46 protein-coding genes and 1 tRNA gene (1 of these 47 running past the window's edge) are annotated in these 57,671 nt (G+C 65.7%); 24 read left to right on the top strand and 23 right to left on the bottom strand.

Annotated features, from left to right (window positions below; all coding sequences use genetic code 11):
* The 8 genes from AC1DOQ_RS13560 to AC1DOQ_RS13525 all read left to right on the top strand — a co-directional run.
* Window positions 1-226, top strand: the end of a protein-coding gene (locus AC1DOQ_RS13560) for a helix-turn-helix domain-containing protein (protein WP_477364678.1). 374 nt of this gene lie to the left of the window's left edge; 226 of the gene's 600 nt are visible here — the last part of the coding sequence; its start codon lies off the left edge, out of view; it ends in the stop codon at window positions 224-226.
* 256 nt (window positions 227-482) lie between these two features.
* Window positions 483-1,709: a lysophospholipid transporter LplT gene (gene lplT, locus AC1DOQ_RS13555; protein WP_477364675.1), complete on the top strand. Its 1,227-nt coding sequence runs from the start codon at window positions 483-485 to the stop codon at window positions 1,707-1,709.
* A gap of 195 nt (window positions 1,710-1,904) precedes the next feature.
* On the top strand, window positions 1,905-4,274 hold the full coding sequence (locus AC1DOQ_RS13550) for a M1 family metallopeptidase (protein WP_477364672.1): 2,370 nt from the start codon (window positions 1,905-1,907) through the stop codon (window positions 4,272-4,274).
* A 119-nt stretch (window positions 4,275-4,393) separates the two neighbouring features.
* A complete protein-coding gene (locus AC1DOQ_RS13545; RefSeq protein WP_477364669.1) occupies window positions 4,394-6,787 on the top strand; it encodes a M1 family metallopeptidase in 2,394 nt (797 codons plus the stop codon).
* Window positions 6,788-6,854: 67 nt separating this feature from the next.
* Window positions 6,855-9,299, top strand: coding sequence for a M1 family metallopeptidase (locus AC1DOQ_RS13540; RefSeq protein WP_477364666.1), 2,445 nt, complete (start codon window positions 6,855-6,857; stop codon window positions 9,297-9,299).
* Window positions 9,296-9,796, top strand: a complete 501-nt coding sequence (locus AC1DOQ_RS13535) for a DUF6702 family protein (RefSeq protein WP_477364663.1) — start codon at window positions 9,296-9,298, stop codon at window positions 9,794-9,796. Before AC1DOQ_RS13540 ends, AC1DOQ_RS13535 begins: the two co-directional genes overlap by 4 nt.
* Window positions 9,797-9,807: 11 nt before the next feature.
* The gene (locus AC1DOQ_RS13530) at window positions 9,808-11,871 is read left to right on the top strand and encodes a TonB-dependent receptor (protein WP_477364660.1); all 2,064 of its coding nucleotides are present in this window, start codon (window positions 9,808-9,810) and stop codon (window positions 11,869-11,871) included.
* A 46-nt stretch (window positions 11,872-11,917) separates the two neighbouring features.
* On the top strand, window positions 11,918-12,670 hold the full coding sequence (locus tag AC1DOQ_RS13525) for a 2OG-Fe dioxygenase family protein (protein WP_477364658.1): 753 nt from the start codon (window positions 11,918-11,920) through the stop codon (window positions 12,668-12,670).
* A gap of 300 nt (window positions 12,671-12,970) precedes the next feature.
* Here the strand turns inward: AC1DOQ_RS13525 and AC1DOQ_RS13520 are convergent, their stop codons facing one another.
* From AC1DOQ_RS13520 to pepN, 6 genes are all read right to left on the bottom strand, one after another.
* Window positions 12,971-14,218 carry a DUF1501 domain-containing protein gene (locus tag AC1DOQ_RS13520; RefSeq protein WP_477364655.1) on the bottom strand — a complete coding sequence of 416 codons (1,248 nt, stop codon included), beginning with the start codon at window positions 14,216-14,218 and terminating at the stop codon, window positions 12,971-12,973.
* Between the two features lie 22 nt (window positions 14,219-14,240).
* Window positions 14,241-15,809, bottom strand: coding sequence for a DUF1800 domain-containing protein (locus AC1DOQ_RS13515; RefSeq protein WP_477364652.1), 1,569 nt, complete (start codon window positions 15,807-15,809; stop codon window positions 14,241-14,243).
* A 318-nt stretch (window positions 15,810-16,127) separates the two neighbouring features.
* Window positions 16,128-16,928 carry an ElaB/YgaM/YqjD family protein gene (locus tag AC1DOQ_RS13510; protein WP_477364649.1) on the bottom strand — a complete coding sequence of 267 codons (801 nt, stop codon included), beginning with the start codon at window positions 16,926-16,928 and terminating at the stop codon, window positions 16,128-16,130.
* 290 nt (window positions 16,929-17,218) lie between these two features.
* Window positions 17,219-17,294: transfer RNA gene (locus AC1DOQ_RS13505), tRNA-Thr, on the bottom strand.
* 64 nt (window positions 17,295-17,358) lie between these two features.
* Window positions 17,359-18,360 carry a class 1 fructose-bisphosphatase gene (locus AC1DOQ_RS13500; RefSeq protein WP_477364646.1) on the bottom strand — a complete coding sequence of 334 codons (1,002 nt, stop codon included), beginning with the start codon at window positions 18,358-18,360 and terminating at the stop codon, window positions 17,359-17,361.
* 63 nt (window positions 18,361-18,423) lie between these two features.
* Window positions 18,424-21,078 carry an aminopeptidase N gene (gene pepN, locus AC1DOQ_RS13495; RefSeq protein ID WP_477364643.1) on the bottom strand — a complete coding sequence of 885 codons (2,655 nt, stop codon included), beginning with the start codon at window positions 21,076-21,078 and terminating at the stop codon, window positions 18,424-18,426.
* A 211-nt stretch (window positions 21,079-21,289) separates the two neighbouring features.
* Between pepN and AC1DOQ_RS13490 the strand changes: the two genes are divergently transcribed.
* Window positions 21,290-21,931 (top strand): DUF4136 domain-containing protein, encoded by a 642-nt coding sequence (locus AC1DOQ_RS13490; RefSeq protein ID WP_477364640.1) that lies wholly within the window; start codon window positions 21,290-21,292, stop codon window positions 21,929-21,931.
* A gap of 63 nt (window positions 21,932-21,994) precedes the next feature.
* Here AC1DOQ_RS13490 and AC1DOQ_RS13485 read toward each other — a convergent pair whose 3' ends face one another.
* From AC1DOQ_RS13485 to AC1DOQ_RS13470, 4 genes are read right to left on the bottom strand one after another with little or no spacing between them, the layout of a single operon-like run.
* Window positions 21,995-22,141: a hypothetical protein gene (locus AC1DOQ_RS13485; protein WP_441934824.1), complete on the bottom strand. Its 147-nt coding sequence runs from the start codon at window positions 22,139-22,141 to the stop codon at window positions 21,995-21,997.
* A gap of 5 nt (window positions 22,142-22,146) precedes the next feature.
* Window positions 22,147-23,121 (bottom strand): quinone oxidoreductase family protein, encoded by a 975-nt coding sequence (locus tag AC1DOQ_RS13480; RefSeq protein ID WP_477364988.1) that lies wholly within the window; start codon window positions 23,119-23,121, stop codon window positions 22,147-22,149.
* A 21-nt stretch (window positions 23,122-23,142) separates the two neighbouring features.
* A complete protein-coding gene (locus AC1DOQ_RS13475) occupies window positions 23,143-23,526 on the bottom strand; it encodes a methylglyoxal synthase (protein WP_477364638.1) in 384 nt (127 codons plus the stop codon).
* Window positions 23,527-23,535: 9 nt separating this feature from the next.
* Entirely contained in the window at window positions 23,536-24,459 is a 924-nt protein-coding gene (locus AC1DOQ_RS13470; RefSeq protein WP_477364635.1) for a DMT family transporter, read from the bottom strand.
* A 108-nt stretch (window positions 24,460-24,567) separates the two neighbouring features.
* Between AC1DOQ_RS13470 and AC1DOQ_RS13465 the strand changes: the two genes are divergently transcribed.
* The 3 genes from AC1DOQ_RS13465 to purD all read left to right on the top strand — a co-directional run bounded on the left by AC1DOQ_RS13465 (window position 24,568) and on the right by purD (window position 27,428).
* Window positions 24,568-25,338, top strand: a complete 771-nt coding sequence (locus AC1DOQ_RS13465; protein WP_477364632.1) for a DUF2182 domain-containing protein — start codon at window positions 24,568-24,570, stop codon at window positions 25,336-25,338.
* Window positions 25,339-25,411: 73 nt separating this feature from the next.
* A complete protein-coding gene (locus tag AC1DOQ_RS13460) occupies window positions 25,412-26,137 on the top strand; it encodes a YebC/PmpR family DNA-binding transcriptional regulator (RefSeq protein ID WP_477364629.1) in 726 nt (241 codons plus the stop codon).
* A 22-nt stretch (window positions 26,138-26,159) separates the two neighbouring features.
* Complete coding sequence (purD, locus tag AC1DOQ_RS13455; protein WP_477364626.1) at window positions 26,160-27,428, top strand: phosphoribosylamine--glycine ligase; 1,269 nt, start codon at window positions 26,160-26,162, stop codon at window positions 27,426-27,428.
* Between the two features lie 105 nt (window positions 27,429-27,533).
* On the opposite strand, the gene AC1DOQ_RS13450 is transcribed toward purD, so the two are convergent.
* Window positions 27,534-27,842 (bottom strand): GIY-YIG nuclease family protein, encoded by a 309-nt coding sequence (locus AC1DOQ_RS13450; protein ID WP_477364623.1) that lies wholly within the window; start codon window positions 27,840-27,842, stop codon window positions 27,534-27,536.
* Window positions 27,843-28,011: 169 nt separating this feature from the next.
* On the opposite strand from AC1DOQ_RS13450, the gene hemF reads away from it, so the two are divergent.
* The 7 genes from hemF to AC1DOQ_RS13415 all read left to right on the top strand — a co-directional run bounded on the left by hemF (window position 28,012) and on the right by AC1DOQ_RS13415 (window position 34,492).
* Window positions 28,012-28,923 (top strand): oxygen-dependent coproporphyrinogen oxidase, encoded by a 912-nt coding sequence (gene hemF, locus AC1DOQ_RS13445; RefSeq protein WP_477364620.1) that lies wholly within the window; start codon window positions 28,012-28,014, stop codon window positions 28,921-28,923.
* Window positions 28,920-29,579, top strand: coding sequence for a nicotinate-nucleotide adenylyltransferase (locus AC1DOQ_RS13440; RefSeq protein ID WP_477364617.1), 660 nt, complete (start codon window positions 28,920-28,922; stop codon window positions 29,577-29,579). The genes hemF and AC1DOQ_RS13440 overlap by 4 nt, the downstream gene beginning before the upstream one ends.
* On the top strand, window positions 29,579-30,316 hold the full coding sequence (gene rsfS, locus AC1DOQ_RS13435; RefSeq protein ID WP_477364614.1) for a ribosome silencing factor: 738 nt from the start codon (window positions 29,579-29,581) through the stop codon (window positions 30,314-30,316). Before AC1DOQ_RS13440 ends, rsfS begins: the two co-directional genes overlap by 1 nt.
* Before the next feature lie 22 nt (window positions 30,317-30,338).
* Window positions 30,339-30,809 (top strand): 23S rRNA (pseudouridine(1915)-N(3))-methyltransferase RlmH, encoded by a 471-nt coding sequence (gene rlmH / locus AC1DOQ_RS13430; RefSeq protein ID WP_477364611.1) that lies wholly within the window; start codon window positions 30,339-30,341, stop codon window positions 30,807-30,809.
* A gap of 23 nt (window positions 30,810-30,832) precedes the next feature.
* The gene (locus AC1DOQ_RS13425) at window positions 30,833-31,453 is read left to right on the top strand and encodes a Maf family protein (RefSeq protein ID WP_477364609.1); all 621 of its coding nucleotides are present in this window, start codon (window positions 30,833-30,835) and stop codon (window positions 31,451-31,453) included.
* Between the two features lie 148 nt (window positions 31,454-31,601).
* Window positions 31,602-33,080, top strand: coding sequence for a ribonuclease G (rng, locus tag AC1DOQ_RS13420; protein WP_477364606.1), 1,479 nt, complete (start codon window positions 31,602-31,604; stop codon window positions 33,078-33,080).
* 308 nt (window positions 33,081-33,388) lie between these two features.
* On the top strand, window positions 33,389-34,492 hold the full coding sequence (locus AC1DOQ_RS13415; protein ID WP_477364603.1) for a glycosyltransferase family 9 protein: 1,104 nt from the start codon (window positions 33,389-33,391) through the stop codon (window positions 34,490-34,492).
* Between the two features lie 52 nt (window positions 34,493-34,544).
* Here AC1DOQ_RS13415 and AC1DOQ_RS13410 read toward each other — a convergent pair whose 3' ends face one another.
* The 7 genes from AC1DOQ_RS13410 to AC1DOQ_RS13380 form a co-directional block, all read right to left on the bottom strand.
* Window positions 34,545-35,366 (bottom strand): ABC transporter substrate-binding protein, encoded by an 822-nt coding sequence (locus tag AC1DOQ_RS13410; protein ID WP_477364600.1) that lies wholly within the window; start codon window positions 35,364-35,366, stop codon window positions 34,545-34,547.
* A 16-nt stretch (window positions 35,367-35,382) separates the two neighbouring features.
* Window positions 35,383-36,075, bottom strand: a complete 693-nt coding sequence (locus AC1DOQ_RS13405) for an energy-coupling factor ABC transporter ATP-binding protein (RefSeq protein WP_477364985.1) — start codon at window positions 36,073-36,075, stop codon at window positions 35,383-35,385.
* Window positions 36,076-36,098: 23 nt separating this feature from the next.
* Window positions 36,099-36,806, bottom strand: coding sequence for an ABC transporter permease (locus AC1DOQ_RS13400; RefSeq protein ID WP_477364597.1), 708 nt, complete (start codon window positions 36,804-36,806; stop codon window positions 36,099-36,101).
* Between the two features lie 143 nt (window positions 36,807-36,949).
* Window positions 36,950-37,819, bottom strand: coding sequence for a formate dehydrogenase accessory sulfurtransferase FdhD (locus AC1DOQ_RS13395; protein ID WP_477364594.1), 870 nt, complete (start codon window positions 37,817-37,819; stop codon window positions 36,950-36,952).
* A gap of 4 nt (window positions 37,820-37,823) precedes the next feature.
* Window positions 37,824-40,628: a formate dehydrogenase subunit alpha gene (fdhF, locus tag AC1DOQ_RS13390; protein ID WP_477364591.1), complete on the bottom strand. Its 2,805-nt coding sequence runs from the start codon at window positions 40,626-40,628 to the stop codon at window positions 37,824-37,826.
* On the bottom strand, window positions 40,625-42,349 hold the full coding sequence (locus AC1DOQ_RS13385) for an NAD(P)H-dependent oxidoreductase subunit E (protein WP_477364588.1): 1,725 nt from the start codon (window positions 42,347-42,349) through the stop codon (window positions 40,625-40,627). The genes fdhF and AC1DOQ_RS13385 overlap by 4 nt, the downstream gene beginning before the upstream one ends.
* Window positions 42,350-42,484: 135 nt before the next feature.
* Complete coding sequence (locus AC1DOQ_RS13380) at window positions 42,485-44,179, bottom strand: OFA family MFS transporter (RefSeq protein ID WP_477364585.1); 1,695 nt, start codon at window positions 44,177-44,179, stop codon at window positions 42,485-42,487.
* A gap of 130 nt (window positions 44,180-44,309) precedes the next feature.
* Between AC1DOQ_RS13380 and AC1DOQ_RS13375 the strand changes: the two genes are divergently transcribed.
* Window positions 44,310-45,422 (top strand): substrate-binding domain-containing protein, encoded by a 1,113-nt coding sequence (locus AC1DOQ_RS13375; protein ID WP_477364583.1) that lies wholly within the window; start codon window positions 44,310-44,312, stop codon window positions 45,420-45,422.
* The gene (locus AC1DOQ_RS13370; protein ID WP_477364580.1) at window positions 45,419-46,933 is read left to right on the top strand and encodes a class I adenylate-forming enzyme family protein; all 1,515 of its coding nucleotides are present in this window, start codon (window positions 45,419-45,421) and stop codon (window positions 46,931-46,933) included. The genes AC1DOQ_RS13375 and AC1DOQ_RS13370 overlap by 4 nt, the downstream gene beginning before the upstream one ends.
* Here AC1DOQ_RS13370 and AC1DOQ_RS13365 read toward each other — a convergent pair.
* Entirely contained in the window at window positions 46,930-47,166 is a 237-nt protein-coding gene (locus AC1DOQ_RS13365; protein WP_477364577.1) for a hypothetical protein, read from the bottom strand. The genes AC1DOQ_RS13370 and AC1DOQ_RS13365 overlap by 4 nt on opposite strands.
* 191 nt (window positions 47,167-47,357) lie before the next feature.
* On the opposite strand from AC1DOQ_RS13365, the gene AC1DOQ_RS13360 reads away from it, so the two are divergent.
* Together AC1DOQ_RS13360 and AC1DOQ_RS13355 are read left to right on the top strand one after the other, a co-directional pair.
* Entirely contained in the window at window positions 47,358-49,610 is a 2,253-nt protein-coding gene (locus tag AC1DOQ_RS13360) for a family 1 glycosylhydrolase (protein ID WP_477364574.1), read from the top strand.
* Window positions 49,611-49,822: 212 nt separating this feature from the next.
* On the top strand, window positions 49,823-50,767 hold the full coding sequence (locus tag AC1DOQ_RS13355; RefSeq protein WP_477364571.1) for a VirK/YbjX family protein: 945 nt from the start codon (window positions 49,823-49,825) through the stop codon (window positions 50,765-50,767).
* Between the two features lie 226 nt (window positions 50,768-50,993).
* Here the strand turns inward: AC1DOQ_RS13355 and waaF are convergent, their stop codons facing one another.
* The 3 genes from waaF to AC1DOQ_RS13340 form a co-directional block, all read right to left on the bottom strand.
* A complete protein-coding gene (gene waaF / locus AC1DOQ_RS13350; RefSeq protein ID WP_477364568.1) occupies window positions 50,994-52,031 on the bottom strand; it encodes a lipopolysaccharide heptosyltransferase II in 1,038 nt (345 codons plus the stop codon).
* Window positions 52,028-53,677, bottom strand: a complete 1,650-nt coding sequence (gene msbA / locus AC1DOQ_RS13345) for a lipid A export permease/ATP-binding protein MsbA (protein ID WP_477364982.1) — start codon at window positions 53,675-53,677, stop codon at window positions 52,028-52,030. The genes waaF and msbA overlap by 4 nt, the downstream gene beginning before the upstream one ends.
* Window positions 53,678-53,750: 73 nt before the next feature.
* Window positions 53,751-54,992: an O-antigen ligase family protein gene (locus AC1DOQ_RS13340; protein WP_477364565.1), complete on the bottom strand. Its 1,242-nt coding sequence runs from the start codon at window positions 54,990-54,992 to the stop codon at window positions 53,751-53,753.
* Between the two features lie 55 nt (window positions 54,993-55,047).
* Here AC1DOQ_RS13340 and AC1DOQ_RS13335 point away from each other — a divergent pair, with 55 nt between their 5' ends.
* The gene (locus tag AC1DOQ_RS13335; RefSeq protein ID WP_477364562.1) at window positions 55,048-55,872 is read left to right on the top strand and encodes a glycosyltransferase family 2 protein; all 825 of its coding nucleotides are present in this window, start codon (window positions 55,048-55,050) and stop codon (window positions 55,870-55,872) included.
* An 85-nt stretch (window positions 55,873-55,957) separates the two neighbouring features.
* Here AC1DOQ_RS13335 and AC1DOQ_RS13330 read toward each other — a convergent pair whose 3' ends face one another.
* The gene (locus AC1DOQ_RS13330) at window positions 55,958-57,508 is read right to left on the bottom strand and encodes a methyl-accepting chemotaxis protein (RefSeq protein WP_477364559.1); all 1,551 of its coding nucleotides are present in this window, start codon (window positions 57,506-57,508) and stop codon (window positions 55,958-55,960) included.
* Between the last annotated feature and the right edge of the window lie 163 nt (window positions 57,509-57,671).

Here is a 57,671-nt window from a genome sequence, read left to right as displayed (position 1 = left end):
GGCGCACGCCGTGATGCTCAAAGAAGTCCAGCTGAAGAGCCCTACTGAAATTATTCGGAATATCGAGGAAGCTCGGGAAGATATCTGGCGCCGCATATCCACAGCAATCGAAGCACTGCAAGAGGTGTATCTTCCTTCTCCGCACGAGCCAGCGCCAGACAAGACATCAGCGATTTCCCCCGCGGGCATACGCGCGCCAAGAAAGAAAAGGTCGCCGCCAAGCTAAACTCTTTGCCCGACGGGCTGTCGGTTGTCCGAATCCTTCAAACGTCTCAAGCACCGGCCGGCCGCCGCCAGCAAGCCGCTCGCTCATCCCACACCCACCCTATGCACACTGACGCGGTCGCGGCCATTGCGCCTGGCGTGATCTACGAACTATGTGGAAATGTTTGCAACAGGTTCGGATGCCGCCCGTGATCCAAGCGAAAACGGAGCCCAGCAAGGCTGTGATATACAAGGCACTTCACTACCGGCCGATTGTCATGAAACCAGCCTTCTTCGCCATCGTCGGGGCCCAATTCTTTTCCTCGCTGGCCGACAGCGCCTTGTTCATCCTGTGCGTGTCGCTGGTCACGACGCTCGCGTTTCCGGAATGGATGACGCCGATGCTGAAGATGGGTTTCGTGCTCTCCTATATCGTGCTGGCGCCGTTTGCCGGCGCCTTCGCCGACATGTTTCCGAAAGGCCGGGTGATACTGGTGACGAACACGATCAAGATGTTCGGCTGCTCGCTGATCCTGGCCAAGGCCAATCCCCTGCTCGCCTACGGCATCGTCGGCTTCGGCGCCTCGGCCTATTCGCCGGCCAAGTACGGCATCCTGGCCGAAGTCCTGCCGGCGCCGCGCTTGGTGGCGGCAAACGGCTGGATCGAAGGGAGCACCGTGGTCTCGATGATTCTCGGCACCATCCTGGGCGGCCTGATCTCCGCCAACGAGCACACCATCGCCTGGCTGCTGCGGCTGGCGCCCGCCCACGGCCGCATCGCCGATACGCCGGTGAGCGCGGCGGTGTTCGTGATCGTGCTGACCTATTTCGTGGCCGGCGTGCTGAACCTGTGCGTCGTGAACACCGGTACGCGCTATGCCAGGCTGCGCCGCTCGATTCCTTCGCTGTTGCTCGATTTCTACCGCTGCAATTCGACGCTGTGGCGCGACCGCGAGGGCCGGGTCTCGCTGGGCGTGACCTCGCTGTTCTGGGGCGCCGGCATGGTGCTGCAGATCCTGCTGCTGGCCTGGGCCCGGTCGGCCCTCGGCCTCGGGCTGGACAAGGCCGCCGCGCTGCAGGGTGTGTTCGCCTTCGGCGTCGTGATCGGCGCCGCGATCGCCGGCAAGACGGTGCCGCTGGTGCGTTCGATGTCGGTGATGCCGGTCGGGATCGTGATGGGTGTCGGCCTGTGCGCGATGGTGTTCGTGCATACGCTGCAGGTCGCGCTGCCCATGCTGCTGGGGATCGGCGTACTGGCCGGGCTGTTCGTGGTGCCGATGAACGCCATCCTGCAGCACCGCGGCCACAGCCTGATGAGCGCCGGGCAATCGATCGCGGTGCAGAACTTCAACGAAAACCTGGCCATCCTGGCGATGACGGCCAGCTATGCCTTCGCGCTGCAGGCCAAGCTGGGGATGGATACGGTGCTGGTACTGCTGGGCATCCTGATCGCACTGGCCACCGTCTACTTACGGACGGTGGCGAATGCGGCACGGGGCGCATAAACATATGCATATATAGAGCAACAAAAGTATCCAAAACGCCACATTTTGGCGTTTTATTGCTTTGTAACAAGCTTGTTACAAATCAAGCGATCCCTTGTTCTAGAGGTAAGACTAGAATATTTTCTTCTTTTCAACCTCTATCGCAGGGTAAATATGATACGTTTGCCGATCAGCTTGGCGGCGCTATGCCTCACCATGTCCGCAATCGCGGCTGAACCTTTCGACGACAAGTTCCGCCAGCTCGACGAACTGCTTCCGACGCCGACCACGATCCGCACCGCTTCCGGCGCACCGGGTCAGGCCTACTGGCAGCAGCGCGCCGACTACACGATCCGCGCCACGCTGGACGAAGCGAACCGCGCGATCACCGGTGCCGAGACGGTCACGTATCACAACAATTCCCCTGACACGCTGACCTACCTGTGGGTCCAGCTCGACCAGAACATCTACAAGCCGAACTCGGATTCGCGCACCACCGCCACGATCCGCTCGCGCGACGCCTGGGACAAGCCGCGCGGCCCGGACGACGGCATGAAGTTCGACGCGATGCAGTCGCTGATGACCGCGCGCAGCTTCGACGGCGGCTTCAACATCAAGTCGGTGAAGGACGCCAACGGCGCCCCGCTCCACTATGTCATCAACCGCACCATGATGCGCATCGACCTGCCGCAGCCGCTGAAATCCGGCGCCAAGGTCGCGTTCTCGGTCGAGTGGAGCTACAAGATCAACGAGCAGAAGGTGCTCGGCGGCCGTTCCGGCTACGAGAAGTTCGACGAAGACAAGAACGACCTGTTCGAGATCGCCCAGTGGTTCCCGCGCATGGCCGCCTACTACGACGTGATGGGCTGGCAGCACAAGCAGTTCCTCGGCACCGGCGAATTCACGCTGGAATTCGGCGACTACGACGTCTCCGTCACCGTCCCGGCCGACCACATCGTGGCCTCCACCGGCGAGCTGCAGAACCCGGGCGACGTGCTCACCGCCGCCCAGCGCCAGCGCCTGGAGCAGGCGCGCACCGCCACCAAGCCGGTCGTCATCGTGACCCAGGCCGAGGCGGAAGCCAAGGAAAAGACCCGCGCCACCACCACCAAGACCTGGCGCTTCAAGGCCAGGAACGTGCGCGACTTCGCCTGGGCCTCCTCGCGCAAGTTCATCTGGGACGCGCAGGGCTTCAAGAAGGATTCGACCAATGTGCTGGCGATGTCCTACTACCCGAAGGAAGGCAACCCGCTGTGGGAGCGCTATTCGACCCAGGCCATCATCCATACCATCGACCAGTACAACAAGTACTCCTTCGACTATCCGTATCCGGTCGCGATTTCCGTGAACGGTCCGGTGGGCGGCATGGAATACCCGATGATCTCGTTTAACGGCCCGCGTCCGACCAAGGACAAGAAGACCGGCGAGATCACCTATTCGAAGCGCACCAAGTACGGCCTGATCGGCGTCGTGATCCACGAAGTGGGCCACAACTACTTCCCGATGGTCGTGAACTCGGACGAGCGCCAGTGGACCTGGATGGACGAGGGCATCAACAGCTTCGTGCAGTACCTGGCCGAGCAGGCATGGGAAGAAGGCTATCCGCAGTCGCGCGGCGAGCCGCGTTCGATCGTGGACTACATGAAGAGCGCGAACCAGCAGCCGATCATGACCAACTCCGAGTCGATCTCGGCGCTGGGCCCGAACTCCTACGCCAAGCCGACCGCCGCGCTGAACATCCTGCGCGAGACCGTGCTGGGCCGCGAACTGTTCGACTTCGCCTTCCGCGAATACGCGCGCCGCTGGAAGTTCAAGCGTCCGACCCCGGCCGACTTCTTCCGCACCATGGAAGACGCGTCCGGCACGGACCTCGACTGGTTCTGGCGCGGCTGGTTCTACACCACCGATCACGTGGACGTGAGCGTGGACGGCATCAGCGAATACACGATCGGCACCAAGGATCCGGAAATCGAGAAGAAGTGGAAGAAGTCCCTGAAGGACCAGGAGCCGGTCTCGATCACCGACCAGCGCAACAAGGGCACACTGGCGCGCCGCGTCGATGCGCATCCTGAACTCAAGGACTTCTACAACGAGCACGACGACTTCACGGTCACCAACAAGGACCGCAACAAGTACAACGAGACCATGGAAGGGCTCGAGGACTGGGAGAAGGCGCTGCTGAAGGAAGGCAAGCACATGTACCTGGTCGACTTCACCAACAAGGGCGGCCTGGTGACCCCGCTGATCCTCGAGATCACGCTGGCCAGCGGCAAGAAGTACGTCGAGCGCGTGCCGGCCGAAGTGTGGCGTTACAACCCGAAGAAGATCACGAAGCTGATCATCACGGACGAGCCGATGACCAGCCTGGTGCAGGACCCGTACTGGGAAACCGCGGACACCGACCAGAGCGACAACGCCTGGCCGCGCCGTGCGACCCCGTCGCGCCTGGAGCTCTTCAAGTCGCAGCGCGGTGGCGGTGACGATATGATGCGCGACTATAATGAGAAGCTAAAGACCAAGGAATCGAAGGAGTCCAAGGACGCCAAGCCGGAAGTCAAGGCCGCTGCCGACGCAGCAGCCAAGTAATACCGTGGGGTGGGCACCCCGTGCCCACGTGTGACGCTTGCGATTTGCAGGCTCGCGCGTGGGCACGGGGTGCCCACCCTACGTTTTGGGACCGTAAAAACATACATATAACGAGAGACATGAATTTCAAACGCCTGCCCGCCAGCCTCGCCGCACTGACCTTGGTCGCTTCCCTCGCCCACGCAGCCGAACCGTTCGAAGACAAGTTCCGCCAGCTCGACGAACTGCTGCCCACGCCCACCGACACCCGCACCGCATCCGGCGCCCCGGGTCACGCCTACTGGCAGCAGCGCGCCGACTACAAGATCCGCGCCCGCCTGGACGAAGCCAATCACGCCATCACCGGCAGCGAGACCGTCACCTACCATAACAACTCGCCTGACACGCTGAACTACCTGTGGCTGCAGCTCGACCAGAACCTGTTCAAGCCGAATTCCGGCGCGCGCACCACGGCCACCCTGCCGTCGCGCGAGGCCTGGGCCAGGGCGACGCCGGAGACGGGAGTGAAGTTCGACGGCATGCGCACCATGCTGGAATCGCGCCTCTTCGACGGCGGCTTCAACATCACCGCCGTGAAGGATGCCGGCGGCGCCCCGCTTCGTTACGTCATCAACGGCACCATGATGCGCATCGACCTGCCGCAGGCGATGAAGCCGGGATCGAAACTGGCCTTCTCGGTCGAGTGGAACTACAAGATCAACGACCAGAAGGTGGTGCACGGCCGCTCGGGTTACGAGACCTTCGACGACAAGAACGACCTGTTCGCGATCGCCCAATGGTTCCCGCGCATGGCCGCCTACTACGACGCCCACGGATGGCAGCACAAGCAGTTCCTCGGCGCCGGCGAATTCACGCTGGAATTCGGCGACTACGACGTCGAGCTGACGGTCCCCGCCGACCACATCGTCGCCGCCACCGGCGAACTGCAGAACCCGGACGCGGTACTCACGCCGGCCCAGCGCGAACGCCTGAAGCAGGCGCGCACCGCCAGACAGCCGGTGCTGATCGTGACCCAGGCCGAGGCCGAGGCCAAGGAAAAGACCCGGCTCGAGGGCAGCAAAACCTGGCGCTTCAAGGCGAAGAACGTGCGCGACTTCGCGTTCGCCTCGAGCCGCAAGTTCATCTGGGATGCACAGGGTTTCAAGAAGGAAGGCACGGATGCGCTGGCGATGTCCTACTACCCGAAGGAAGGCAATCCGCTGTGGGGCAAGTACTCGACCCACGCGGTGGTGCACACCCTCGACCAGTACAGCAAGTACTCCTTCGACTATCCCTACCCGGTCGCCATCTCGGTCAACTTCGACGTCGGCGGCGGCATGGAATACCCGATGATCTCGTTTAACGCCCCGCGTCCGACCAAGGACAAGAAGACCGGCGAGATCACGTATTCGAAGAACGCCAAGTACGGCCTGATCGGCGTGGTGATCCACGAGGTCGGCCACAACTACTTCCCGATGGTCGTGAACTCGGACGAGCGCCAGTGGACCTGGATGGACGAGGGCCTGAACAGCTTCCTGGAGTTCCTGGCCGAAGAAGCCTGGGAAGAGAAATTCCCGGTCCAGTGGGGCGAGGCGCGCCTGATCGCCGGCTACATGAAGAGCCAGAACCAGGTGCCGATCATGACCAACTCGGAATCCCTGGTCCAGTTCCTCAACAACGCCTATGCGAAGCCGGCCACCGCCCTCAACGTGCTGCGCGAGACCGTGCTGGGCCGCGAACTGTTCGACTTCGCCTTCCGCGAATACGCACGCCGCTGGAAGTTCAAGCGTCCGACCCCGGCCGACTTCTTCCGCACCATGGAAGACGCCTCGGGCACGGACCTCGACTGGTTCTGGCGCGGCTGGTTCTACACCACCGATCACGTGGACGTGAGCGTGGATGGCATCAGCGAATACACGATCGGCACCAAGGATCCGGAAATCGAGAAGAAGTGGAAGAAGTCCCTGAAGGACCAGGAGCCGGTCTCGATCACCGACCAGCGCAACAAGGGCACGCTGGAACGCCGCGTCGATGCGCATCCTGAACTCAAGGACTTCTACAACGAGCACGACGACTTCACGGTCACCAACAAGGACCGCAACAAGTACAACGAGACCATGGAAGGGCTCGAGGACTGGGAGAAGGCGCTGCTGAAGGAAGGCAAGCACATGTACCTGGTCGACTTCAGCAACAAGGGCGGCCTGGTGACCCCGCTGGTGCTGGAGATCACGCTCGCCAGCGGCAAGAAGTATGTCGAACGCGTACCGGCCGAAGTGTGGCGCTACAACCCGAAGAAGATCACGAAGCTGATCATCACGGACGAGCCGATGACCAGCCTGGTGCAGGATCCGTACTGGGAAACCGCGGATACGGACCTGAGCGACAACGCCTGGCCGCGCAAGGTGACGCCGTCGCGCCTGGAGCTGTTCAAGTCGCAGCGTGGCGGTGACGACATGATGAAAGACTTCAATGAGAAGCTGAAGGCCAAGGACGAGAAGGCCGAAGACGCGGCCGCCAAACCGATCGCCAAATAATCGACACGTGATGCGTGGGCACGGAGTGCCCGCGCAAACGCACAACCACCGTTCCAAAAACAATCCAATGAAACGCCTGCCTGCTCGCCTCGCCACATTCACCCTGGTCGCCGCCATCACCGGCTCGGCCTTCGCCCAGCAATTCGACGACAAGTTCCGCCAGCTCGACGAGCTGCTGCCCACGCCCACCGACACCCGTACCGCCTCGGGCGCACCGGGCCACGCCTACTGGCAGCAGCGCGCCGACTACAAGATCCGCGCCCGGCTGGACGAGGCGAATCGCGCCGTGAGCGGCAGCGAGACCGTCACCTACCACAACAACTCGCCGGACACGCTGAACTACCTGTGGGTGCAGCTGGACCAGAACATGTTCCGCGCCGACTCGGACAACCGCAATATCTCGAGCTACCCCTCGCGCGAGGCATGGCGCACGGCCGGCGCCGGCGGCCAGACCGGTTTGCAGTACGAGGCGGCCCGCTTCCTGGTCGAGAGCCGCAAGTTCGACGGCGGCTTCAAGATCGCCAGCGTCACCGGAACCGACGGCAAGCCGCTGCGCTACGTGATCAACAAGACCATGATGCGCATCGACCTCGACCAGCCGCTGAAGCCGGGCTCGCGCTTCTCCTTCAATATGGCGTGGTCCTTCAATGTGCCGGAGACGAACGTGCTGGGCCGCCGCATGGGCTTCGAACGCTTCGACAAGCAGGACAAGAACGACCTGTTCGAGATCGCCCAGTTCTACCCGCGCATGGCCGCCTACTATGACACCCACGGCTGGCAGAACAAGCAGTACCTGGGCGACGGCGAGTTCACGCTGGAATTCGGCGACTACGACGTCGAGATCACGGTGCCGTCCGACCACATCGTGGCCGCCACCGGCGAGCTGCAGAACGAAGGCGAGGTCCTGACCAGCGCCCAGCGCGAGCGCCTGAAGCAGGCGCGCAGCGCCACCCAGCCGGTGATCATCGCCAGCCAGGCGGATGCGGAAGCCCGCGAGAAGGGCCGCGCCACCACCAGCAAGACCTGGCGCTTCAAGGCGAAGAACGTACGCGACTTCGCCTGGGCCTCCTCGCGCAAGTTCATCTGGGATGCGCAGGGCTTCAAGAAGGGCGGCACCGACGTGCTGGCCATGTCCTTCTATCCGAAGGAAGGCAACCCGCTGTGGGAAAAGTATTCAACCCAGGCCATCATCCATACCATCGACCAGTACAACAAGTATTCCTTCGACTATCCGTATCCGGTGGCGATTTCCGTGAACGGCCCGGTGGGCGGCATGGAATACCCGATGATCTCGTTTAACGGCGGCCGTCCGACCAAGGACAAGAAGACCGGCGAGCTGACCTACTCGCGCAGCACCAAGTATGGCTTGATCAGCGTGATCATCCACGAGGTCGGCCACAACTACTTCCCGATGATCGTCAACTCGGACGAGCGCCAGTGGACCTGGATGGACGAAGGCATCAACTCCTTCATGCAGTTCCTCGCCGAGACCGCGTGGGAAGACAATTACCCGGCCCGCCGCGGCGAAGCGCGCAACATCGTCGACTACATGAAGAGCCGCAACCAGCAGCCGATCATGACCAATTCGGAATCGATCACGAACCGCGGCAGCAATGCCTACGCCAAGCCGGCCACCGCGCTGAACGTGCTGCGCGAAACGGTGCTGGGCCGCGAACTGTTCGACTTCGCCTTCCGCACCTATGCCGAGCGCTGGAAGTTCAAGCGCCCCACCCCGGCCGACTTCTTCCGCACCATGGAAGATGCGTCCGGCACGGACCTCGACTGGTTCTGGCGCGGCTGGTTCTACACCACCGACGCGGTGGACGTGAGCGTGGACGGCATCAGCGAGTACACGATCGGCACCAAGGATCCGGAAGTCGAGAAGAAGTGGAAGAAATCCCTGAAGGACCAGGAACCGGTCTCGATCACTGACCAGCGCAACAAGGGCACACTGGCGCGCCGCGTCGATGCGCATCCTGAACTCAAGGACTTCTACAACGAGCACGACGACTTCACGGTTACCAACAAGGACCGCAACAAGTACAACGAGACCATGGAAGGCCTGGAAGACTGGGAGAAGGCGCTGCTGAAGGAAGGCAAGCACATGTACCTGGTCGACTTCAGCAACAAGGGCGGCCTGGTGACCCCGCTGATCCTCGAGATCACGCTGGCCAGCGGCAAGAAGTACGTCGAGCGCGTGCCGGCCGAGGTGTGGCGCTACAATCCGAAGAAGATCACGAAACTGATCATCACCGACGAGCCGATGACCAGCCTGGTGCAGGACCCCTACCTGGAAACCGCCGACATCGACACCAGCGACAACGCCTGGCCGCGCAAGGTGACGCCGTCGCGCCTGGAATTGTTCAAGAGCCAGCGCCCATCGGACGACATGATGAAAGACTTTCAAGAGAAACTGAGCGAAAAACTGAAATCGAAAGACGCCAAGAAGGACAGCAAGGAAGCCGTGAAGGATGCCGAGCAGTCCATCGAAGCGGGCGGGAAGGTGCAATGAGCTTCAAACGCTTCATCGCACAGTGCGCAGCGGCCGCCGTCCTGGCGGGCGCCTGCGCGCTGGCGCCGGCGCACAACTTCCACGCCGGGATCACCGACATCAGCTATAACGAGCGTACCGGCAGCACCGAGGTCGTGCACACCTATATGGCGCACGACGTCGAGGCCCTGCTGACCAATCTGTACCAGCGCCAGTTCGACCTGTCCGACCCGGACGACCAGGCCGTGTTCCGCAAATACGTCGAGAAGCAGTTCTGGCTGGCGGACAAGGACAAGCGCCGCCTGCCGCTGAACTGGGTCGGCATGACGGCCGACGCCCAGAGCGTCGTCGTGTTCCAGGAAGTGCAGCAGACGCCGGCCTCCAAGGTCGAGTTCATCCACGACGAAGTGATGATCGACTTCCTGCCCGACCAGCTGAATACCGTCAACCTGACGGTGGCCGGCGGCATCCGCACCTTCGGCTTCAACAGCAATCACCCTGAGTTTTCAGTACATTAAGTCCTGGTTCCATGCGTCTTCGAGTCCTGCCTTGCGCGCTGGCCGCGCTGTTTTCCCCATTGTTGGTTCACCCCGCTGCACATGCCGACGATTTCGTGATCCAGCGCGTACTGGTCGAAGGCGCCCGCGCCAGCCAGCTCGGCCTGCTTGACTCCGCGAATGCCGGCAGCGTCAGCCAGAAAGAGCTGGAGATGCGCACCATCTACCGTCCCGGCGAACTGCTGGAAGCGGCGCCGGGCCTGATCGCCAGCCAGCACAGCGGCGAAGGCAAGGCCAACCAGTTCTACCTGCGCGGCTTCAACCTCGACCACGGCACCGACCTCGCCACCTATGTCGACGAGATGCCGGTCAACCAGCGCTCGCACGCCCACGGCCAGGGCTGGACCGACCTGAACTTCCTGATTCCGGAACTCACCGCCCGCCTCGACTACCGCAAGGGACCGTACTCGGCGCGCGAAGGCGATTTCGCCTCGGCCGGCAGCGCCTCGGTCACCTATGCGAACCGCCTGGTGCGCGACGTGGCGACCCTGAGCGTCGGCCAGAACGGCTATGCGCGCACCGCGCTGGCGGCATCCAAGGATGCGGCCGGCGGCGCCCTCACCTATGCGCTTGAACTGCTGCACAACGACGGCCCCTTCACCCATCCGGACGATTACCAGAAGGTGAACGGCGTGCTGCGCTACAGCCGCGGCTATGCGAACAATGGCTGGAGCGTCACCGCGATGGCCTATCGCGGCCGCTGGAATTCCACCGACCAGATCCCCGAACGCGCGGTGGACGACGGCCGCATCGGCCGCTTCAACCTGGTCGACGATACCGACGGCGGCGAGGCGCGCCGCTACAGCCTGTCCGGCGTGTGGCGCCAGACCTCGGCCGATTCGATGTCGAAGGTGAGCGCCTACCTGATCCGCAACCAGCTGGACCTGTGGTCGAACTTCACCTACTACATGGAAGACCCGCTGCACGGCGACCAGTTCGCCCAGCCGGACCGCCGCGTGACTGGCGGCTTGAATGCCCTGCACACCTGGCATGCGCACCGCGGCGACACGGTCACTTCGGACCTGAGCGTCGGCCTGCAGGCCCAGAACGACAATATCTTCAACGGCCTGCTGCACACCCAGGCGCGCCAGGCCATGGAGACCACGCGCCAGGACCATATCGTCGAGACCAGCAAGGCCGCCTGGATCGAGAGCGCCACGCGCTGGGGCGAGTCCTTCCGCGCCATCGTCGGCCTGCGCGCCGATAACTACCGCTTTCGTGTGAAGAGCAATCTGGCCGCCAATTCCGGCAGCGCCGGCGACACCCTGCTCAGCCCGTCGATGAACCTGGTGTTCGGTCCGTGGAAGAGCAGCGAGCTGTATCTGAACTATGGCCAGGGCTTCCACAGCAACGATGCGCGCGGCACGGTCGCCACCGTCGATCCGAAGACATTGGCGTCCCTCGGCCAGTCGCCGGGGCTGGTGCGCTCGCGCGGCATGGAGATCGGCCTGCGTACCGAGGCAATCCCGAAGATGCAGACCGCGCTGTCGCTGTACCGCCTGGATTTCGACTCGGAGCTGAGCTACGTCGGCGACGAAGGCACGACCGAGGCCGGCCCGCCCAGCCGCCGCTACGGCATCGAATTCTCGAACTACTACAAGCCGGTGAAGTGGCTGTCGATCGACTTCGACGCCGCCTTCGCGCGGGCCCGCTCGCGCGGCGTGGAGCCGGCCGAGGACCGCATTCCCGGCGCGGTCGAGGGCGTGGGCCAGCTGGCCATCACCGCCAGCCAGCTCGGCAAGAACGGCGCCTGGGAAGGCGCGCTGCGCCTGCGCTACTTCGGCCCGCGCCCCCTCATCGAGGACGACAGCGTGCGCTCGCACGCCAGCACCACGCTGAACGGCCGCATCGGCTACCGCATCGCCAGGGACCTGCGGCTGGAACTGGAAGGCTTCAACCTGGCCAACAAGAAGGTCTCGGCCATCGACTACTACTACGCGTCGCGGCTGCGCGGCGAGAGCGAACCGCGCGAGGACATCCACTTCCATCCGCTCGAATCGCGCTCCTTCCGACTGACGCTCGTGAAAAATTGGTAGGGGGGCTCTCCGAGCCCACGCAAGCGAAAAGTGCTACGCTAGCGGGATGACTACACCGCAACCACCCTATACCGACCCGTCGCGCATCGCCGAAGCGCTGCGCACGGACGGCTATGCGCTGCTGCGTCCGCAAGACGTGGCTAGCCTGGCCGGCTGCTCCCTCGACGAACTGCAGGCCCTGGCGCCGAGCTGGGACCGGCTGGAACTCGACAACTACCTGAAGGACGGCGGCCGCTACCGGCGCCGGCGCCACTCCTGCTTCGTCGACGACGGCGGCACGCTCACGCAGAGCCCCCACCGCGCCCACTGGCAGCCGGTCGAGTACAACGCCCTGCACGGCGGCATGCACCGCCTGTTCGTGCCGATCGAACCCGGCACCGCCGCGCAGCCGGCCTGGAACAAGCTGCTGCGCTCACTCGGCGCGGTGTGCTCGAAGGTGAAGGGCGAGCAGACCTGGTATGTCGAGGCGCACCAGTTCCGCATCGACACCGCCGACGGCATCGGCCGTCCGACGCCGGAAGGCGCCCACCGCGACGGCGTCGACTTCGTGGCCGTGATCCTGATCGGCCGCGAGAACATCAAGGGCGGCGAAACCCGCGTGTTCGAAGCCGAGGGCCCGAAAGGCCAGCGCTTCACCATGCTGGAACCCTGGACCATGCTGCTGCTCGACGACGCCGCCGTGATCCACGAATCGACGCCGATCCAGCCGCTGGGGGAGCATGGACATCGGGACACCCTGGTGCTGACCTGGCGGGCCGGGGCTTTTCAGGGGGATGATGTGGAGACCACGCGCGCCTAGTTTCAGCCGTCGTCCCCGCGAAGGCGAGGATCCAAGTTTGCATGCGTATCGTAAGCGCAAACAGAACTTGGGGCCTCGCGCAGCGAGGCGCCTTCGCGGGGACGAGGGATGGAAGCGCGGGAATGGCGTCTTTAAAAACGCACGCAAAAAAAACCCGCTACCTTGCGGAGCGGGCGGAATCCAGATTTCGGAGAAAACTGGAGGAGACGGTTCAACTATAGCGCCATTTATTGTGCACCGCAATACGGTAAAACTACGATAGCGCGTTGACCCCGCCCCACAGTGGGACCGCTCCTACAATCAGGCACCGAGCACGCGGAAAGACGCAGCCTTTTGCGGCATTGCGGGAAAGACCTGGCTCAGCTGCTTGTCGCTCAAAAGTAAATGCTGTTCGGCGATTTGCGCCAGGACCGAACGGAAATCGGTCGTCACCGGCAAATCGCGGCCTTCGTTCAGCGCAGCCTCTTCCAGTCCCTGCCAGTCGCCGTAGACCCGGCCGCCACTGACCTTCCCTCCCATTACCCACATCACATTCCCATGGCCATGGTCGGTGCCGCCGGTGCCGTTCTCGCGCGCGGTGCGGCCGAACTCCGACATCACGACCACCACGGTATCGTCGAACAGGTTGCCCAGGCGTTCGGCCAGCACCGCCAGGCCCTGGCCCAGCGGCGCCAGGCGGTTCGCCAGCTGGCCGGTGCCGGCGCCCTGTGCCACGTGGGTATCCCAGCCGCCCAGCGCAACGAAGGCCATCTGGATCTTTGGATCGTTGCGCATCAGGGTGGCCAGGCGCGCGGCATCGTCGGGGAAACCGTTCGGCAGCGGCGCACCGCGGTCGGCCGCCTGCATCTGCGGCGTCTCGGCGGCGGCCATCATCACTTCGCGGTGGGCCTTGCGGCCGTCCTCGTAGGCACGGCCGAAGCGCGGATGGCCGGCGTAGAGCTGGTCGAAGGCGGCGCCGATGGCCGGGCGGTCGAGGATGTCGGCCTTGGTACCGGCGGCCACGTTCGGCAGGTTGACGGCCGCGGCCTGGCCGGCCAGGATGCGCGGCATGACGGGGCCGATGCCCAGCAGGCGGCTCGGCGTGGCGGTGCCCGGGAGGGCCGTGACCAGGCGGTTCATCCAGCCGTCCGGCGTGCTCTTGCGGCCGGGCGTGGCCGATTCCATGTAGTCCTGGGCATCGAAGTGCGAGCGGGTGGCGTCCGGCGAACCGCTGGCATGCACGAAGGCGAGCTTCTTCTGCTGCCACAGCGGCTGCAGGCTGGCCAGCGCCGGATGCAGGCCGAAGTAACCGTCCAGGTCGAGCGCGCCGTTCTCCATACCGGGGCTGGCCAGGCCGATACCGGGACGCAGGCGCAGGTAGTTCTCGTCGCCCACCGGCGCCACCACGTTCAGGCCGTCCACCGCCCCGCGCAGCATCACCACCACCAGCTTCCTGCGGGTCGGGCTGTCGGCGGTGCCGGTGCCGGTCACCGCCCAGGCGTGGCGGCCCAGCGGCAGCATGATGCCGGCGCCCAGCGCCAGCGTGTTCAGGAAATCCCTGCGTTGCATGGTCGTTCTCCAGGTATCGAGGTTAATGCTGCATGAAATCGGGGCTGCCCAGCAGCATGGCCGCGCGCAGATTGTCCGGGCTGCGCGCGATGGTGTCGGCGGTGCGCGGCGACAGCGAACCCGCCAGCGTGGCCTGCAGCCTGGCCGCATCGAGCGGCACCGGCGGTGCGGGCGGGGTTGGCGGCGGCGGCACGAACATCGCCGGCGAGGCGTCGCTGCCGGCCAGGTTCTGCATCGGCGGAGCGGGCGGCGGCGGCGCCAGCGGCGGCCTGGTCGCCAGCGGCAACCGGCCCTGGGCCAGTGCGGTGGCGAAGGCGATGCGGCGCGTCAGGGCGTCCGGGTTCAGCCAGGCCTCCTGGGTATTCTTGTAGCCGTCCGGGGTCTGGCAGCCGTACAGCGGCATGCCGAGCTGGTTCATGGTGCTCACCAGCGGCGCCACGTTGACCAGCGGCGCACTGCTGGCGCGCGCGGCCGAGACCACGAACTGGTAGGGCGTCTTGAACTTGGCGCCGGCGGCCTGGCTGTCCATGAATTCGCTGCTGGAGAACAGGGTCTTCAGCACGGCGCGGATATCGCCCTGGCTGGCCAGCCAGGTCCGGCTCATGCGTTCGACCAGGGCCGGGGGCGGCGTGTCGCTGACGAAGTACTGGGCCAGCTGGAAGCTGATGTGGTGCGCGGTGGCCGGATGCATGGCCAGCACGTCGAGCGCGTATTCTCCCTCGCCCTGCCCGTTCGGCGCGATTTCCTGGCCGAGCCAGGTCTTGGCGCCCTTGTCGTGGCGGCCGGCGTCGAAGCGGAAGGTTTCGCCATCGCGCACCAGGCGGCGCTGGTCGAAGGTCCAGCCGGTCAGCATGCGCGCCAGCTCGGTGACGTCACGTTGCGTATAGCCGGCGTCCACGCCCAGCGTGTGCAGCTCCATCAGTTCGCGCGCATAGTTCTCGTTCAGGCCCTGGGCCCTGCCTTTCGCATTCGGCCGCGGCGTCGAGGACACCACGTTATCGAGGTAGAACAGCATCGCCGGATGCTTGGCGGTGGCGCCCAGCAGGGCGCGGAAGGAGCCCAGCGCGTAGGGACGGATGGCGTCGCGCTCGTAGCTGGCCACCAGGGCGCGGTCGATGCCCTTGCCGGCGAAGACGTTGAAATGGTTGAACCAGAAGTCGACCATCACCTCCTCGAGCTGGCGCGGGCTCTCGACCGCGCGCAGCAGGCGCGCCTCGGCTTCCTCGCGCGTGGCGCGTCCCTGCTCGATGCGGCGGCGCTGCTTGGCGCCCTCTTCCTCGTTGCGCACCTCCTTGCGCAGCTCGATGTAGTCGCCGAGGGCCGCGCCGGCGCTGCGCTTGACGGTTTCCAGCGCATCCAGGCGCGCCGACAAGTCGGGCGGCATCGGGATGCTCTCGGGGTGCAGCTGCTCGTCGATGTACTGCTGCACGCCCATGCGCTGGACGCGCTCGACGTCGCCCGGACGCGGGCCGAAGGCCAGGCGGTTCAGCACATGCACCGCCTGCTGGTCGGGTGCGAGGGGCGCCGCGTGGAGCGCCGGTGTGAAGAGCAGGCTTGCAGCAAGGATGGCGAGCAAAGGACGGCTGGTCATGGTGGACGCTCCGGAGGTTTATCGAACAATCAGCTCTACAGGGAAGTGTAGATAGGAGTGCGTCTTTGCAAAAGTAAGGATTTGTAACCGGCATGCTGCCGCTGGCGGTGGCCGTGATCGGCGGCCTGATCACCTCGACCTGATGAGCCTGCCATCGAATGGTTAGCTCCCAGACGTCGTTCCCGCGCAGGCGGGAACCCAAGTTCGTAGCGAACCACGTAAACTTGGATCCCCGCCTGCGCGGGGACGACGTTCTGAAGCCAACAAAAAAAAGCCGGCCCAAGGGCCGGCGCTCTCAGCTACCGATCGATTTACCGATCAATAGTCACGGCGGCTGCCACCACCCAGGATCTTGGCCAGCAGGAAGCCCACGCCCGCAGCAATCGCCACGGCGGTACCCGGGTTCTGGCGCACGTATTCGCGGCCCTGGTCCATGTACTGGCCGTAGGCGTCGGTCAGCTGTTCCTTGCGCTGACCCAGGCTGTCGCCCGCGCCGCTCAGCATGCCCTGCAGCTTGTCCACGCCGGCGTGGGCGGTCGTTGCCAGGCGGTCGACCACCGGCTGCACGCTGTTGACGGCCTTGTCGACCATCGGCTTGGCGGCGTCCGCGGCCTGGTCGATCTTGCCGTGCAGGTCCTGGGCCTTCTGGTCGACCACGTTCTGGGCCTTGTTCGCCATGTCCTTCATGTCGCCGCCGGTGCCGGAACCGGTGGCCGAGCCGGCGCCCGTGCCGCTCTGGCTGCTACCCGACGAACCAGTGGGGCCCATGCTGGAGCCGCCGCGGTTGAGGTTGGACGAGCCGTTCGAGCCGGACGAACCGGTCGAGCTGTTGGTGCCGCTGGCGGTCGAGCCGCTGGCGCTCATCGCACCCATCGAGCCCACGCCCTGCGAATTCGACGACGGCGACGACGACGAGGAACCGGCATTGCTGGTGCCGCCCACGGCGCCGGTGCTCGACGCGGTGGCGCCGCCGGTGCTCGAGCCGGTCGAGCCGGTCTGGTCCTTGCCCTGGTTCATCTGGCTGCTCTTGTTCAGGCTGCTCGAGCTGTTCGAGCTGTTCGAGCTGCCCTGGTTACCTGCATTGCTACCTTTTGCTTCGCTCGGCTTCTGATTATCCATGATGTATTCCTCGTAAAATTTTGACTGACGCGGAGTAGACCGATATTCGACCATCAACACATTGACCCTGAACACTTTCAGGAGTTCCGCGCATAGGAATGATCCATTTCGGGTTTCGCTGGGTAGGGCCGCGATGCCGGTTCGACACCGGTCGCGCGGCGTCGCGATAGAAAAAATACAACTTACGGACGAGGGGGACTGTGCGCTGACTAACAGAGCTGTTGGATCGTGGCGAAAGAGGCCGCCGGAAAGCAAAAAGGCACCCCGATGGGATGCCTTTACGCCAAAACTGGTGCCGCTGACCGGAATCGAACTGGTGACCTTCGCATTACGAATGCGCTGCTCTACCGACTGAGCTACAGCGGCGGGAGCCGTATTCTAACAAACAACTTCGTCAACTGGCTAGCCCGGCTCGGCAATTTTGTCCAGATCACTCCTGGTGGTAGCTGGTCACGCGCTCGACCTCGCTCTTCGAGCCGAGGAAAACCGGCACGCGCTGGTGCAGCTTGGTCGGCGGGATGTCGAGGATGCGCTGGCGGCCGTCGGTGGCGGCGCCGCCGGCCTGCTCGACGATGAAGGCCATCGGATTGGCCTCGTACATCAGGCGCAGCTTGCCCGGCTGGGACGGATCGCGCAGGTCGGCCGGGTACATGAAGATGCCGCCGCGGTTCAGGATGCGGTGCACGTCGGCCACCATGGAGGCGATCCAGCGCATGTTGAAGTCCTTGCCGCGCGGACCGGTCTTACCGGCCAGCATTTCGGAGACATAGCGCTGCACCGGCGGGTGCCAGTGGCGCTGGTTCGACATATTGATCGCGAATTCCTTGGTCTCTTCCGGGATCTGCATGTCCTTCTGGGTCAGCACCCAGGAGCCCATCTCGCGGTCCAGGGTGAAGCAGTTGACGCCGGCGCCGGTGGTCAGCACCAGCATGGTCTGCGGGCCGTAGACGGCGTAGCCGGCGGCGACCTGCTTGGCGCCTGCCTGCATGAAGTCGGCTTCGGTCGGGGCGGTCATGCCTTCCGGCGCCTTCAGGACCGAGAAGATGGTGCCGATCGAGACGTTGACGTCGATGTTCGACGAGCCGTCCAGCGGATCGAACAGCAGCATGTATTCGCCCATCGGGTAGCGGTTCGGGATTGGGTGGATCGATTCCATCTCTTCCGAAGCCATGGCCGCCAGGTGGCCGCCCCACTCGTTGGCTTCGAGCAGGATCTCGTTCGAGATCACGTCGAGCTTCTTCTGCACCTCGCCCTGGATGTTCTCGGTGTCGGCGCTGCCCAGGATGTCGCCGAGGGCGCCCTTGCCGACCGAGTGGCTGATGGTCTTGCAGGCGCGCGCCACCACCTCGATCAGGAGGCGCAGGGATGCCGGGATGTTGTTGTGGAGGCGCTGCTCCTCAACCAGGTATTGGGTCAGGCTGACTCGTTTCATGAACTTCCTTCGTTTGGTTGAATTCGTTTTCGGATCGTGGGCACGGGGTGCCCACGTTCATTCTTAATTGGCCAAGGCTTTGGACACCACCTCGCGCACGTCGTTCGACAGCTTGCCCTGGCCGGCCACCTGCTGCAGCGCTTTCTTCATGTGCGCCTGCAGGGCCGGCGAATAGCGGCGCCAGCGGTCCATGGCGCGCGACAGGCGGCTGGCCACCTGCGGGTTGAGCGCATCCAGGGCGATCACCTGCTCGGCCCAGAAGGCGTAGCCGCTGCCGTCCGGGGCGTGGAACTGCACCGGGTTGTTGACGCAGAAGGCGGCGACCAGGCTGCGCGCGCGGTTCGGGTTGCGCAGCGTGAAGGCCGGGTGCTTCATCAGCTCGCGCACGGCCGCCACGTCGGTGGTCGGGGCCGATGCCTGCATCATGAACCACTTGTCGACCACCAGGGCCTCGCCCTGGAACTCGTCGTAGAAGCGCTGCAGCGCGGCCTGGGCGCCGGGTGCGCGCGCATGCACGAGGGCGCTCAGGGCGGCCGCGCGGTCGGTCATGTTCGTGGCTTCGTCGAACTGGCGCTGGGCCAGGGCGATCGATTCCTCGTCCGGGGCCGCGCACAGGTAGCTCAGCGCCAGGTTCTTCAGCGCCCGCTTGCCGATCGAGGCGGCGTCCGGGCTGTACTCGCCCGGGGTCTGGTTGGCCTGGTACTGGGCCAGCAGCTCGGTGCGCAGGCGGGCGCCGATGTCGGCGCGCACGAACTGGCGCGCGGTGTGGATCGCCAGCGGGTTCACCACGTCGAGCTGGTCGGCGATCATGGTTTCCGACGGCAGCAGCAGCGCCTGTTCGCGGAAGGCCGGGTCGAGGCTTTCGTCGGCCAGCATCTTGCGCATCGCTTCGACGAAGACGTCGTCCAGGTCGAGCGCGTCCGGACCGCCGTTGGCGCCGGCCATGCCGGTCAGCTTGAGCAGGCGGCCCATGGCCAGGCGCTGGCCGGCTTCCCAGCGGTTGACCGGGTCGCTGTCGTGGCTGAACAGGTGGACCAGTTCGGCGTCGCTGTAGCCGTGCTTCAGGATCACCGGGGCCGAGAAGTCGCGCAGGATGGAGGGTGTCGGTTGTTCCAGCACGTCGGTGAACACGAAGGTCTGGTCGGCTTCCGTCAGTTCCAGCACGGCCGTCGTGCCCTTCGGCTGGCCGTCGATCATCAGCGGCATGTCGGTGCCGTCCTTGCCCAGCAGGCCGACGGCCACCGGGATGTGGAAGGGCAGCTTGTCCGGCTGGCCCGGGGTCGCCGGGCAGGACTGGACCAGGCGCAGGGTATAGGTTCTCGCCTGTTCGTCGTAGCGGGTCTCGGCCTGCACGATGGGCGTGCCGGCCTGGCTGTACCAGCGTTCGAACTGGGTCAGGTCGCGGCCGTTGGCGTCGGCCATCGCCATGCGGAAGTCGTCGCAGGTGACGGCCTGGCCGTCGTGGCGGGCGAAGTACAGGTCCATGCCCTTGCGGAAGCCTTCGCGGCCCAGCAGGGTCTGGTACATGCGGACCACTTCGGCGCCCTTCTCGTACACCGTGACCGTGTAGAAGTTGTTGATCTCGACGAAGGAGTCCGGGCGCACCGGGTGGGCCATCGGGCCGGCGTCTTCCGGGAACTGGGCCTGGCGCAGGGTGCGCACCTGGTCGATGCGGGTGACGGCGCGGCCGGTATCGGTGCCGATCATGTCGGCCGAGAATTCCTGGTCGCGGAACACGGTCAGGCCTTCCTTCAGCGACAGCTGGAACCAGTCGCGGCAGGTGACGCGGTTGCCGGTCCAGTTGTGGAAGTATTCGTGGCCGACCACCGCTTCGATGCCCTGGAAGTCGAAGTCGGTGGCGACGCGCGGATTGGCCAGCACGAACTTGGTGTTGAAGATGTTCAGGCCCTTGTTTTCCATCGCGCCCATGTTGAAGTCGCCGACGGCGACGATCATGAAGCGGTCGAGGTCGAGCTCGAGGTCCCAGCGTTCCTCGTCCCAGCGGATGCTGCGCTTGAGCGACTGCATCGCGTAATCGGTCTTGTCGAGGTTGCCCTCTTCCACCCACACCTGGAGTAATGCCGTGCGGCCGTCCTGGAGCCTGAATTTTTCCTCCTGGCAGACCAGGCGCGCGGCCACCAGGGCGAACAGGTAGGACGGCTTCTTGAACGGATCTTCCCACAGGGCGTAGTGGCGGCCGTCGGGCAGCTCGCCCTCGTCGACCAGGTTGCCGTTCGAGAGCAGGACCGGATATTTGTCCTTGTCGGCGCGCAGCATGACCATGTACTTGGCCATCACGTCCGGACGATCCGGGAACCAGGTGATGCGGCGGAAGCCCTCGGCTTCGCACTGCGTATAGAAATTGCCGTTCGAAACGTAGAGGCCGCTGAGCGTCGTGTTGCTCTCGGGAACGCAAATCGTCTCGATCTCCAGCGTGACGCTGTCCGGCGTGTCCGGGATACGCAATACCGTGCCGTCGATCGTGTAATCGCCCTCGGCCAGGGTTTTGCCGTTCAGGCGGATTGCCACCAGTTCAATATCCTCGCCGTACAATTCGATGTCGCGCCGGCTGCTGTCCGGGTTGCGGCGCATCGTCATCCGGTTGGCGACGACGGTGCGGGCGGGATCGAGGTCAAAACCGAGCTCCACGGTCTCGACCTGGTAGCTGGGGGCAGTGTAGTCCTTGCGATAGATGGTCTGGGGCGTATCGGTGCGCATGGTTGGTGTCCGCGAACGATGGTGGAATGAATGCTTATTTTACCAACAGCGGCGGCATGCTTCGATTCCACGTTCGTCTGCGGTTTTCCTGTGTATCGCACTGTAGCCGCCGTAACCGCCCGTAAATGTATTTCTGAAAATTGAACAGCAGGCGTAAACTGTATTCGTGAAGAATTCCGATTGAAGCAAAGATAGCCAGATGGAGCATGTCATGAAACGCATAATGATCGCGGCGGCAGCATCCTTGAGCCTGCTGCTGGGCGGCTGCGCGACCACGATCCGCAGCGACGTCACCACCTTCCACCAGTGGCCGGCCCAGATTACCGACAAGAGCTACGCCTTCGAGGCCCCGGCCCCGCAGGACAACACGCTCGAGCTGCAGAACTACGAGAACCTGGTGCGCGACCAGCTGAACCGCCTCGGCTTCCACGAGGCGCAGCAGTCGCCGGCCCTGAAGGTGGCGGTGCGTTTCGTGACCGTCGACGTGCCGACCCAGGTGCTGTACCCGTCCTATGCGCCCTTCTATCCCTATTCGGCGCGCTTCGGCTACGGCGGTTTCCGCCGCCGCTACTGGGGCGGCGGCTGGTACAACCCCTTCTATGACCCGTTCTGGGGCCCGGTGCCGCGCTACGACGTGGAAGAGGAACACCGCTACCACCGCCAGCTGCAGATCTCCATCAGCTCGGCGACCGACAGCAAGCGCCTGTTCGACGTGACCGTGCGTAACGTCAGCAAGACCATGTCGACCCCGGCGGTGATGCCGGCGCTGGTGCAGAGTGCCTTCGAAGGCTTCCCTGGACCGAATGGCGGGGCGCGGGTGATCGAGTTGAAGCAGGAGCCGCGGAAGGGTTGAGTTTCAGTCTCTCTCGGCGCTTCAGTATGGGTTCCCGCTTTCGCGGGAACGACGGTGGTTTGCTCAGGCCAAATACCTCTCCGAAAAAAACGTAATCGCCACAATCAGCAAAACCGCCAGCGCCAGCACCGCCAGCAGGCGGCCGAAGCGCGGGCTGTCGTCCTGCTGGGGCTCGATCGGGGGTTCGTTGTCGTCGCTGAACTCTCTCATGGCTGTCATGGCAGAAGGATGGTCTTGCCGGTGGTGCGCCGCGATTCCAGCGCAATATGGGCCTGGGCTGCGTCCGCCAGCGGGAAGCGCTGGTGGATCTCGATCTTGATCTTGCCGCTGGTGACCATCTGGAACAGGTCGGCCGCCATCGCCTCCAGGTCTTCGCGCTTGGCCGCATAGGTCTGCAGGGTCGGACGCGTGATGTAGAGCGAGCCGCGCGAAACCAGTTCGGAAAGTGCGAAGGGCGGCACCGCGCCGGACGAGTTGCCGAAGCTGACCATCAGGCCCAGCGGCTGCAGGCAGTCGAGCGAGCGCAGGAAAGTGTCCTTGCCGACCGAATCGTAGACCACCGGCACCTTCGCCCCGTTCGTGATCTCCAGCACGCGCTGCACCACATCCTCGGTGTTGTAGTTGATGACGTGGGCCGCGCCATGCTGCCGGGCCAGTTCCGCTTTCTCGTTTGACCCCACCGTGCCGATCAGGTTCACGCCGAGCGCGCGCGCCCACTGGCAGGCGATCAGGCCGACCCCGCCGGCCGCCGCGTGGAACAGGATGGTCTCGCCGGCCTGCAGCGGATAGGTACGGCGGAACAGGTACTGCACCGTCAGGCCCTGCAGCATCATCGCCGCGCCGGTCTCGAAGTCGATGTCGTCCGGCAGCTTGACCAGGATATCGGCCGGCATCACGCGCAGCTCGCTGTAGGCGCCGTTCGGGCGCGCCGCATAGGCCACGCGGTCGCCTGGCCGCACATGGGTCACGCCCTCGCCCACCGCCTCGACCACGCCGGCGCCCTCCTGCCCCAGGCCCCCTGGCAGCGGGGCCGGATAAAGGCCATTGCGGAAATAGACGTCGATGAAGTTCAGGCCGATCGCATGGTTGCGCACGCGCGCTTCACCGGGACCGGGCTCGCCGACCTCGACCTCGGCCAGTTCCATCACCTCGGGACCGCCGGTACGCGCGTAGCGGATCGCTTTTGCCATTGCCATTCTCGTTCTCCTTTGTCAGGACAGTTCCATCAGCCGGGACAGGACCAGGTGCGCGCTCGCCACATTCGTCGCGCACGGGATGTTATGGACGTCGCAGGCACGCACCAGGGCATTGATGTCCGGCTCGTGCGGTTGCGGGGTCATGGGGTCGCGCAGGAAGATCACGCAGTCGATCTCGCCGTTGACGAGGTGGGCGCCGATCTGCAGGTCGCCGCCCAGCGGGCCCGAATGCATGCGCGTGACGTCGAGGCCGAGCTCGTTGTTCAGGCGGCCGCCGGTGGTGCCGGTGGCGGTGAGCGTGCAGCGGCCCAGGAACTCCCGGTACTCGGCGGCGAGCGCGATCATGTCGTCTTTTTTCTTGTCGTGGGCAATCAGGGCGATTCTTGGCGGTGGTTTCATCTTTTTCCCTTAGGTTCTTTTCAGCGACAGCATATAGATTCCCGCCAGCACCAGGCCGGTCCCGGCCAGCTGCACGGTCGTGATCGGCTCACCCAGCAGCGCCCAGCCCAGGAACAGCGTGGACACCGGGCCGATCATGCCGGCCTGCGAGGCGGTCGCGGCGCCGATGCGCTGTACCGCGATCATCGTCATGAAGACCGGGAAGATGGTACAGAATATTCCGTTCACGAGCGAGAGGCCGTAGACCTGCAGCGGCTGGATCAGCAGCGAGGCCGGGCGCAGGATGAAGAACTGGGCGATGCAGGCCACGCTCGAGACGCACATGGCGTAAGCCACCAGGCGCAGCGAGCCGATGCGCCTGACCATCTCGCCGGTGCCCAGCAGGTAGATCGCATACGCCAGCGCCGAACCCAGCACCAGCAGCGAACCGGTGACGATGCTGCCGGCGCCGCCCTGCAGGTCGTGCACGAACACCAGCACGATGCCGCAGTAGGACAGGCCCAGCGCCAGCCATTGCGCGCCACCGATGCGGCGCTTCAGGAACACGGCGGTAATCAAGAGCACGAAGGTCGGGGTCAGGAACAGGATCAGGCGCTCCAGCCCGACCGAGATGTATTGCAGCCCCAGGAAATCGAGGTAGCTGGACAGGTAGTAGCCGATCAGGCCCAGGCCCACCAGGCGCCAGCGGTCGGCGACGGCCAGGGGCGGCTGGGTACGCATCTTCCAGATCGCCACGCCCGCAAATACCGGAAGCGAGAACAGCATTCTGAAGGCGATCAAGGTTACTGCATCGATGTGGTAGCGATACAGCAGTTTGGCGACGACAGCTTTGGTGGAGAACAGGACGGCGCCGGCAATGGCGATGGCGAGGCCGCCGATCAAGGCCGGACGTGGGACCGGCGCAACGGAAATGTCGATTGCAGATTTGCTCATCAAAAGATTGTAGTGCGAATCCGGATTTCCGGCTGAGGGCGGCTGCGAACGCCGGATGGCAATAGTGGTCCAACCGCCGCTGACCCACTTCAAAGAGGAGATGTTCATATGAGCACTGCTGGCGGCGTCAAGCGCAGTGGCTCCGAACGCACCATCGTCCTGGCCCTGCTGGGCCTGCTCGCGGCCCTGTGCTGGGCCTACCTGCTGGTCCGTGTCGGCCGCATGGCGCCGCTCGGCCTCGGCGCGGCCGGCAAGACCGCCGCCGCCCCCTGGCACGCCGGCGACCTCGGGCTGCTGTATGGGCTCTGGGTAGTCTTGATCGCGGGGATGATGCTGCCGGCGGCGGCGCCCTCGGTGCTGCTGTACGCGCGCGTCAAACGCCTGCGGCGCGAACGCTGGGTCTACGCCGGCACCCTGATGTTCATGCTCGGCTACCTGTGCGTCTGGTGCTGCTGCGCGCTGGCGGCGGCGCTGGCGGCCTGGCTGCTGCACGATACCGGCGCGCTCGACGAGAGCATGGCGATCGCCGATCCCACCGTCGGCGCGCTGGCGCTGGCGGCGGCCGGGGTCTACCAGTGGACGCCCGCCAAGCACATCAGCCTGGACAACTGCCGCACGCCGCTGGCCTTCGTCCTGACCCATTGGCGGCGCGGCAGCTGGGGCGCGTTCAGGATGGGCATCGCCGACGCCCGCTATTGCACCGGCTGCTGCTGGCTGCTGATGGCGCTGGTGCTGCCCTTCGGCGTCCTCAACCTGCCCCTGATCTGCGGCCTGATTGCCCTGATCCTGGCCGAAAAAATGCTCCCCGGCGGACACCTGCTGGCCTGCGCCACCGGACTCGGACTGGTGGCCTGGGGTACCGCGCTGTTGTTTCCCTGACAGTTTTTGAGCAAGGGCGCTATGATAAAATGTCGAGGATTAAATCCATACCGTCTAAGGGAATCTCGACATCATGGCTGGACACAGCAAATGGGCCAATATCAAGCATAAGAAGGCCGCCACCGACGCCAAGCGCGGCAAGATCTGGACTCGTCTCATCAAGGAAATCACGGTTGCAGCCCGCATGGGCGGCGGCGACATCGCCTCGAACCCGCGCCTGCGCCTGGCAGTCGACAAGGCTGCCGACGCGAACATGCCGAAGGACAACGTCACCCGCGCGATCCAGCGCGGCTCGGGCGGCCTCGAAGGCGTCAACTACGAAGAAATCCGCTACGAAGGCTACGGCATCGGCGGCGCCGCGATCATCGTCGACTGCATGACCGACAACCGCGTCCGCACCGTGGCCGAAGTGCGCCACGCCTTCAGCAAATACGGCGGCAACATGGGTACCGAAGGTTCGGTGTCCTTCATGTTCAAGCATGTCGGCCAGTTCCTGTTCGCGCCGGGCGTGGAAGAAGACAAGCTGATGGAAGCCGCGCTGGAAGCCGGTGCCGACGACGTCATCGCCGACGAGGAAGGCGGCTTCGAAGTACTGTGCGACCCGAACGCCTTTGCCGGCGTCAAGGATGCGCTGGAAAAGGCCGGCTTCAAGGCCGATTCCGCCGAAGTCATCATGAAGCCGGACACCGAAACGGTGTTCACCGGCGAAGACGCGCAGAAGATGCAGAAACTGCTCGACGTCCTGGAAAACCTGGACGACGTGCAGGAAGTGTATACGAACGCCGTCATCGAAGAGTAAGCAAGGACCACGAAAGGCCCCCATGAAAATCCTGGTAGTCGGCTCTGGTGGCCGTGAACATGCCCTGGCCTGGAAACTGGCCCAATCCGACCGCGTCCAGACGGTCTACGTGGCGCCCGGCAACGGCGGCACGGCGCACGATGCGCGCCTGGTCAACATCGACATCACGGATCCGGCCGCGCTGGCCGACTTCGTGGTCGCCGAGCACGTCGCACTGACCCTGGTGGGACCGGAAGCGCCGCTGGCGGCCGGCATCGTCAACCTGTTCCGCTCGCGCGGGCTGAAGGTCTTCGGCCCGACCCGCGAGGCGGCCCAGCTGGAAAGCTCGAAGGACTTCGCCAAGGCCTTCATGGAACGCCACGGCATCCCGACCGCGAAGTACCAGACCTTCTCGGATGCGCAACAGGCCCATGCCTACATCGACGCCAACGGCGCCCCGATCGTCATCAAGGCCGACGGCCTGGCGGCCGGCAAGGGCGTGGTGGTCGCGATGTCGCTGGAAGAAGCGCACCAGGCGGTCGACCACATGCTGTCGGATAACCGCTTCGGCGACGCCGGCGCCCGCATCGTGATCGAGGAATTCCTGGCCGGCGAAGAAGCCAGCTTCATCGTCATGTGCGACGGCAAGAACGTGCTGGCACTGGCCACCTCCCAGGACCACAAGCGCCTGAAGGATGGCGACCAGGGTCCGAACACGGGCGGCATGGGCGCCTACTCGCCGGCGCCGATCGTGACGCCGTCGATGCATGCGCGCGTGATGCGCGAGATCATCAACCCGACCATCCAGGGCATGGCCAGGGACGGCATCCCCTACTCCGGCTTCCTGTACGCCGGCCTGATGATCGACGCCGCCGGCAACCCGAAGACGCTGGAATTCAACTGCCGCATGGGCGACCCGGAAACCCAACCCATCATGGCGCGTCTGAAGAGCGACTTCGTGACGGTGCTGGAACACGCCTGCAACGGCACGCTGGACGCCGTGGAACTGGAATGGGACCGCCGTACCGCGGTGGGCGTCGTGATGGCCGCCGCCGGCTATCCGGACGACCCGGTCAAGGGCGACATCATCGACGGCATCCCGGCCGAAACCCCGGAATGCATCACCTTCCACGCCGGCACCCGCCTGGTCGACGGCAACCTGCAAACCTCGGGCGGCCGCGTGCTGTGCGTGGTGGGTCTGGGCGACAGCGTCAAGATGGCGCAGAAGCAGGCCTACGAAACCGTGGAGAAGATCCACTTCAATGGGGCGCAGTATCGCCGCGATATTGGGTGGCGTGGGGTCAAGCAGTAAGTCTTCCGCGCACTAAAAAGACGGGACGTTTGCCGGAAGGTGACGTCCCGTTTTTTAAGCGCCACCGTCGTCCCCGCGAAGGCGGGGACCCAAGGACCAGCCAAACTAAGCCGTCATGTCAGCGTAGAGATCACGCCAATCGGGATTCATTTTCTGGACTAGATTCACCTTCCAATCCCTGTTCCAACGCTTGATCAGTTTTTCTCGACGCGCTGCTTCCATGACGTAGGTATGCACCTCATACCAGACGAGATGTGTCAGTCGATATTGCTTCGTGAATCCATCGAAAACGCCTTCACGATGCTGCCAGACGCGCTTCAGCAGATCGGTTGTGCTGCCTACATATAAAGTTCCATAAGGGCGATTCGTCAGGATGTAGACATAGCTGTGCTTTTCCATCATTGCCGAACCCATGGTTAAAACACCGATGTTCCGTTTACATCGCTTGCGCAGCCATGCGTCCCCTCAATAAGAACTTGGGTCCCCGCCTTCGCGGGGACGACGGTGGCAGAGGAATGACGACTCGGGAGCGCCAGTGGTGTACAATCCCCGATCCATTTTTTTCAGCCGCCACCTCATCCACATGTCCACCCCGAACCCTGCCGCCGTCAAGGCCTGGCTGCTCGATTTGCAGGCGCGCATCGTGCAGGCGCTGGAGGAAGTCGATGGCAAGCCGTTTTTGCGCGATACCTGGGAACGTGCCGAAGGTGGCGGTGGTGTTTCGCGGCTGATCGAAGAAGGTAATGTGTTCGAGCGCGGCGGCTGCAATTTCTCCCACGTGCAAGGCAAGAGCCTGCCGCCGTCGGCGATGGCCGCGCGGCCGGAACTGGCCGGACGCGCCTGGGAAGCGATGGGGGTGTCGCTGGTGCTGCATCCGCGTAATCCTTATGCGCCGACCGTGCACATGAACGTGCGCTTCTTCGAGGCGACGGCCGAGGGTAAGGAACCGGTCTGGTGGTTCGGCGGCGGCATGGACCTGACGCCCTATTACGCCGATGAAGGCGACGTGCGTCACTTCCACCAGGTCTGCCACGATGCGCTGGCGCCTTTCGGCGAGGACCTGCATCCGCGCTTCAAGCGCTGGTGCGACGATTATTTCTACCTGAAGCACCGCAAGGAAGCGCGCGGCGTCGGCGGCATCTTCTTCGACGACTTCAACGAGATCGGTTTCGAGCGCGCCTTCGCGCTGGTGCAAAGCGTGGGCAAGGGTTTCCTCGATGCCTATCTGCCGATCGTCAAGGCGCGCAAGGACCTGCCGTACGGCGAGCGCGAACGCGACTTCCAGGCTTACCGCCGCGGACGTTACGTCGAGTTCAACCTGGTCTGGGATCGCGGCACCCTGTTCGGCCTGCAGTCGGGCGGGCGTACCGAGGCGATCCTGATGTCGATGCCGCCGATCGTGAAATGGCGCTACGACTGGCACCCGGAACCGGGCAGCCCCGAGGCGAAGCTGTATAGCGACTTCCTCGTCCACCGGGATTGGCTGGCCCCGTGATTCGCTGCGTTGCCCTGCTGGGAGGCAGTTTCGACCCGGTACATGACGGCCACGTCGCGCTGGCCGAACTGTTCGCGCACCTGCTTCATCCGGACGAGCTGCGCATCATGCCGGCCGGACGGCCGTGGCAGAAGAAGGCGGGACTGGAAGCCGGCGATGCCGACCGCGTCGCGATGCTGGAGCTGGCGTTCGCACACGCCGCCTTCCCCGCCATCGTCGACCTCCGGGAAATCGAGCGCGACACCCCGACCTACACGGTCGAGACCCTGCGCGAACTGCGCGCCGAACTCGGACCCGATGCCTCGATCGTGTTCCTGATGGGCGCCGACCAGTTGCAGAAGCTGGACAGCTGGATCGACTGGAAGGAACTGTTCGCGCTGGCGAATTTCGGCGTCGCCGCGCGCCCGGGCTACCGGCTCGATGCCGCTGCCCTGCCGCCCGCGGTGGCGCAAGAACTGGCGCCGCGCCTTGCCACGCCCGAAGAAGTACGTGCGAGCAAGGCCGGCAAAGTCTGCCTGGCACATACGCTGGCGGTCGATGTTTCGGCCACCGAAGTACGTGCGGCTTTAAAGGAAAATGCGCCGTCAAAGGTAAGCGCGCTCCTTGCGCCGCAAGTGCTAGACTATATTCAACAACATAACTTATACAAGATCTAATGGATATCAAGAAACTGCAAACGATCGTCGTCGACGCCCTCGAAGACGTCAAGGGCCAGGAGATCGCCCTGTTCGACACGACGAACCTGACCAGCCTGTTCGACCGCATCGCGGTCGTGTCGGGCACCTCGAATCGCCAGACCAAGGCACTGGCTGCCTCTGTCCGCGACAAGGTCAAGGAAGCAGGCGGCGACGTGGTCGGCATGGAAGGCGAGGACACCGGTGAATGGGTGCTCGTCGACCTCGGCGACATGATCGTGCACATCATGCAGCCGGCCATCCGCCAGTACTACCGCCTGGAAGAAATCTGGGGCGAGAAGCCGGTCAAGCTGGGCGCGGCCAAGCGCAAGTCCACCGCGGAAGGCCAGGAAGCCGCCGCGGCCCCGAAGACCAAGGGCAAGCACCTGGCAGCTAATCAGGAGCAGCCGGAAGCCAAGCCGGTGAACGAGCGCAAGCCGGCCGCCAAGCGCGCCACCGCCGCATCGAAGACCGCCGGCGAAGCGGCTTCCGCCAAGAAGCCGGCGGCCAAGACGCCGGCCGCCAAGATCCCGACCGGCGCCCGCGTGAAGGTTGCCGTGCCGAAGGCCGTCGCCGCATCCGCTGCCGCCGCGAAAGCCGCCAAGGCCGCCGCACCGAAGCGCGCGGCCAAGGCTGCCGCCCCGGCCGCCGAAGGCGCGGGATCGGCTGCACCCGCGGCCAAGAAGGTCATCCGCCGCATCAAGAAGGCCGACGAATAATCCCGTCGGATAAGTTTCAACAATGCAGTTGATCATTGCCGCGGTCGGCCACAAGATGCCGGCCTGGATCGAGACCGGTTTTGCGGAGTACCTCAAGCGCATGCCGCCCGAGCTGCGCATCGTGCTCAAGGAAATCAAGCCGGTCGAGCGTTCGGGCAGCAAGACCGCGGCCACCGCGATGGCGCTCGAACGCGAGCGCATCGAAGCCGTGTTGCCGAAGGGGGTGCGCATCATCGCCCTCGACGAGCGCGGCAAGGACCTCACCAGCGTCGGCCTGTCCCAGCAGCTGGAAGCCTGGCAGCAGGACGGGCGCGATGTCGCCTTCCTGATCGGCGGCGCCGACGGCCTCGACCCCGAACTGAAGGCCCGCGCCGATGGGCTGATCCGCATCTCCAGCATGACCCTGCCGCACGGAATCGTGCGGGTCATGCTGGCGGAGCAGCTGTATCGTGCCTGGTCGATCACCCAGAACCATCCCTACCACCGCGTTTAGGAAGCTTCCCCGCTTCTTCGAAGATGAAATTTCTCGACAAAAAGATCTACCTCGCCTCGAAGAGCCCACGCAGGCGCGAACTGCTGCGCCAGGTCGGCGTGGAATTTGAACTGCTCAGCCTGCGTACCGATCCCGCGCGCGGCGAGGACGTGAGCGAGGACGAGCATCCCGGTGAGGCGCCGCTCGACTACGTGGCCCGGGTGGCGCGCGACAAAGGCGCCTTCGCCTGGAAGGTGCTGGCCCTGCGCCGCATGCCGCTGCGTCCGGTGCTGTCGGCCGACACCACCGTCACCATCGACGGCCGGATCCTCGGCAAGCCGGCCAATCCCCAGGAAGCCGTGGCCATGCTGGAGAGCCTGTCCGGCCGCACCCACCAGGTGCTGACCTCGGTGGCCCTGCACTACATCGACATCGCCGAGCAGGTGACCCAGGTGTCCAACGTGCGCTTCGCCAAACTGAGCCCGGCCGAGATCAAGGCGTATTGCGCCACCGCCGAGCCCTATGACAAGGCCGGCGCCTACGGCATCCAGGGCCTGGCGGCGCTGTTCATCGAGCATATCGAGGGCAGCCATTCGGGCATCATGGGCTTGCCGGTGTTCGAGACGGCGCAGCTGCTGCGGAAGGCTGGCGTTACCTTCTTCTGAACGGGGGCTCCCTCATGGGGCCAGCCAACGCCATGCATATGTCCGGCGTGGACGGCGTTCACGTTGCGGATATTCCTGTCGCAATGGTCGAGCCGCCCACCCTACGGTATGATGGCACCTTGAACATTTCACGCACGGCCCTAGCCTCATGACTGAAGACATCCTGATCAATATCACCCCACAGGAAACGCGCGTCGCGCTGGTGGTACAGGGAGCCGTGCAGGAGCTGCACATCGAGCGCACGCTCACGCGTGGCCTGGCCGGCAATGTCTATTCGGGCAAGGTCGTACGCGTGCTGCCGGGGATGCAGTCGGCCTTCATCGACATCGGCCTGGAACGCGCCGCCTTCCTGCACGTGGCCGACATCTGGGAAGCCCGCCCCCACGACAACAATGGCGGCAACAACGGCAACGCGGCGCCGACGCCCATCGAAAAGATCCTGTTCGACGGCCAGGTGCTGACCGTGCAGGTGATCAAGGACCCGATCGGCACCAAGGGCGCGCGCCTGTCGACCCAGATCTCGATCGCCGGCCGCATGCTGGTCTACCTCCCGCAGGACAAGCACATCGGCATCTCGCAGAAGATCGAGAAGGAATCCGAGCGCGAAGCGCTGCGCGCGCGCATGCAGGGCCTGCTGCCGCCGGAAGAAAAAGGCGGCTACATCGTGCGCACCCAGGCCGAAGACGCTTCCGACGCCGACCTGGCCGCCGACATCGACTACCTGCGCAAGACCTGGGGCGCGATCCTGCAGGGCGCGCGCACCCGTCCCGCCACCAGCCTGCTGTACCAGGACCTGAACCTGGCCCAGCGCGTGCTGCGCGACTTCGTGCACGACGAGACGGCGGCAATCCTGGTCGACTCGCGCGAGAACTACCTGAAGCTGGTCGAATTCGCCCAGGTCTACACGCCCAGCGTGCTGTCGCGCCTGCAGCACTACACCGGCGAGCGCCCGCTGTTCGACCTCTATGGCGTCGAGGAAGAGATCCTGCGCGCGCTGGGCCGCCGCGTCGACCTGAAATCGGGCGGCTACCTGATCGTCGACCAGACCGAGGCGATGACGACGATCGACGTGAACACCGGCGGCTTCGTCGGCGGACGTAATTTTGCCGACACCATCTTCAAGACCAACCTCGAGGCGGCGCATGCGATCGCGCGCCAGCTCCGCCTGCGCAACCTGGGCGGCATCATCATCCTCGACTTCATCGACATGGAGAACAACGAGCACCGCAACGCCGTACTGGCGGAGCTCAAGAAGACCCTGTCGCGCGACCGCACCAAGGTGTCCGTCAGCGGCTTCTCGGCCCTGGGCCTGGTCGAGATGACCAGGAAGCGCACCCGCGAGTCGCTGGCCCACATCCTGTGCGAGCCCTGCCCGGCCTGCGGCGGCAAGGGACAGGTGAAGACCTCGCGCACCATCTGCTACGAGATCCTGCGCGAGCTGCTGCGCGAGGCCAAGCAGTTCAACCCGCGCGAGTTCCGCATCCTGGCCTCGCAGGAGGTGGTCGACCTGTTCCTCGAGGAGGAGTCGCAGCACCTGGCGATGCTCGGGGACTTCATCGGCAAGAAGATCTCGCTGCAGGTGGAGAAGGGTTACCACCAGGAGCAGTACGATGTGATTCTGATGTGAGCTTTACACGTCAGTTTCGCCAGTTATAACTCATGCATTTGTCATAGTACTCAGATGCTGTTGCTGCTACAGGACAATAGCGTTAAAAATCCCGATAGGGGCAACGCACTTGCCCAGTTTGGACTACAATTTGTGACAATTTGCTGATAATTCGAGAGTTGGCGGTACCGCGGTTTCAAGCGATGGCTTGCCAAGAGCGGCCAGCCGACCGCTAGGCGCTGCCAAACGTCCGATCGACGGTTGGCAGGCTTCCTGATTGACCACTGGCGGCGTCGGTTTTCGTGCTGACTTGCGACCCGTAAGAGACAATGAACGACCCACTCATCCCTGCCGATTTGCTGAAGAAGTCGGACAAGATCCTGTTCATCGCCCACCTGGCGTTGGGCGATTATACATATCTGCAGAACTGCTTCCAGGCGTTCGCGCGGGCCTACCCGCACCTGAAGCTGCACCTGTGGGTCGACGAAGTCCGCCGCACCGGCGACTCTTCGCAATGGCCGCATCTTAAAAAGAACGTGCTGTACGACTGGCTCGATGCCTGCGATTTCATCGACAAGGTCTACAAGCAGAACTACTCGCCCGACCTGTTCGAGGCCTCGATCAGGGAAGCCCGCGAGGAGCATTACCCGATCGTGGTCTCGCTCGGCACCCTGCGCCCGCACTTCTACGCCAACCTGGCCCGCCGCATCAGCCCGGACGGCTTCGTGGTCGGCCTGAAGAAGCCGATGGGCCTGTCCGGCCTGCCGCACTACTTCACCTACCGCAAGCTGGATGCCGCCCTCGACCCGGACGTGGCCGACCGTTCGACCGCGCCCCACATCAGCGACGTGCATGCGGAATGGTTCCGCCGCCTGGCGAACGTGAACATCCCGCCGGCCGAGCGCATCCCCTTCGTCCACATCCCGGAACGCTTCATCGAGGGCGCCCGCGCCCGCCTGCAGGAATGGGGCTTCGACCAGCGCCAGGGCAAGCTGGTGTTCATCAACCCCTTCGCCAAGACCCGCAAGCGCTGCTGGCCGGTCGAACGCGTGGCCGAACTGATCACCACCATGCGCGGCCAGCCGGAATGGCGCGGCGCCTGCTTCATCGTCAACGCGGTGCCGCAGGAAGTCGAGCGCGTGAAGACCATGCTGGCCGAGCGCCAGCTTGACCGCACCCAGCTGTTCAGCGCCAACGAGAACTTCTTCCAGCTGCCGGCCATGCTGGCCCAATGCGACCTGATCGTCTCGGTGGAAACCGCCGTGATGCACCTGGCGAACGCCGTCGGCGTGCCGGTGGTGGCGCTGATGCGCCAGAAGACCCCGGAATGGGCGCCGGTCGACAAGGCCAACAGCACCGTGATCACGGCGCACCAGCGGCGGGATTGGGTGAAGGCGATTCCGGTGCAGGATGTGATGCACGCTTTGGCGTGATCATCGATCTGCGCTTCCCGTAGGGTGGGCACGAAGTGCCCACCCTAGCTGCTTATCTGGCCGCCGACGGGAAAAACAGCTGCTCCCCACCCGGCTTGAACGCCGCAATCTTCGCCTGCCCCTCCGGCGACGTGATCCAGTCGATCAGCTGCTTCGCCCCCCTGTAGTTGATGCCCTTGTGCTTCTCCGGATTCACCGCGATGATGCCGTAGGGGTTGAACATGCGCTTGTCGCCTTCGACCAGGATCGCCAGGCCGGTCTTGGCTTTATATGCGCCGTAGGTGGCGCGGTCGGTCAGGGTGTAGGCATTCATCTCGGCCGCCATGTTCAGCACTTCGCCCATGCCCAGGCCGGCCGACACGTAGTTGCCGCCCTGCGGCTTGGCGCCGATCTCCTTCCAGTAGCCCTTCTCCATCACGTCGGTGCCCGAATTGTCGCCGCGCGAGATGAACTTCACGTTGGTCGAGGCGATCTTCCTGAAGGCGCCCAGCACGTCGTGCATGCCCTTGACGCCGGCCGGGTCCGAGGTCGGGCCGACCACGATGAAGTCGTTGTACATCACGTCGCGGCGGTCGATGCCCCAGCCTTCGAGCACGAACTTGTCTTCGAGCTGGCGCGCGTGCACCAGGGTGACGTCGACGTCGCCGTTCTTGCCCAGCTCCAGGGCCTTGCCGGTGCCGACCGAGATCACGTTGACCTTGATGCCGTACTTCTGCTCGAAGCTGGGCAGCAGCCAGGTCAGCAGGCCGGAATTCTCGGTGCTGGTGGTGGTGGACAGGCGCAGTACTTTCGCCTCCTGGGCCTGGACCGGCGCATAGGCCATCCCGAGGGTGGCGCCGAGGACGAGGGCGAGACTGAACAGACGGCGTTGCATGGTGTTCTCCTTGTTGTCAACGAACTTCGAGCTTCCCGTCGCGCAGCTTGAGGCGATGCACGCCGGGCAGGCCGATCAGGTCGCGGTCGTGGCAGGCGATGATGACGCTGCCTCCCGCTTCGACCACGGTGGGGATCAATTCGATCACCTGCTCGCGCGCCTGGCCGTCCAGGTTGGCGGTCGGCTCGTCGAGCAGCAGCAGTTTCGGCGACAGCACCCGGGCGCGCGCCAGCGCCACGCGCTGCCGCTCTCCGCCCGACAGCCTGGCCGGATCGGCGTCGCCCAGGTGGCCGACGCCGGCCCAGGCCATCGCCTCCTCGACCCTGGCGGCCGCCTGGGCCTTCGGCAGGCCGCGCACATGCAGGCCGTAGCCGATATTGTGGGCGACGCTGGTCGAGAACATCACCGGATGCTGGTGCACGTAGACGATGGCCTCGCGCATCGCCTTCGGGTAGGGGTGGGGATTCACTTCCTGGCCTTCGAAGCGCATGCTGTCGACCTCGGCGCGTTCCAGGCCGCCCAGCACGCGCAGCAGGGTGCTCTTGCCGGCGCCGTTGATCCCGGTGAGCACGTAGGCGCTGTGGGTCGCGACCTCCATGCAGCCGATGTCGAACAGCAGGCGCTCGCCGTAGCGCTTGCGCAGGCCCTTCACGCCCAGCAGGGCGCGGCGCCGCTCGTCGCCGGTGCGCACCGGCGTGCTCCTGACCATGCCCTGCAGCGAAACCGGCTGGATCATGCCCTGTCCTTCGCCGCATGGGCATCGCCCTGCAGCAGCATCAGCGCGCCGTTCATCAAGAGCGCAATCGACACCAGCACGATGCCCAGCGCGATCCCCTGCGCGAACTCGCCCTTGCTGGTTTCCAGGGCGATGGCGGTGGTGATGGTGCGCGTCTCGCCTTCGATATTCCCGCCCACCATCAGCGCGCAGCCGACTTCCGAGATCACCCGCCCGAAGCCGGACAGCACCGCCGCCATCACGCCGAAGCGGGCCTCGTGCAGCACCCGCAGCATCACCTGCAGGCGCGAGGCGCCGAGGGAGATCGCGGTCTCCGCATAGCGCGGATCGATGGCCTGCACCGCGGCCAGGGTAAAGGCCAGCAGCACCGGCAAGGCCACCACGAACTGGCCGGCGACGATGCCCGGCTGCGAGAACAGCCATTGCAGAGACCCCATCGGCCCATGGCGCGACAGCAGCAGATACAGCAGCAATCCGATCAGCACGGTGGGCAGCGACAGCGCCGCCTGCGCCAGCCAGATCGCGATGCGGCGCCCCGGAAAGCGGTGCAGGCCGATCAGGTAACCCAGCAGCACCGCCGGCGGCGTCGCCAGCAGCAGGCCGAACACGCTGGTCTTCAGCGAGACCCAGATGATGCGCCACAGCGCGGGGTCGCCCGTGAACAGCAGCGTGAAGGCGCGCAGGGTTGCGTCGATCAGCTGCATGCCACCTCGTCGCCCCCTGACATCACATCGTCGCCCCCTGACATCACATCGTCGCCCCCGCGAAGGCGGGGGTCCAAGTCTTGTTTGCGTCACGATTGCGCCGGCAAACCTGGGCCCCCGCCTGCGCGGGGGCGACGTGGCGCTCACGCATAATGTCGCTGGCGCTCTGCTTCCAGCGCGTCAAGGAAATCCGGCTCGAACACCAGCCGCTCCGCCCCCGTCAGCAGCAGGAAGTGCCGTCCTGTGCAGCGTGCCAGCAGCGACATGCCGACCTTCTCGGCCACCATATGCCCCATCTGGGTGGTGCCGGAGCGCGACAGCAGGAAGGGGATGCCCATCTGGGCGCCCTTGATCACCATTTCCGAGGTCAGGCGGCCGGTGGTGTAGAAGACCTTGTCCTCGCCCCTGACGCCGTCCAGCCACATCAGCCCGGCGATGGCGTCGACCGCGTTGTGGCGGCCCACGTCCTCGACGAAGTACAGCAGCTCGCCCGTGTTCGAGAACAGCGCGCAGCCGTGCACCGAGCCGGCCTGCTTGTAGACCGACTGCTGGGTACGGATGGTCTCGACGATGCGGTAGACGACCGACTGGGTCAGGCGCGCCTCATCAGGAAGACTGATGGAATCGACCTCATCCATCAGCCCGCCAAATATGGAACCCTGGCCGCAGCCGGTGGTGACGACCTTCTTCGCGGTGCGCTCCTCGACGCCGGTAATGCCCTTGCGGGTCACCACCGCCACCGCGTCCACCGACCAGTCGACCTGGATCGACACCACCTCGTCCAGCGAGCGTATCAGGCGCTGGTTGCGCAGATAGCCCAGGGTCAGCGCTTCCGGCGCGCCGCCCAGGGTCATCAGGGTCACGAGTTCGCGCTTGTCGACGTAGACGGTCAGCGGGCGCTCGGCCGGGATGTGCAGGACGGAACGGCGTCCGCGCTCGTCGATGGCCGTCACCTCGTGGGTGAGGCTGGCGCTTGCCTGGGACAGCAGAGGTCGATAGCGATGCTCGTTCATCTTCTTATTGTGCCACGGCCGCCAGGATCTGGCCGCCACCGTAGGAACCCTGGCGCACCACCTCGCCGCCCAGGCGCACCTGGATCGCGCAGTACTTGAACTCGGGGATCTTGCCGAAGGGGTCGAGCGCCGCGTTGGTGAGCCGGTTGATCGCCGCCTCGTAGTAGCAGAAGGGGACGAAGATGGCGCCGCGCGGCGAGCTGTCGTCGGCGCGCGCATACAGGCTGACTTCACCGCGGCGCGAGGTGATGGTGATGACCTCGCCCGGCTTGCCTCCCATCGCCTCCAGGTCGAGCGGATGCACCAGGGCCACCGGATCGGGCTCGATCGCATCCAGCACGCCAGCGCGCCGGGTCATGCTGCCGGTATGCCAGTGTTCGAGCTGGCGGCCGGTGATCAGGACCATCGGGTACTCGGCGTCCGGGCGCTCGTTGGCCGGGATGATGTCGGCCGGGACGAAACGCGCCCTGCCCTTCTCTTCCCCGGCGCCGCGCGGGAAGTCCTCGACGAAGACCACCGGCTGGCCGGGGTCGCCCTCCACCGTGCAGGGATAGGTGACGGCGCCGTCGCGTTCCAGCCTGTCCCAGGTGATGCCGCCGATGCTGGGCATCAGCCTGCGCATCTCGTCGAACACCTCGGACACGTGGCCGTAGTTCCACGGCAGGCCCAGCCGATGGGCCATCTGCTGGATGATCCACAGGTCCTGCTTCGCATCGCCCGGAGGGTGGATCGCCTGGCGGCCCAGCTGGACCACGCGGTCGGTGTTCGTGAAGGTGCCGGCCTTCTCGGCGAAGCTTGACGCCGGCAGGATCACGTCGGCCAGGTAGGCGGTCTCGGTCAGGAAGATGTCCTGCACCACCAGGCAGTCGAGCGCGGCCAGCGCCTCGCGCGCGTGATTCGCGTCCGGGTCGGACATGGCCGGGTTCTCGCCCATGATGTACATGCCCTTGATACCGCCGGCCAGGATCTCGTCCATGATCTCGACCACGGTCAGGCCCGGCTTGTCGTCCAGCCGGGTGCCCCAGGCGGCTTCGAAGCGGGCCTTGGCCTGCGGGTTGTCGACGCGCTGGTAGTCCGGGTACATCATCGGGATCAGGCCGGCGTCGGAAGCGCCCTGCACGTTGTTCTGGCCGCGCAGCGGATGCAGGCCGGTGCCGGGGCGGCCGATCTGGCCGGTCATCAGGGCCAGCGCGATCAGGCAGCGCGCATTGTCGGTGCCGTGCACGTGCTGGGAGACGCCCATGCCCCACAGGATCATCGAGCCCTTGGAAGTCGCGTACAGGCGCGCCACGTAGCGGATGGTGTCGGCATCGATGCCGCAGATCGGCGCCATCGATTCCGGGCTATAGCCTTCGACGTTCCTGGCCAGCTCGTCGTAGCCTATGGTGCGGCTGGCGATGAAATCCTGGTCGACCAGGCCTTCGGTGACGATCACGTGCATCATCGCGTTCAGCAGCGCGACGTCGGTGTCCGGCTTGAACTGCAGGTAGCGGTGGGCATGGCGCGCCAGTTCGGAGCGGCGCGGGTCCATCACGATCAGCTTGGTGCCGGTGCGGACCGCGTTCTTCATCCAGGTAGCGGCCACCGGGTGGTTCACGGTCGGATTCGCACCGATCACGACCACGACCTCGGCGCGGGTCACGTCCATCACCGGGTTCGAGACCGCGCCCGAGCCGATGCCCTCCAGCAGCGCGGCCACCGAGGACGCGTGGCACAGGCGGGTGCAGTGGTCGACGTTGTTGCTGCCGAAGCCGGTGCGCACCAGTTTCTGGAACAGGTAGGCCTCCTCGTTGCTGCCCTTGGCCGAGCCGAAGCCGGCCAGCGCGCGCGCACCGATAGTGTCGCGGATCCGCGCCAGCGTGCCGCCGGCCAGTTCGAGCGCCTCCTCCCAGCTCGCTTCGCGGAACACCTCCATGACGGTGCTCGGGTCCATCGTGAAGGTACCCAGCTTGGGCACGCCCGCGCGGCGGATCAGCGGTTTCGTGAGGCGATGCGGATGGTGGGCATAGTCGAAGCCGTAGCGGCCCTTCACGCACAGGCGGCCGTGGTTGGCGGGGCCGTCGCGGCCTTCCACGTAGAGGATCTTGTTGTCCTTGACGTTGTAGGTCAGCTGGCAGCCGACGCCGCAATACGGGCAGACCGAATCGACTTTCTTGTCGGGGATGGACAGCGCCGCATCGCGCGCCGGGCTCAGGGCGCCGGTCGGGCAGGCCTGCACGCATTCGCCGCAGGCCACGCAGGTGGAGGCGCCCATCGGGTCGTCCTGGTCGAACACGATTTTTGCGTTTTCGCCGCGGAAGGCCAGGCCGATCACGTCGTTGACCTGTTCGTCGCGGCAGGCGCGCAGGCAGCGCGTGCACTGGATGCAGGCGTCGAGGTTGACGGTGATCGCGGCGTGCGTGGCGTCCTGCTGCGGTTCAGGGCGCGTGGCCGGGAAGCGCGGCTTGCCGACGCCGAGCTTTGCCGCCCACACGTCGACCTCGTTATGGCGGGTGTACTCCTTCTCGGGCATGTCCGAGGCCAGCAGCTCGAGCACCATCTTCTGCGCCTTTACCGCGCGCTCGCTGTCGGTGGTGACCTTCATGCCCTGCATTGGCGTGCGGCAGCAGGACGGCGCCAGCACGCGCTCGCCGTCGATCTCGACCATGCAGGAGCGGCAGTTGCCGACCGCTTCCAGGCCTTCGGCATAGCAGAGGCGCGGGATCTCGATGCCTTCGCGGTCGGCGACTTCGATCAGGGTCTCGTGGCGCAGCGCCTGCACCTCCCTGCCGTTGATCGTGAAGGTGACTGTCTGGAGGCTCGCGTTCATGGTTGCACCTGCTGGCTTGCGTTCAAACTGAGTTCATGCGGGAAGTACTTGATCACGCAATCGAAGGGATTCGGCGCGGCCTGGCCCAGGCCGCAGATCGATGCGTCGCGCATCACCTGGGACAGTTCGCCCAGCAGCCCGGTATCCCACTGCGCCTGCTCCATCAGGGCCACGGCCTTGGCGGTGCCGGCGCGGCAGGGCGTGCACTGGCCGCAGGATTCGTCCTTGAAGAAGCGCAGCGTGTTCAAGGCCGCGGCCTTGGCCGTGTCCTGGCTCGAGAGCACCACCACGGCGGCCGAACCGATGAAGCAGCCATAGGGTTGCAAGGTATCGAAGTCGAGCGGGATGTCGCCCATCGAGGCCGGCAGGATGCCGCCCGAGGCGCCGCCCGGCAGGTAGGCGTAGAACTGGTGACCGTCCTGCATGCCGCCGCAGTATTCCTCGATCAGCTCCGTGATCGTGATGCCGGCCGGGGCCAGCTTGACGCCCGGGTCGCGCACCCGGCCCGAGACCGAGAACGAGCGCAGGCCCTTGCGCCCATGGCGGCCGTGGCTGGCGAAGTGTTCCGGTCCCTGCTCGACGATGTCGCGCACCCAGTGCAGGGTTTCGAAATTGTGTTCGAGGGTCGGACGGCCGAACAGGCCGACCTGGGCCACGTAGGGCGGACGCAGGCGGGGCATGCCGCGCTTGCCTTCGATCGACTCGATCATGGCCGACTCTTCGCCGCAGATGTAGGCGCCGGCGCCGCGGCGCAGGACGATCTCCGGCATGCCGTCCATGAAGGGCTCGGCGCGTAACAGCGCCAGCTCGGCTTCCAGCATCCCGCGCAGGCCGTGGTATTCGTCGCGCAGGTAGATGTAGATGGTCTCGATGCCGACCGCCCAGGCGGCGATCAGGGCGCCTTCCAGGAAGCGGTGCGGGTCGCGCTCGAGATAGACGCGGTCCTTGAAGGTACCGGGTTCGCCTTCGTCGATGTTGATCGCCATGAGACGAGGGCCGGCCTCGGCGCGCACGATGCGCCATTTGCGGCCGGCCGGGAAGCCTGCGCCGCCCAGGCCGCGCAGGCCGGAGGCTTCCAGCGCCGCGATCACGCTCTCGACCTCGCGGCGGCCTTCGAGGCAGTCGCGCAGCAGCGCGTAGCCGCCCTTGGCGCGGTAGGCCGCCAGGCCGTCATGGTTCCGGTGGATATCGGTGGTTTCCTTCGCCGCCACTTTGGTCAGCACGGTCTCCACGCTCGCGCGCGGCACCGGATGCTGGCCGACCAGGGCCGCCGGCGCCTGCTCGCAGCGGCCGACGCAAGGCGCGGCCAATACCCGCACCTCGGTGCCGAGGATGGCCGGCAGCCTGTCGAGCAGGGATGAAGCGCCCGCCATCTCGCAGGACAGGCCGGCGCAGACGCGCACGGTGATCGAGGCCGGCGCCTCTTCGCCGTCGCGCAGCACGTCGAAGTGGTGATAGAAGCTGGCGACTTCGTAGACCTCCGATTGCGCCAGTTTCAGCTCCTGCGCCAGCGCCGCCAGGTGCCTGGCTGCCACGCAGCCGAACGCGTCCTGGATCCGGTGCAGGTATTCGATCAGCAGATCGCGCCGGCGCGGGCTGTCGCCCAGCAGGTCCTGCACCTCGCGCAGGGCCTGCGGGTCGGCACGCCGGCCCTTGGGCGCCTCGCGCTTGCGCTGGCGGCTGGCGCCCTGCACGGCGATGGGGATGACGGGATGGTTCATGGCGGTATTCCTGTAATGCGCGTTACGTAGTTCGATCGATTTGCCGGCATTCGGTGTCGTAGGGTGGGCACTCCGTGCCCACGCGTGACGGCCAACATAAAGCAAGCGTCACGCGTGGGCGGAGGACCGCCCACCCTACTTGAAGAGAATGATCGCCTTCTGCAGCGTGATCCACATGCCGATCGCCAGCGGAATGCCGACGGCGGCCCAGGCCAGCAGCGTCACCAGGGCGCCGCCCGCGGCGACCGGGGTTGCGGCGATGGCGGCGGTACCGGACGCGCCTGCCACCACGCTGTCGCCGCCGGCGGCAGCGGCGGCGCGGCTGCCGCTCGATGCGGCGACATCGCGCTCATGGGCGTTGCGCTTCTCTTGCGCCAGCTCCTCGTCGCTCATGAAGTACTTGTCGGCCACCGGACGCACCAGCAGGTTGCAGATGAAGCCCAGCACCAGCAAGGCGGCCATCGCGTACATCGCGGTGTCGTAGGCCTGGGCCTTGGCGACGCCGTGGGCGATCTGGGATTCGCGGATGTAGTTGACCAGGTTCGGGCCGAGCAGGCCGGCGGCCGCCCAGGCGGTCAGCAGGCCGCCGTGGATCGCGCCCACCATCTGGGTGCCGAACAGGTCGGCCAGGTAGGCCGGCACGGTCGAGAAGCCGCCGCCGTACATCGACAGGATGATGCAGAAGGACAGCACGAACAGGCCCAGGTGGCCGCCATGCGCGAACGACGGGATCGCCGCGTACAGCACGAAGCCCAGCACCAGGAACACGAAGTAGGTCATCTTGCGGCCGATGAAGTCGGAGCAGGTGGCCCAGGCGAAGCGGCCGCCGATGTTAAACAGCGACAGCAGGCCGGTGAAGCCGGCGGCGATGGTGGCGATCTGCGCCTTCTGCGCGGTATCCAGTTCGTTGAAGGCGGCGGTTACGCCGATCAGGCGGCCGCCGAACACTTCCTGCAGCAGCGGCGRCGCCATCGCCAGGATGCCGATGCCGGCCGAGACGTTCAGGAACAGCACCAGCCACACCAGCCAGAACTGCGGGGTGGTCCAGGCGCGCTTCACGTGCACGTGGCGGTTGGTGATCAGGGTCTTGCCGCTCTTGGCGGGGGCGGTCCAGCCTTCCGGCTTCCAGCCGTTGGCCGGCACGCGGTAGGACAGCGCGCCCACCATCATGAACACGAAATAGATCGCGGCCAGGGCCAGGAAGGTTTCCCACACGCCCACCGAGGTCGGGGTGGCGAAGTGCTTCATCAGCTTGTCGGCCAGCGGCGCGCCGATCATGGCGCCGCCGCCGAAGCCCATGATGGCCATGCCGGTCGCCATGCCGCGGCGGTCCGGGAACCATTTGATCAGGGTGGAGACCGGCGAGATATAGCCGAGACCGAGGCCGATGCCGCCGATGACGCCCGAACCCAGCCACATCAGCCAGATCTGGTGCTTGTAGATGCCCAGGCTTGATATCACCAGGCCGCCGCACCAGCACAGGGCCGAGACCACGCCGGCCTTGCGCGGGCCCGCGTGTTCGAGCCAGCCGCCGAACAGCGCGGTGGACAGGCCCAGGAACAGGAAGAACAGCGAGAACATCCAGCCCAGCATCGAGATCTTCCAGTCGCAGGTGGTGGATGTGATCTCGGCGAAGAAGCTCATGTCGGCCGGACAGGCCAGCGATTCCTTGATGCCGATGGCTTTCGACAGCGGCAGCCAGAACACCGAGAACCCATACGCCATGCCGATGCACAGGTGGATCGCCAATGCCGCCGGCGGTACCAGCCAGCGGTTGAAGCCGGGTCTGGCGATGGTGTGCTCCTTGTCCAGCTTATCCAGTAATGCCATGTCTCCTCCGTATTTTTTATTCGAACTAATATGTTTTAAAAAGCATATACTTCTGGCTTACTCTTACTGCAACGCCGAGCGTATCACGGCCTCTTTCTGCCAGAAATAGGCTTTATTTAGCATATAAGCCATGCTCAAGGTCCATATCCGCCCGCACTGGGAAATCAGTTTCAACAATGACGCGCCGCTCGACACGGCAACCCTGCTGGCGCTGCTGCTGGCGATCCAGGAGCAGGGTTCGATCGCCGCGGCGGCCAAGGCGGCCGGCCTGTCCTACCGCTATGCCTGGGGCGTGCTGCGCGAAGCCGAGGAACTGTTCGGCGAACCCCTGCTCGAAACCGGGCGCGGACGCGGCACCCGCCTGACCCTGCTCGCGCAAAAGCTGGTGTGGGCCGACCGCCGCATCGCCGCGCGCCTGTCGCCGACGCTGGACAGCCTGGCCTCCGAACTCGAGACCGAGCTGGGCAAGCTGCGCATGCGCGGCATCGGCATGCACTCGGTGCGCATCGACGCCAGCCACGGCTTCGCGGTGGCCTCCCTCACCGGCTACCTGGACAAGCTCGAACTGCCGGTCGAGCTGCGCTACCGCACCAGCCTCGATGCGGTGGCCGCGCTGGCGCGGCGCGAGTGCGACCTGGCCGGCTTTCACGTCCCGGAAGGCGAGTTCGAAGAAGCGACGGCGCGCCGCTACCTGCGCTGGCTGGATCCGGACCGCCACTGCCTGGTCCACCTGTGCGGACGCCAGCAAGGCCTGCTGGTCGCGCCCGACAATCCGCTCGGCATCGCCGGCCTGGGCGACCTGATACGCCCCGGCCTGCGCTTCGTGAACCGCCAGGCTGGCTCCGGCACCCGGGTCCTGCTCGAGATGATGCTCGACCGCCAGGACATCGACCGCGAAGCGATCAACGGCTGGAACAGCGCCGAGTTCACCCACTCGGCAGTCGCCGCCTATATCGCCAGCGGCATGGCCGACGTCGGCGTCGGCATGCGTACCGCGGCCGAGCAGTTCAAGCTCGGCTTCATCCCGCTGGTGCGCGAACGCTACTTCTTCGCCGTCCACCTGGACGCCCTCCAGGATAGCCTGATGGCCCAGCTGCTGGCGATCCTGCGCCAGCCCGGCTACCACCGCCTGGTCGACGCCCTGCCCGGCTACGACGCCAGCCGTACCGGCAGCATCGAATCGCTCGAGGAAGCCTTCGGCGCCGCGCACCGGGCCCAGTCCGAAGCGGGAGCGGCAACATGACGCACATCGACGTCGAAGCCCTGCTGGCCGCCCTCCCCGCGCGCATCGACGCCATCGTACGCCGGCATGCGCGGACGGCGCCGGACGCGCCGGCCCTGCGCGAAGACGGCCGCACGCTCGGCTATCGCGAACTGGAAAACGCCATCGATGCCTGCGCCGCCTGGCTGGGCGAGCTGGGTGTGCAGGCCGGCGAGCGGGTGATGCTGGTCAGCGAGAACTGCGTGGCCCAGGTCGCGGCGCTGTTCGCGATCGCCAGCCTGGACGCCTGCTTCGTCAACGCGAACGCGCGCATGACGGCGCCCGAGCTGGAGACCATCCGCAGCCATTGCGGGGCGCGCGTGGTGCTGTACACGGCGGCCGTCTCCGCCGATGCCGCCGCCCATGCGGCGCGCGCCGGCGCGGCTGCCGATGCGCACGGCGGGCTGGTGGCCAGCCTGCATGCGGACAATGCCGAGCCGGCCGCTTCGCCGCCGGCCGCGCTGGCCGCCCTGGTCTACACCACCGGCACCACCGGCAATCCCAAGGGTGTGATGCTCAGCCACCGCAACCTGCTGTTCGTGGCGGCCGTCTCGAGCCGCCTGCGCGGCCTTGTGCCTGCCGACCTGGCCTATGGCGTGCTGCCGGTCTCGCACGTCTACGGCCTGAGCTCGGTGCTGCTGGGGACGCTCTACGCGGGCGCCTGCCTGCAGCTCGTGCCGCGCTTCACGCCGCAGGCCATGCTGGAGGCGATCCGCGGCGGCGAACTGACCATCGTGCAGGGCGTACCGGCCATGTATGCGCGCCTGCTGGCGCTGTGCGCCGCCGAAGGGGCGCGGCCGCAGGGCAGGCCGGCAGCGCTGGCCTCGCGGCTGCGCTTCGCCTACGCCGGCGGCTCGCCGCTCGACCCCACGCTCAAGCGCGACGTCGAGCGCCTGCTGGGCGTGCCGCTGCATAACGGCTACGGCCTGACCGAAGCCGCGCCCACGGTCAGCCAGACCCGCCTGGATGCGCCGCGCGCCGACACCTCGGTCGGCCAGGCGATCCCCGGCGTCGAGGTGCGGGTCGACGGGACCGACGGCAAGCTGTTCGTGCGCGGCCCCAACGTGATGCTGGGCTACTACCGCGATCCGGCCGGCACCGCCGCCGTGCTGGACGCGGACGGCTGGCTCGACACCGGCGACCTGGCGCGCCAGGGGCCGGACGGCGCCCTCTTCATCGACGGACGCAGCAAGGAGCTGATCATCCGTTCCGGCTTCAAGGTCTATCCGCTGGAGGTGGAGACGGTGCTGAACGCGCACCCGGCGGTGACGCAGTCGGCGGTGGTCGGGCGCGCACTGGAGGGTGGCAACGAGGAAGTGGTGGCCTTCGTCCAGCCGGCGGCCGGCAAGGCACTGGCGGCGGACGAGCTGCTGGACTGGGCCGGCGCCCGGCTCGCGCCCTACAAGCGTCCGGCGCACATCGTCTTCATGGACAGCCTGCCGGCGGCGCCGAGCGGCAAGGTGCTCAAGCACCGGCTCAAATTGCAGGCTTAACGGCGCCGTTTCTTCCAGTCGTAATCGGGTCCGGTCACGTCCACGCCCGGATGCCCGACCACGTCCGGGTGCTCCGAGCACATGGTGATGAAGCGCACCGCCTCGCCCGCGCGCTGGCGGGCGCGCAGCTCTTCCATGAACTTCATCGCCGGCACCATGTCGCTGGTGCCGAAGGCTTGTGCGTGCGGCACGCCGGCCTCGTTCTCGATGGTGGTCCAATACACCATGTACATGCTTTCCTCCGCCTTCCTCTTCTATTTCACGGCATTTTTTCACGATCGCCGATATGTCCCCAGAATGTCCTGGACAACACCGACCGTACGTAGGACTTGTCCTAAATCGAGTCTATATGTTCGGTGGACCACAAAAGAAGATGGGTCCGCCGACTAGGCTTAGACCTTGGTTCAAAAACGCAGGAAGACTCATGAATCTGAACAACCATATCCAGCCCGCAACATCGCCACTCCAGCTCTGGGGCGGCCTCGAATGCACCGTCAATCGCGTACGCGACAATTACTTCTCCCAGATGGAACGCAACGGCCATGCAGCCCGCCTGCAGGACCTGGAGCGCTTTGCCTCGCTCGGCATCCGCGCGATCCGCTATCCCGTCCTGTGGGAGCGCACGGCGCCCGACGGCATCGACAGCGCAGACTGGTCATGGCCGGACGAACGCCTGCCCGTTCTGCAGCAGCTTGGCGTCACGCCGATCGTCGGCCTGGTCCACCACGGCAGCGGTCCACGCCACACCAGCCTGGTCTCGAGCGACTTCGCCGAGAAGCTGGCGGAATACGCCGGCGCGGTGGCCCGGCGCTACCCCTGGGTCGAGTACTACACCCCGGTCAACGAGATCTGCACCACCGCCCGCTTCTCGGGCCTGAACGGGGTCTGGTACCCGCACGGCAGCAGCGAAGCGACCTTCGTCCGCGCCCTCATCAATCAGTGCCGCGCGACCGTGCTGGCGATGCGCGAGATCCGCAAGGTCAATCCGAACGCGAAACTGGTGCAGACCGACGACCTGTCGCGCACCTACGGCACGCCGGAAATGGCGGAGATCGCGAACTTCTTCAACGAGCGCCGCTGGCTCGGCTGGGACATGCTGTGCGGCCGGATCGACGAGAACCACGCCCTGTGGGACTACCTGCTGGAATCCGAGGCGAGCGCCGAAGAACTGCTGTGGTTCAGGGACAACCCCTGCCCGCCCGACATCATGGGCGTCAACTACTACATCACCAGCGAACGCTGGCTCGACCACCGTGTCGAGCGCTATCCGGAAAGCCACCGGACCCAGTACCGCGGCATCCCGCACGCCGACATGGAATGCCCGCGCGTGCTGGCCACGCCGACCCCGGGCATCGGCCCGCTGCTGCAGGAGACCTGGGAGCGCTACGGCCTGCCGATCGCGATCACCGAGGCCCACATCGACGCCAACCGCGAAGACCAGCTGCGCTGGCTGGTCGAGATCTGGAACGCCGCCAAGAAGGCGCAGCAGAGCGGCGCCGACATCCGCGCCGTCACCGTCTGGGCCCTGCTCGGCTCCTTCGACTGGAACTGCCTGGTGACCGAATGCCGCGGCTACTACGAGCCCGGCCCCTACGACGTGCGCGGCCCGCAGCCGCGCCAGACCGCGGTGGCGCACCTGATGCGCGAGCTGTCCACCGGGCGCCCGCTGTCGCATCCGGTGCTGCAGGGCCAGGGCTGGTGGCGCCGTCCGGGACGCTTCTGGACCAAGCCGGTGGCGACCCGCGCGGCGGTGGCCGACATCAACGACCGCGGCGCCTTCCGCTCGACCTTCCCGCAGCCGATCCTGATCACCGGCGCCACCGGCACCCTGGGCCGCGCCTTCGCCCGCATCTGCGAGCGGCGCAACCTGGCCTGCCACGTGCTGAGCCGCCAGGAAATGGACATCGCCGACCCGGCCTCGGTGGAAGCGGCGATCGTGCGCTACAAGCCCTGGGCGATCGTCAATGCCAGCGGCTATGTGCGGGTCGACGATGCCGAGCAGGAGCTCGAGCGCTGCATGCGCGAGAACGCCCACGGTCCCACCGTGCTGGCGCTGGCGGCGATCCGCCATGCGGTGCGCTTCCTGACCTTCTCCAGCGACCTGGTGTTCGACGGCAGCCTGGGCCGCCCCTACGTCGAATCCGACCTGGTGGCGCCGCTGAACGCCTATGGCCGCAGCAAGTCCGAGGCCGAGCGCCGCGTGCTGGATTCCGATCCGCAGGCGCTGGTGGTGCGCACCAGCGCCTTCTTCGGTCCGTGGGACGAACACAACTTCGTGACCCAGGCGCTGGCGGCCCTGTCCGCGGGCCGGCCTTTCGCGGCGGCCGGGGACATGACGATGTCGCCGACCTATGTGCCGGACCTGGTGAATGCCTGCCTCGACCTGCTGATCGACAAGGAGTCCGGCATCTGGCACCTGAGCAACGGCGAAGCCATGAGCTGGGCCGAGTTGGCCCAGCGTGCCTGCGCCGCCGCCGGCATCGATCCGTCCGGCCTCGAGGTACGCACGGCGGCCGAGCTCGGGATGGCGGCGCCGCGTCCCCTCCACAGCGCGCTGACCAGCGAGCGCGGCCTGATCCTGCCCTCCTTCGGCGACGCCCTCGGGCGCTATCTGCGCGAACGTGAACCGGGCCAGGAAAGCGTCGGCCAAAAAGAGTCGGCGCATTACGCCAGCTGATCAGTTCGTCTGACAAAAAAGCAACAGCCGCGCCAATTTTGCGCGGCTGTTGTTGTTTATACGCTTGACGAATAGCATTGTATTTACCACTGGAATTTCTTTAGTTACACTGTGTTACATAGCGTTACTTTACGCGATTTCGTGTATACAGCCATGTCCGCCTGCCTTGTCCTGTCGATCTTTTCTTCCCTTGCCAGCGCAGGGAGGCCGGAATGAAGCTTTATCGTGAAGAGCGGGGCTGGGCCGAACGGCTCATCGCCGCCGCCACGCCATCCGTCACCCTGGACTCGGCGGTTCCCCGCCACCTGTCGGGCCTGCCGCTGCTGCGCGAGCGGATCAAGATCCGCGTGCGCGCCCTGCTGCATCCGCTGCAGACCCCGGCCTGGCTCCGCCTGCTGAATTCCCATCCGTCTTTTTCGGAATACGTGCGCAACTGCCCGCGCTTCCTGTACAAGGTCTACCGCCCGTATAACAGCCGGGTGCTGACGGCCGCGGAGAGGCTGGCGGCGATCCAGGCCCACTACCAGTTCATCTTCCGCCTCGCCCTCGGCCAGACGGTGGCGCGCGCCAGCATCGGGCCAGTGGTGCTGGCGGCAGCCGAAGGCAAGAGCGGCCTGCCCTACGAGATCCAGCTGCGCACGGTGAACATGTTCGACCGCGAAGGCGAGCTGGTCATGCAACTGGCCCAGGACGGCAAGGTGATCTACTCGGTGGCCTTCACGATCGCCCCGCGCGCCGGCCGTCCGGCCATCAGCATCGGCTGCGTCCAGGGCGGCAAGACGGACGACGCCCGCGAAGCGATCCGCCTGGCCACCCGCGACCTGCACGGCATCCGCCCCAAGCAGCTGATGGTGAGCCTGGTGCGCCAGCTCGGCTTCGAATACGGCTGCGAGTGCCTGCACCTGGTCTCGAACCGTAATCGCGTGATCTACACGGCGATCCGCCTCGGCCGCGTGCTGGCGGATTACGACCTGCTGTGGGAAGAAATGGGCGCCGTCAGGAACGCCAGCGGCGACTACGAACTGGACTGCGCCCCGATCGCGGCGCCGGACCTGGAAAACATCCCATCGAAAAAGCGCTCCGAAGCAAGAAAGCGCCACGAGCTGCTATGCAGCCTCGCCGAAGGCGTCTGCCTCACCCTGCGCGCCCGCAGCTGACCATCTTAAATTGGGGGTCATAAATTCGGGGTCAGAGCACTTTTTTGAGCAATGACCCTCGATAAACCCTTCGGCCCGACCCAAGGGTTGAGCGCTCCCTGCCGGGCGATGCCGGCGCTGCGGTCTGCAAAGCCAGTCCTTGGTGATTGCCTGAAGGCTTTTGCCAAAAAAAGTGCTCTGACCCCGAATTAAAAAAGTGCTCTGACCCCGAATTAACCCGAATTTTTCAGGTGCGGGCCAGGATGGGGGCGAGTTCGTTCCAGACGCGGTCCACGCTCATCTTGTTCATGCAGTCGTGATGCCCCAGCGGGCATTCGCGCTTGCGGCAGGGCGAGCATTCCAGGCGCAGGGAGACGGTGCGTGCGATTTCCGACAGCGGCGGCGCGTATTCCGGGTCGGTGGAGCCGTACAGCGCCACTACCGGACGGTTCAGGGCCGAGGCGATGTGCAGCAGGCCCGAGTCGTTGGAGACCACCGCGCGCGCCTGCGCCAGCAGGGCGATGGCGTCGTCCAGCGAGGTCTGGCCGGCCAGGTTGAGGATGACGCTGGAAGCCGCACCGGCCCTGGCCTGGACCTGGTCGCAGGCTTCCTGGTCGTTCGGCGATCCGAGCAGCGCCACCTGCACGTCCGGCACCATGTCCGCCACGCGCGCCGCCAGCTCGCCGTAGTGGGCCGGCGGCCAGCGCTTGGCGATGCCGAATTCCGCGCCGGGGGCGAAGGCCACCAGCGGGCGCTGCAGGTCGATGCCGAGGCGCCGGGCGACGGTTTCGGTTTCTTCGCCGGCCACGATCAGCGAGGGCCGCGCCAGCTGGCCCGGCAGCGGCAGCTCGGGCTCGCGCGCCAGCGCCGCATAGAACGGCACCATCGAGCGCGGCGGGCTGTCGTCGTGGTGCATCACGTTGACCATCCCGTAGCGCATCTCTCCCTTGTAGCCGACCCGCTGCGGAATCCGCGCGAGCCAGGGGATCAGCGCATATTTCAGCGTGTTCGGCAGCACATAGGCGTCGCGGTAGCCGCGCTGGCGCAGCTGCCTGGCCGTCTTCAGGCGCTCGCCCAGCTGCAGGGCGCGGTGCCGGAACGGCGTTTCCATGACCTGGTCGGCTTCCTGGATGCGGCGCCATACCGGCACCACCTGGGGCGGCGCCAGCACGTCGATCGGACGCTCCGGGTGGGCCTGCTTGAGCAGGCGCAGCAGGGGCTGGGCCATCACGGCGTCGCCGATCCAGTTCGGCGAGATGACGAGGGTACGCTCCTGGCCGTTCATGTCGCTTCCGCCGGGGTCGTGAACTGCAGCCGGTACAGGTTGGCGTAGGCGCGGCCCAGCGCCAGCAGCTCGTCGTGGGTGCCCTGCTCGACGATGCGGCCCTGCTCCATCACCACGATCAAGTCGGCGCGCTCGATGGTCGACAGGCGGTGCGCGACCACGAAGGTGGTGCGGCCGGCCATCAGGGTGTCGAGCGCGGCCTGCACGGCGCGTTCGGATTCGTTGTCGAGCGCCGAGGTCGCCTCGTCGAGGATCAGGATCGGCGCATCCTTGTAGATGGCGCGCGCGATCGCCACGCGCTGGCGCTGGCCGCCGGACAGGCGCATGCCGTTCTCGCCGATCATGGTCTCGACGCCGTCCGGCAGGCGCGCCACCACGTCGTCGAGGTGGGCCGCCTTGATCGCCGCCGCCAGCCGCGCATAGTCGACCTGCTCGGCGCCGTAGGCGATATTCGCCTTCAGGGTGTCGTCGAACAGCACCACGTTCTGGCCGACCAGCGCGAGCTGGGCGCGCAGGCTGGGCAGGGTGATGTCCTGGTAGGGGATGCCGTCAAGCAGGATGCGGCCCGACTGCGGTTCGTAGAAGCGCGCCACCAGGTTGACGAAGGTGGACTTGCCGCCGCCCGACATGCCGACCAGGGCCACGGTCTGGCCGGCCTTCACGTCCAGCGACACGCCGTCCAGCGCCTGCGCCTGGACGTTCGGATAGTGGAATCCCACGCGCTCGAAGCGCACATTGCCCAATGCGCGGCCCAGCACCTGCGTGCCCGGGTCGTGCTCGACCGGCGCGTCGATCAGTTCGAACACGGTTTCGGCGGCGGCGATCCCGCGCTGCATCGGACCGTTGACCTCGGCCAGCGCCTTCAGCGGCGTCAGCAGCATCAGCATCATGGTCACGAAGTTGGTGAACTCGCCCACCGTCATGTTGGCGCGCAGGGCCAGCACCACCACCAGCGACAGCGCCAGCGAGGTCGCGATCTGGGTCACCGGGGTGGTGGCGGCGAAGGCCACCGTCATGCGCTGCGAGAAGCCGCGCAGGGCTTCGCTGCGCCGGTAGAAGCGGCGGCTTTCGTAGCGCTCGCCGGAGAAGACGCGGATCACCTGGTGGCCGCGCGCGGCTTCGTCGACCACCTGGGTCATCTCGCCGGTGACGCGCTGGTTTTCGCGGTTCAGGTGGCGCAGGCGCTTGCTGGTGGTGCGCACGATCACGGCGGTCAGCGGCACCACGACCAGCGCCACCAGGGTCAGCTTCCAGTTCAGGTAGAGCAGCGCCGCCAGCAGGCCGATCACCACCAGGGTGTCGCGGACAAACGCCACGAACACCGACTGGATCATGTCGATCACCTGGCGCACGTCGTTGACGACGGTGTTGATCACCTTGCCGGTCGACTCTTCGTGGAAGCGCGCCACCGGCAGGCGCAGCAGTCTTTCGAAGGCCTGGGCGCGCAGGTCGTTCAGCACGCGGCTCAGCACCCAGTTGTTGTAATAGGCGGTGGCGAAGGTGCCGATGCCGCGCAGGACGAAGATCGAGACCAGCACGCCGGGAATCCACCACAGGCTGAAGTCGACCTTGTTCTTGAACCCCTTGTCCATCAGCAGCTCGAGCGCCTTGCCCAGCAGGGGCTGGGTGGCGGCGGTCAACGCCATCGCCAGCAGCGAGCCAAAGGCGCGCGAGCGGTATGGTTTGACGATCGCCCAGAGGCGCTTGATGATGACACTGTTATCCAATTTTCTCTTTCGCATTCAGGCAGAAGCCCATGAGCAGGAACACCATGAGCGCGTAAAACAGGCTGCCTTTCACCGACCAGAAGATCACTTCGGTCAGGCCGAAGCTCACGTAGCTGGTCACTACCAATACGCCGGCCAGCGCGACCGCCGCCTGCGGACCGCCGGGCGCGCCGCGCAGCTGGCCCGCGAAGAACAGCAGCGGCGCCGCCATCGTCGCCAGCCACAGCGCGAAGCCGACCACGCCGCCGGTCACCAATTCCTGCAATCCGTCATTATGCAGGTGCGGCAGCGACAATACCACCGGGTCGAGCCTGCCTTCGTCGGCATACTCGGCCAGGCGCGCGCGGCAGGCCTGGAAATCCATCCCCAGCAGCGGATGTTCGGCGATCAGCATGGAAGCGCCCTTCCACAGCTCGAGCCGGGTGCCGACCCGGGTAAAGACGTTGCCGCCGTCGACCCAGGTGCGGACGTCGCTCACGCCTTCGTCGAAGCGCGCCTGCATGCCGCTGGCCGGCACGAACCAGGACACCAGCACCACCGCCGCGCCGACTGCCAGCAGGGCCCGCACCCGGCCGCCGCCCAGCATCCGCGCATGGCGCAGGAACAGCAGCGCCGCCAGCGCCAGCGCCAGCCAGCCGCCGCGGCTGCCGGTCAGCAGCGAGGACGCCAGCCCGGCCAGGGCGCCGAAGGCCGCCAGCCTGGACTGGCGCGGCGCGTCGCGCATGTCGATTGCGGCCGTCACCGACAGCAACGCCAGCAGCAGCGCCAGGTCGCCGAAGGTGATCGCATTGATCAGGCCGCCCGGGCGGTCGATTCCCAGCACCAGCCGCTGCCAGGCCACGAAGGGCAAGGCCGCCATCGCGCCGGCGATCACGCCCCACCACAGCATGCGGCGCGGCGGCCGCAGCGCCAGCACTGCCGCCAGCGCGCTGACCGCAAAGAACATGCGCGCCGGCTTTTCCACCGTGTTCATATTTGCTCCGCGCACCAAGGCACAGCCCAGCACGAACAAGAAGTGCAGCAGAAAGGCTAGCACGACCCAGCGCACCTGCGGCCAATGGCGCGCCAGCGCGTCACGGCAAGGCTTGAACGAGATCAAAGCGGTGATCAGGAACAGGAAACTACCAAGACTGACGCCGAACAGGGTGACGAGGCTTAGAAACGGAAACAGGAAGGCAAGGGAACCGGTCCAGAGCTGCACCGGATCCCTTGGATTCGTCGAATTACTGTTCATTGATGTTCTTGTGGGATACTCTTGCCCCTGAATACAGCAGTGTACATCGGACCATATGCGGCACGCACAGACAATCTCGGTCGTGATCACCACCTACAACCGGCCGGATGCTCTGGCCGCGGTGGTGCGGGCATGTTTCATGCAGAACGACAAGAATTTCGAAATCATTATCGCTGATGATGGCTCGACTGCCAACACGCGTAACCTTGTGCAACAACTCGCGGCGGAGGCACCGATGCCGGTTCGCCACGTCTGGCAGCCCGACGAGGGCTTCCGCGCGGCGATGGCGCGCAACCGCGGCACCCTCGCCGCACAAGGTGAATACATCATTTTCCTGGACGGCGACTGCATCCCGCAGCGCGACTTCATCGCGCGCCACCGGGCCCTGTCCGAACCGGGCTGCCTGGTCTCCGGCAGCCGCATCCTGATGAGCGAGCGCCTGACGCGGCGGGTATTGAACGAAGGGATCGCGATTCCGGACACCGGCCTCGCCACCCGCATGGCCTGGCGCCTGCGCGGCGACCTGAACAAGACATTGCAGCTGGGCCTGCGCTGGCCCGACCTGGGGCGCGTGCGCAACAGCTTCTCCTGGCGGCGCATCAAGAGCTGCAACCTGGCGGTCTGGCGCAGCGACCTGGAACGCGTGAACGGCTTCGACGAGAGTTTTACGGGATGGGGCCACGAGGATTCGGATCTCGTGGTGCGCCTGTTCCACGCCGGCGTGAAGCGGAAGGACGGCGCCTTCGCCACCGAGGTGTTCCACCTGTGGCACCGCGAGGCGCAGCGGGATCAGGAGTCCAGCAACCGGAAGGTGGTGCTGGAGCGGGCGGCGGCCAGGGTGACGCAGGCCACGACAGGATTACGCGAACACGCGGCTTGAACCGTCGTCCCGCGACTAATTATTTGGTCCCCGCCTTCGCGGGGACGACGGCAGTTTGCGGGAACGACGGCAATTTTCGGGGTGTTTAGGCAGCCACCCGGAACACACTGACCGTCTGCGCCAGCTTCGCCGCCTGCTCCTGCATCGCTTCCGACGCCGCCGCTGCTTCTTCCACCAGCGAGGCGTTCTGCTGGGTCACCTGGTCCATCTGGGCGATCGCCTGGTTGATGTGCTCGATGCCCGTGCCCTGCTCCCGGGTGGCGCTGCTGATCGCGCCGATCATGCTGCTGACGCGGTTCACGCTGGCGACAATCTCCTGCATCGTGGCGCCGGCATCCAGCACCAGCGCCGCGCCGTCGCCGACCTTCTCGACCGAGTCGCCGATCAGTTCCTTGATCTCCTTCGCCGCCTGGGCCGAGCGCTGGGCCAGGTTGCGCACCTCGCCCGCCACCACCGCGAAGCCCCTGCCCTGCTCGCCCGCGCGCGCCGCCTCGACCGCCGCGTTCAGTGCCAGGATATTGGTCTGGAAAGCGATGCCGTCGATGACGCCGATGATGTCGACGATCTTGTTGGACGAGGCCTTGATCGCTTCCATGGTGTCGACCACGCGCGCCACCACCTCGCCGCCGCGGTCGGCCACACCGGCGGCCGATTCGGCCAGCTGGCTGGCCTGGCGCGCGTTCTCGGCGCTCTGTTTGACGGTGCTGGTCAGCTCTTCCATCGAGGCCGCGGTCTCTTCCAGCGAGCTGGCCTGCTCCTCGGTGCGGCTCGACAGGTCCAGGTTGCCGCTGGCGATCTGGCTCGAAGCCGTCGCGATCAGGTCGGTGCCGCTGCGCACCTGGGCCACGATGCCGGCCAGGGCGTCGCGCATGGCTTTCATGGCCGCCATCAGGCTGTCGCGGTCGCCTTCGCGCACGATCACTTCCGCGCCGAGGTCGCCGCCTGCGATGCGCTGCGCCACCTCGACCGCATAGCCCGGATCGCCGCCCAGCGAGGCTTCGATCTTGCGGGTCAGGAGCACCACCACCACGGAGAGAAGCGCGCCGATCACCGCCAGCCAGATCGCCGATTCGCCCAGCTTCCGGTAGAAGGCCTGGTCGAGGTCGTCGACGTAGAGGCCGGTCATGATGTTCCAGCCCCAGGGTCGATAGGCCAGGGTGTAGGTCAGCTTGGGCACCGGCTTCTGCGAGCCCGGCTTGGCCCACAGGTAGCTGGTGAAGCCGCTGCCGTCCTTCGACGCCTGCGTGGCGGCGATGGCGTCCAGGTAGACCTGGCGGCCTTCCGGATCGCGGGTGGCGCTGATCTTCGAGCCGACCATCTCGGCCTTGATCGGATGCATCAGCACCTGCTCGCCGTCGAACACGACCAGGTAGCCGGTCTCGCCGTAGCGCAGCGCCTTGATGCGGGCCAGCGCCTGCTTCTTCGCTTCCTCAATCGTCAGCGCATGGCTGGCGGCCAGCGCGCCGTATTCCCTGGCGATCGACGCCGCCATCTGGCCGGCATCGGCGAGCTGGGTCTTGCGCTCGTCGAGGCGGACTTCGCGGTTGTGCAGGGAGTCGAGGACGAATACCGCGAGCAGGCAGAGCAGACTCAGCAGCAGAGGGAGGAAGAGTTTCTGTCGGAAGGAGAGTTTCATGTGACGATGCGATAAGTTGCCCTGAGACACTATCGCCAAAACCGTCTTGAAACTCGATGGCAAGAAATTAAATACGCAGAATATTTTTGTGTTCAATATCTAAACTGAACATTGTCGTGCGTGGGCACGGGGTGCCCACCCTACGAACCACGTGTAGGGTGGG

This window comes from Massilia sp. 01N417 (assembly GCF_056399645.1).
Note: the sequence above shows the minus strand (reverse complement) of the source record. Positions and strands in the feature narration are given on the sequence as shown.

Excerpts from the sequence above, each read along its gene's own strand:
- AC1DOQ_RS13425 (WP_477364609.1), top strand. The coding sequence starts at position 30,833 with ATGAAATTTCTCGACAAAAAGATCTACCTCGCCTCGAAGAGCCCACGC.
- AC1DOQ_RS13375 (WP_477364583.1), top strand. The coding sequence starts at position 44,310 with ATGCTCAAGGTCCATATCCGCCCGCACTGGGAAATCAGTTTCAACAAT.
- AC1DOQ_RS13510 (WP_477364649.1), bottom strand. The coding sequence starts at position 16,928 with ATGGATAATCAGAAGCCGAGCGAAGCAAAAGGTAGCAATGCAGGTAAC.
- purD (WP_477364626.1), top strand. The coding sequence starts at position 26,160 with ATGAAAATCCTGGTAGTCGGCTCTGGTGGCCGTGAACATGCCCTGGCC.
- AC1DOQ_RS13515 (WP_477364652.1), bottom strand. The coding sequence starts at position 15,809 with ATGACCAGCCGTCCTTTGCTCGCCATCCTTGCTGCAAGCCTGCTCTTC.
- AC1DOQ_RS13395 (WP_477364594.1), bottom strand. The coding sequence starts at position 37,819 with ATGAACGAGCATCGCTATCGACCTCTGCTGTCCCAGGCAAGCGCCAGC.
- AC1DOQ_RS13540 (WP_477364666.1), top strand. The coding sequence starts at position 6,855 with ATGAAACGCCTGCCTGCTCGCCTCGCCACATTCACCCTGGTCGCCGCC.
- AC1DOQ_RS13385 (WP_477364588.1), bottom strand. The coding sequence starts at position 42,349 with ATGAACCATCCCGTCATCCCCATCGCCGTGCAGGGCGCCAGCCGCCAG.
- AC1DOQ_RS13330 (WP_477364559.1), bottom strand. The coding sequence starts at position 57,508 with ATGAAACTCTCCTTCCGACAGAAACTCTTCCTCCCTCTGCTGCTGAGT.
- AC1DOQ_RS13520 (WP_477364655.1), bottom strand. The coding sequence starts at position 14,218 with ATGCAACGCAGGGATTTCCTGAACACGCTGGCGCTGGGCGCCGGCATC.
- AC1DOQ_RS13460 (WP_477364629.1), top strand. The coding sequence starts at position 25,412 with ATGGCTGGACACAGCAAATGGGCCAATATCAAGCATAAGAAGGCCGCC.
- rng (WP_477364606.1), top strand. The coding sequence starts at position 31,602 with ATGACTGAAGACATCCTGATCAATATCACCCCACAGGAAACGCGCGTC.
- AC1DOQ_RS13450 (WP_477364623.1), bottom strand. The coding sequence starts at position 27,842 with ATGGGTTCGGCAATGATGGAAAAGCACAGCTATGTCTACATCCTGACG.
- AC1DOQ_RS13490 (WP_477364640.1), top strand. The coding sequence starts at position 21,290 with ATGAAACGCATAATGATCGCGGCGGCAGCATCCTTGAGCCTGCTGCTG.
- AC1DOQ_RS13535 (WP_477364663.1), top strand. The coding sequence starts at position 9,296 with ATGAGCTTCAAACGCTTCATCGCACAGTGCGCAGCGGCCGCCGTCCTG.
- AC1DOQ_RS13470 (WP_477364635.1), bottom strand. The coding sequence starts at position 24,459 with ATGAGCAAATCTGCAATCGACATTTCCGTTGCGCCGGTCCCACGTCCG.
- AC1DOQ_RS13355 (WP_477364571.1), top strand. The coding sequence starts at position 49,823 with ATGAAGCTTTATCGTGAAGAGCGGGGCTGGGCCGAACGGCTCATCGCC.
- msbA (WP_477364982.1), bottom strand. The coding sequence starts at position 53,677 with ATGGCGTTGACCGCCGCCACCCAGCCCCTGCTGGGCAAGGCGCTCGAG.
- hemF (WP_477364620.1), top strand. The coding sequence starts at position 28,012 with ATGTCCACCCCGAACCCTGCCGCCGTCAAGGCCTGGCTGCTCGATTTG.
- fdhF (WP_477364591.1), bottom strand. The coding sequence starts at position 40,628 with ATGAACGCGAGCCTCCAGACAGTCACCTTCACGATCAACGGCAGGGAG.
- AC1DOQ_RS13410 (WP_477364600.1), bottom strand. The coding sequence starts at position 35,366 with ATGCAACGCCGTCTGTTCAGTCTCGCCCTCGTCCTCGGCGCCACCCTC.
- AC1DOQ_RS13500 (WP_477364646.1), bottom strand. The coding sequence starts at position 18,360 with ATGAAACGAGTCAGCCTGACCCAATACCTGGTTGAGGAGCAGCGCCTC.
- AC1DOQ_RS13405 (WP_477364985.1), bottom strand. The coding sequence starts at position 36,075 with ATGGTCAGGAGCACGCCGGTGCGCACCGGCGACGAGCGGCGCCGCGCC.
- AC1DOQ_RS13365 (WP_477364577.1), bottom strand. The coding sequence starts at position 47,166 with ATGTACATGGTGTATTGGACCACCATCGAGAACGAGGCCGGCGTGCCG.
- AC1DOQ_RS13550 (WP_477364672.1), top strand. The coding sequence starts at position 1,905 with ATGTCCGCAATCGCGGCTGAACCTTTCGACGACAAGTTCCGCCAGCTC.
- AC1DOQ_RS13370 (WP_477364580.1), top strand. The coding sequence starts at position 45,419 with ATGACGCACATCGACGTCGAAGCCCTGCTGGCCGCCCTCCCCGCGCGC.
- rsfS (WP_477364614.1), top strand. The coding sequence starts at position 29,579 with ATGGATATCAAGAAACTGCAAACGATCGTCGTCGACGCCCTCGAAGAC.
- AC1DOQ_RS13360 (WP_477364574.1), top strand. The coding sequence starts at position 47,358 with ATGAATCTGAACAACCATATCCAGCCCGCAACATCGCCACTCCAGCTC.
- AC1DOQ_RS13545 (WP_477364669.1), top strand. The coding sequence starts at position 4,394 with ATGAATTTCAAACGCCTGCCCGCCAGCCTCGCCGCACTGACCTTGGTC.
- AC1DOQ_RS13400 (WP_477364597.1), bottom strand. The coding sequence starts at position 36,806 with ATGCAGCTGATCGACGCAACCCTGCGCGCCTTCACGCTGCTGTTCACG.
- AC1DOQ_RS13335 (WP_477364562.1), top strand. The coding sequence starts at position 55,048 with ATGCGGCACGCACAGACAATCTCGGTCGTGATCACCACCTACAACCGG.
- rlmH (WP_477364611.1), top strand. The coding sequence starts at position 30,339 with ATGCAGTTGATCATTGCCGCGGTCGGCCACAAGATGCCGGCCTGGATC.
- AC1DOQ_RS13480 (WP_477364988.1), bottom strand. The coding sequence starts at position 23,121 with ATGGCAAAAGCGATCCGCTACGCGCGTACCGGCGGTCCCGAGGTGATG.
- AC1DOQ_RS13415 (WP_477364603.1), top strand. The coding sequence starts at position 33,389 with ATGAACGACCCACTCATCCCTGCCGATTTGCTGAAGAAGTCGGACAAG.
- AC1DOQ_RS13465 (WP_477364632.1), top strand. The coding sequence starts at position 24,568 with ATGAGCACTGCTGGCGGCGTCAAGCGCAGTGGCTCCGAACGCACCATC.
- AC1DOQ_RS13485 (WP_441934824.1), bottom strand. The coding sequence starts at position 22,141 with ATGAGAGAGTTCAGCGACGACAACGAACCCCCGATCGAGCCCCAGCAG.
- AC1DOQ_RS13340 (WP_477364565.1), bottom strand. The coding sequence starts at position 54,992 with ATGAACAGTAATTCGACGAATCCAAGGGATCCGGTGCAGCTCTGGACC.
- AC1DOQ_RS13525 (WP_477364658.1), top strand. The coding sequence starts at position 11,918 with ATGACTACACCGCAACCACCCTATACCGACCCGTCGCGCATCGCCGAA.
- AC1DOQ_RS13530 (WP_477364660.1), top strand. The coding sequence starts at position 9,808 with ATGCGTCTTCGAGTCCTGCCTTGCGCGCTGGCCGCGCTGTTTTCCCCA.
- AC1DOQ_RS13475 (WP_477364638.1), bottom strand. The coding sequence starts at position 23,526 with ATGAAACCACCGCCAAGAATCGCCCTGATTGCCCACGACAAGAAAAAA.
- waaF (WP_477364568.1), bottom strand. The coding sequence starts at position 52,031 with ATGAACGGCCAGGAGCGTACCCTCGTCATCTCGCCGAACTGGATCGGC.
- lplT (WP_477364675.1), top strand. The coding sequence starts at position 483 with ATGAAACCAGCCTTCTTCGCCATCGTCGGGGCCCAATTCTTTTCCTCG.
- pepN (WP_477364643.1), bottom strand. The coding sequence starts at position 21,078 with ATGCGCACCGATACGCCCCAGACCATCTATCGCAAGGACTACACTGCC.